The sequence below is a fragment of the Saccharopolyspora sp. SCSIO 74807 genome (genome assembly GCF_037023755.1).
In the GTDB taxonomy this organism is placed as follows: Bacteria; Actinomycetota; Actinomycetes; order Mycobacteriales; family Pseudonocardiaceae; genus Saccharopolyspora_C; species Saccharopolyspora_C galaxeae.
This window is the reverse complement of record NZ_CP146100.1, coordinates 851,910-908,048: the sequence shown is the minus strand read 5'-3', so window position 1 is coordinate 908,048 and position 56,139 is coordinate 851,910. Positions and strand designations below refer to the sequence as shown.

The 56,139-nt window shown below is 69.3% G+C and carries 51 protein-coding genes, 1 tRNA gene and 3 pseudogenes (2 of these 55 running past the window's edge); 32 read left to right on the top strand and 23 right to left on the bottom strand.

Translation table 11 applies throughout. The features are described from left to right. Positions 1-483: the 5' end (the start) of a mercury(II) reductase gene (gene merA, locus V1457_RS03855; RefSeq protein WP_020501438.1), read on the bottom strand. 933 nt of this gene lie to the left of the window's left edge; 483 of the gene's 1,416 nt are visible here — the first part of the coding sequence; it begins with the start codon at positions 481-483; its stop codon lies beyond the left edge, outside the window. 113 nt (positions 484-596) lie between these two features. Between merA and V1457_RS03850 the strand changes: the two genes are divergently transcribed. The 3 genes from V1457_RS03850 to V1457_RS03840 are packed head-to-tail and all read left to right on the top strand — an operon-like array spanning position 597 to position 1,898. Further along, complete coding sequence (locus V1457_RS03850; RefSeq protein WP_020501439.1) at positions 597-983, top strand: metalloregulator ArsR/SmtB family transcription factor; 387 nt, start codon at positions 597-599, stop codon at positions 981-983. 13 nt (positions 984-996) lie between these two features. Continuing rightward, positions 997-1,263, top strand: a complete 267-nt coding sequence (locus V1457_RS03845) for a hypothetical protein (RefSeq protein ID WP_020501440.1) — start codon at positions 997-999, stop codon at positions 1,261-1,263. A 38-nt stretch (positions 1,264-1,301) separates the two neighbouring features. Continuing rightward, positions 1,302-1,898, top strand: coding sequence for a hypothetical protein (locus tag V1457_RS03840; RefSeq protein WP_020501441.1), 597 nt, complete (start codon positions 1,302-1,304; stop codon positions 1,896-1,898). A gap of 152 nt (positions 1,899-2,050) precedes the next feature. Here V1457_RS03840 and V1457_RS03835 read toward each other — a convergent pair whose 3' ends face one another. Next, positions 2,051-2,890 (bottom strand): GNAT family N-acetyltransferase, encoded by an 840-nt coding sequence (locus V1457_RS03835; RefSeq protein ID WP_338600286.1) that lies wholly within the window; start codon positions 2,888-2,890, stop codon positions 2,051-2,053. A gap of 100 nt (positions 2,891-2,990) precedes the next feature. On the opposite strand from V1457_RS03835, the gene V1457_RS03830 reads away from it, so the two are divergent. The 4 genes and pseudogenes from V1457_RS03830 to V1457_RS03815 form a co-directional block, all read left to right on the top strand. Continuing rightward, positions 2,991-4,325, top strand: coding sequence for an FAD-dependent oxidoreductase (locus V1457_RS03830; protein ID WP_020501799.1), 1,335 nt, complete (start codon positions 2,991-2,993; stop codon positions 4,323-4,325). A gap of 13 nt (positions 4,326-4,338) precedes the next feature. Further along, positions 4,339-5,211 (top strand): annotated as a pseudogene (locus tag V1457_RS03825) (MFS transporter); the annotation flags it as partial. A 134-nt stretch (positions 5,212-5,345) separates the two neighbouring features. Continuing rightward, positions 5,346-6,494, top strand: a pseudogene (locus tag V1457_RS03820) (IS256 family transposase); the annotation flags it as partial. Then, positions 6,491-7,426 (top strand): annotated as a pseudogene (locus tag V1457_RS03815) (flavin-containing monooxygenase); the annotation flags it as partial. The pseudogenes V1457_RS03820 and V1457_RS03815, both read left to right, overlap by 4 nt. Positions 7,427-7,434: 8 nt before the next feature. Here the strand turns inward: V1457_RS03815 and V1457_RS03810 are convergent. The 4 genes from V1457_RS03810 to arsA all read right to left on the bottom strand — a co-directional run bounded on the left by V1457_RS03810 (position 7,435) and on the right by arsA (position 12,480). After that, positions 7,435-8,493: an ArsO family NAD(P)H-dependent flavin-containing monooxygenase gene (locus tag V1457_RS03810; RefSeq protein ID WP_338600279.1), complete on the bottom strand. Its 1,059-nt coding sequence runs from the start codon at positions 8,491-8,493 to the stop codon at positions 7,435-7,437. Positions 8,494-8,539: 46 nt separating this feature from the next. Further along, positions 8,540-8,791, bottom strand: coding sequence for a DUF2180 family protein (locus V1457_RS03805; protein ID WP_020501795.1), 252 nt, complete (start codon positions 8,789-8,791; stop codon positions 8,540-8,542). Between the two features lie 54 nt (positions 8,792-8,845). Further along, positions 8,846-10,312 (bottom strand): arsenic transporter, encoded by a 1,467-nt coding sequence (locus V1457_RS03800; RefSeq protein WP_338600274.1) that lies wholly within the window; start codon positions 10,310-10,312, stop codon positions 8,846-8,848. Between the two features lie 71 nt (positions 10,313-10,383). Further along, the gene (gene arsA / locus V1457_RS03795; protein ID WP_338600271.1) at positions 10,384-12,480 is read right to left on the bottom strand and encodes an arsenical pump-driving ATPase; all 2,097 of its coding nucleotides are present in this window, start codon (positions 12,478-12,480) and stop codon (positions 10,384-10,386) included. Between the two features lie 200 nt (positions 12,481-12,680). On the opposite strand from arsA, the gene V1457_RS03790 reads away from it, so the two are divergent. The 3 genes from V1457_RS03790 to trxB all read left to right on the top strand — a co-directional run bounded on the left by V1457_RS03790 (position 12,681) and on the right by trxB (position 14,823). Further along, on the top strand, positions 12,681-13,046 hold the full coding sequence (locus V1457_RS03790) for a metalloregulator ArsR/SmtB family transcription factor (protein WP_338600268.1): 366 nt from the start codon (positions 12,681-12,683) through the stop codon (positions 13,044-13,046). 101 nt (positions 13,047-13,147) lie between these two features. Then, positions 13,148-13,822, top strand: coding sequence for an arsenate reductase ArsC (locus tag V1457_RS03785; RefSeq protein ID WP_338600265.1), 675 nt, complete (start codon positions 13,148-13,150; stop codon positions 13,820-13,822). Then, positions 13,819-14,823: a thioredoxin-disulfide reductase gene (gene trxB / locus V1457_RS03780; protein WP_338600262.1), complete on the top strand. Its 1,005-nt coding sequence runs from the start codon at positions 13,819-13,821 to the stop codon at positions 14,821-14,823. Before V1457_RS03785 ends, trxB begins: the two co-directional genes overlap by 4 nt. 60 nt (positions 14,824-14,883) lie before the next feature. Here the strand turns inward: trxB and V1457_RS03775 are convergent, their stop codons facing one another. After that, on the bottom strand, positions 14,884-15,684 hold the full coding sequence (locus tag V1457_RS03775) for a DUF2637 domain-containing protein (RefSeq protein ID WP_200069870.1): 801 nt from the start codon (positions 15,682-15,684) through the stop codon (positions 14,884-14,886). Next, positions 15,681-16,052, bottom strand: coding sequence for a terminase gpP N-terminus-related DNA-binding protein (locus V1457_RS03770; protein ID WP_233627325.1), 372 nt, complete (start codon positions 16,050-16,052; stop codon positions 15,681-15,683). Before V1457_RS03770 ends, V1457_RS03775 begins: the two co-directional genes overlap by 4 nt. 315 nt (positions 16,053-16,367) lie before the next feature. Here V1457_RS03770 and V1457_RS03765 point away from each other — a divergent pair. Next, a tRNA-Ser gene (locus tag V1457_RS03765) sits at positions 16,368-16,449 on the top strand. 116 nt (positions 16,450-16,565) lie between these two features. Here the strand turns inward: V1457_RS03765 and V1457_RS03760 are convergent. Further along, positions 16,566-16,688 (bottom strand): hypothetical protein, encoded by a 123-nt coding sequence (locus V1457_RS03760; protein WP_338600257.1) that lies wholly within the window; start codon positions 16,686-16,688, stop codon positions 16,566-16,568. Positions 16,689-16,937: 249 nt separating this feature from the next. Here V1457_RS03760 and V1457_RS03755 point away from each other — a divergent pair, with 249 nt between their 5' ends. Beyond that, positions 16,938-17,444: a hypothetical protein gene (locus V1457_RS03755; RefSeq protein WP_338600254.1), complete on the top strand. Its 507-nt coding sequence runs from the start codon at positions 16,938-16,940 to the stop codon at positions 17,442-17,444. Positions 17,445-17,453: 9 nt separating this feature from the next. Continuing rightward, positions 17,454-18,848, top strand: coding sequence for an EcoAI/FtnUII family type I restriction enzme subunit R (gene hsdR, locus V1457_RS03750; protein ID WP_338600251.1), 1,395 nt, complete (start codon positions 17,454-17,456; stop codon positions 18,846-18,848). A gap of 370 nt (positions 18,849-19,218) precedes the next feature. Here hsdR and V1457_RS03745 read toward each other — a convergent pair whose 3' ends face one another. Further along, complete coding sequence (locus tag V1457_RS03745) at positions 19,219-20,160, bottom strand: GlxA family transcriptional regulator (RefSeq protein ID WP_200068526.1); 942 nt, start codon at positions 20,158-20,160, stop codon at positions 19,219-19,221. Between the two features lie 107 nt (positions 20,161-20,267). Here V1457_RS03745 and V1457_RS03740 point away from each other — a divergent pair, with 107 nt between their 5' ends. Next, positions 20,268-20,579, top strand: a complete 312-nt coding sequence (locus V1457_RS03740) for a putative quinol monooxygenase (RefSeq protein WP_200068527.1) — start codon at positions 20,268-20,270, stop codon at positions 20,577-20,579. Positions 20,580-21,355: 776 nt separating this feature from the next. Then, complete coding sequence (locus V1457_RS03735; RefSeq protein ID WP_338600248.1) at positions 21,356-22,681, top strand: ISL3-like element ISPfr2 family transposase; 1,326 nt, start codon at positions 21,356-21,358, stop codon at positions 22,679-22,681. Positions 22,682-22,755: 74 nt separating this feature from the next. On the opposite strand, the gene V1457_RS03730 is transcribed toward V1457_RS03735, so the two are convergent. Next, entirely contained in the window at positions 22,756-23,286 is a 531-nt protein-coding gene (locus V1457_RS03730; protein WP_338600246.1) for a tyrosine-type recombinase/integrase, read from the bottom strand. Positions 23,287-23,365: 79 nt separating this feature from the next. Between V1457_RS03730 and V1457_RS03725 the strand changes: the two genes are divergently transcribed. After that, complete coding sequence (locus V1457_RS03725) at positions 23,366-23,527, top strand: hypothetical protein (protein ID WP_233626616.1); 162 nt, start codon at positions 23,366-23,368, stop codon at positions 23,525-23,527. Between the two features lie 84 nt (positions 23,528-23,611). Then, complete coding sequence (gene nhaA, locus V1457_RS03720; protein WP_200068530.1) at positions 23,612-25,426, top strand: Na+/H+ antiporter NhaA; 1,815 nt, start codon at positions 23,612-23,614, stop codon at positions 25,424-25,426. A 57-nt stretch (positions 25,427-25,483) separates the two neighbouring features. Here the strand turns inward: nhaA and V1457_RS03715 are convergent, their stop codons facing one another. Continuing rightward, positions 25,484-25,939, bottom strand: coding sequence for a DUF4186 domain-containing protein (locus V1457_RS03715; RefSeq protein ID WP_154076178.1), 456 nt, complete (start codon positions 25,937-25,939; stop codon positions 25,484-25,486). Between the two features lie 87 nt (positions 25,940-26,026). Here V1457_RS03715 and V1457_RS03710 point away from each other — a divergent pair, with 87 nt between their 5' ends. Then, positions 26,027-26,767, top strand: coding sequence for an alpha/beta hydrolase (locus V1457_RS03710; protein WP_200068531.1), 741 nt, complete (start codon positions 26,027-26,029; stop codon positions 26,765-26,767). Between the two features lie 1,227 nt (positions 26,768-27,994). Further along, on the top strand, positions 27,995-28,561 hold the full coding sequence (locus V1457_RS03705; protein ID WP_338600230.1) for a hypothetical protein: 567 nt from the start codon (positions 27,995-27,997) through the stop codon (positions 28,559-28,561). Between the two features lie 667 nt (positions 28,562-29,228). Here the strand turns inward: V1457_RS03705 and V1457_RS03700 are convergent. Then, positions 29,229-29,831: a DUF4232 domain-containing protein gene (locus tag V1457_RS03700; protein WP_295151058.1), complete on the bottom strand. Its 603-nt coding sequence runs from the start codon at positions 29,829-29,831 to the stop codon at positions 29,229-29,231. A gap of 506 nt (positions 29,832-30,337) precedes the next feature. On the opposite strand from V1457_RS03700, the gene V1457_RS03695 reads away from it, so the two are divergent. From V1457_RS03695 to V1457_RS03680, 4 genes are all read left to right on the top strand, one after another. Then, positions 30,338-32,395: a peptidoglycan recognition family protein gene (locus V1457_RS03695; protein ID WP_338600225.1), complete on the top strand. Its 2,058-nt coding sequence runs from the start codon at positions 30,338-30,340 to the stop codon at positions 32,393-32,395. Between the two features lie 214 nt (positions 32,396-32,609). Continuing rightward, entirely contained in the window at positions 32,610-33,092 is a 483-nt protein-coding gene (locus tag V1457_RS03690; RefSeq protein ID WP_200068534.1) for a hypothetical protein, read from the top strand. Beyond that, positions 33,085-33,414: a transcriptional regulator gene (locus tag V1457_RS03685; protein ID WP_200068535.1), complete on the top strand. Its 330-nt coding sequence runs from the start codon at positions 33,085-33,087 to the stop codon at positions 33,412-33,414. The genes V1457_RS03690 and V1457_RS03685 overlap by 8 nt, the downstream gene beginning before the upstream one ends. Positions 33,415-33,709: 295 nt before the next feature. After that, on the top strand, positions 33,710-34,390 hold the full coding sequence (locus V1457_RS03680) for a helix-turn-helix transcriptional regulator (protein WP_338600220.1): 681 nt from the start codon (positions 33,710-33,712) through the stop codon (positions 34,388-34,390). Between the two features lie 207 nt (positions 34,391-34,597). On the opposite strand, the gene V1457_RS03675 is transcribed toward V1457_RS03680, so the two are convergent. After that, complete coding sequence (locus V1457_RS03675) at positions 34,598-37,276, bottom strand: AAA family ATPase (RefSeq protein ID WP_338600217.1); 2,679 nt, start codon at positions 37,274-37,276, stop codon at positions 34,598-34,600. Between the two features lie 209 nt (positions 37,277-37,485). Between V1457_RS03675 and V1457_RS03670 the strand changes: the two genes are divergently transcribed. Continuing rightward, entirely contained in the window at positions 37,486-38,856 is a 1,371-nt protein-coding gene (locus V1457_RS03670) for a LuxR C-terminal-related transcriptional regulator (RefSeq protein ID WP_338600214.1), read from the top strand. A gap of 315 nt (positions 38,857-39,171) precedes the next feature. Beyond that, entirely contained in the window at positions 39,172-40,251 is a 1,080-nt protein-coding gene (locus V1457_RS03665) for a HAMP domain-containing sensor histidine kinase (RefSeq protein ID WP_338600211.1), read from the top strand. A 207-nt stretch (positions 40,252-40,458) separates the two neighbouring features. Here the strand turns inward: V1457_RS03665 and V1457_RS03660 are convergent, their stop codons facing one another. The 5 genes from V1457_RS03660 to V1457_RS03640 form a co-directional block, all read right to left on the bottom strand. Beyond that, positions 40,459-41,826, bottom strand: coding sequence for a hypothetical protein (locus tag V1457_RS03660; protein WP_338600208.1), 1,368 nt, complete (start codon positions 41,824-41,826; stop codon positions 40,459-40,461). A gap of 247 nt (positions 41,827-42,073) precedes the next feature. Continuing rightward, positions 42,074-43,198, bottom strand: coding sequence for a HAMP domain-containing sensor histidine kinase (locus V1457_RS03655; protein WP_338600205.1), 1,125 nt, complete (start codon positions 43,196-43,198; stop codon positions 42,074-42,076). Then, entirely contained in the window at positions 43,195-43,935 is a 741-nt protein-coding gene (locus tag V1457_RS03650) for a response regulator transcription factor (protein WP_338600202.1), read from the bottom strand. Before V1457_RS03650 ends, V1457_RS03655 begins: the two co-directional genes overlap by 4 nt. Before the next feature lie 150 nt (positions 43,936-44,085). Continuing rightward, complete coding sequence (locus V1457_RS03645; RefSeq protein ID WP_200068543.1) at positions 44,086-44,787, bottom strand: Mut7-C RNAse domain-containing protein; 702 nt, start codon at positions 44,785-44,787, stop codon at positions 44,086-44,088. Positions 44,788-44,878: 91 nt separating this feature from the next. Further along, a complete protein-coding gene (locus tag V1457_RS03640) occupies positions 44,879-46,084 on the bottom strand; it encodes a cytochrome P450 (protein ID WP_338600197.1) in 1,206 nt (401 codons plus the stop codon). A gap of 202 nt (positions 46,085-46,286) precedes the next feature. On the opposite strand from V1457_RS03640, the gene pabB reads away from it, so the two are divergent. The 4 genes from pabB (at position 46,287) to V1457_RS03620 (ending at position 51,212) form a co-directional block, all read left to right on the top strand. Continuing rightward, entirely contained in the window at positions 46,287-48,494 is a 2,208-nt protein-coding gene (gene pabB / locus V1457_RS03635) for an aminodeoxychorismate synthase component I (protein ID WP_338600194.1), read from the top strand. 142 nt (positions 48,495-48,636) lie between these two features. Next, positions 48,637-49,227, top strand: a complete 591-nt coding sequence (gene idi / locus V1457_RS03630; RefSeq protein WP_200068544.1) for an isopentenyl-diphosphate Delta-isomerase — start codon at positions 48,637-48,639, stop codon at positions 49,225-49,227. Positions 49,228-49,359: 132 nt separating this feature from the next. Then, positions 49,360-50,328: a zinc-binding dehydrogenase gene (locus V1457_RS03625; RefSeq protein WP_338600190.1), complete on the top strand. Its 969-nt coding sequence runs from the start codon at positions 49,360-49,362 to the stop codon at positions 50,326-50,328. A gap of 134 nt (positions 50,329-50,462) precedes the next feature. Further along, the gene (locus V1457_RS03620) at positions 50,463-51,212 is read left to right on the top strand and encodes an alpha/beta fold hydrolase (RefSeq protein WP_338600187.1); all 750 of its coding nucleotides are present in this window, start codon (positions 50,463-50,465) and stop codon (positions 51,210-51,212) included. Between the two features lie 160 nt (positions 51,213-51,372). Here V1457_RS03620 and V1457_RS03615 read toward each other — a convergent pair whose 3' ends face one another. Then, positions 51,373-51,720 carry a beta/gamma crystallin domain-containing protein gene (locus V1457_RS03615; protein WP_200068547.1) on the bottom strand — a complete coding sequence of 116 codons (348 nt, stop codon included), beginning with the start codon at positions 51,718-51,720 and terminating at the stop codon, positions 51,373-51,375. A gap of 435 nt (positions 51,721-52,155) precedes the next feature. Between V1457_RS03615 and V1457_RS03610 the strand changes: the two genes are divergently transcribed. Continuing rightward, positions 52,156-52,569, top strand: a complete 414-nt coding sequence (locus tag V1457_RS03610) for a hypothetical protein (protein ID WP_338600183.1) — start codon at positions 52,156-52,158, stop codon at positions 52,567-52,569. A gap of 56 nt (positions 52,570-52,625) precedes the next feature. Here V1457_RS03610 and V1457_RS03605 read toward each other — a convergent pair whose 3' ends face one another. After that, positions 52,626-52,820 (bottom strand): DUF397 domain-containing protein, encoded by a 195-nt coding sequence (locus tag V1457_RS03605; RefSeq protein ID WP_338600180.1) that lies wholly within the window; start codon positions 52,818-52,820, stop codon positions 52,626-52,628. After that, a complete protein-coding gene (locus V1457_RS03600; RefSeq protein ID WP_338600177.1) occupies positions 52,817-53,683 on the bottom strand; it encodes a helix-turn-helix transcriptional regulator in 867 nt (288 codons plus the stop codon). The genes V1457_RS03605 and V1457_RS03600 overlap by 4 nt, the downstream gene beginning before the upstream one ends. Positions 53,684-53,945: 262 nt before the next feature. Here V1457_RS03600 and V1457_RS03595 point away from each other — a divergent pair, with 262 nt between their 5' ends. Together V1457_RS03595 and V1457_RS03590 are read left to right on the top strand one after the other, a co-directional pair. Further along, positions 53,946-54,206 (top strand): hypothetical protein, encoded by a 261-nt coding sequence (locus tag V1457_RS03595; protein ID WP_338600174.1) that lies wholly within the window; start codon positions 53,946-53,948, stop codon positions 54,204-54,206. Further along, the gene (locus tag V1457_RS03590; RefSeq protein ID WP_338600171.1) at positions 54,203-54,622 is read left to right on the top strand and encodes a hypothetical protein; all 420 of its coding nucleotides are present in this window, start codon (positions 54,203-54,205) and stop codon (positions 54,620-54,622) included. Before V1457_RS03595 ends, V1457_RS03590 begins: the two co-directional genes overlap by 4 nt. Positions 54,623-54,997: 375 nt before the next feature. Here the strand turns inward: V1457_RS03590 and V1457_RS03585 are convergent, their stop codons facing one another. Next, positions 54,998-56,139, bottom strand: partial view of a LuxR C-terminal-related transcriptional regulator gene (locus V1457_RS03585; RefSeq protein WP_338600168.1) — the 3' portion only. 1,675 nt of this gene lie beyond the right edge of the window; the window shows 1,142 of its 2,817 coding nt (coding positions 1,676-2,817); the start codon falls outside the window, past its right edge; its stop codon occupies positions 54,998-55,000.

Here is a 56,139-nt window from a genome sequence, read left to right as displayed (position 1 = left end):
CAGGTAGTCCACCTCGTCCAGCCCGTCCACCTGCGGTATCCGCGGGGCCGAGCCGGTGGCGACGAGATAGTGCTCGGCCTCGATCCGGCGGCTCCCGCCCCCGGCGAGGTCGACCTCCACCGCGGGGCCGTCCACGAACCGCGCCTGGCCAGCGATGATCTCCCAGCCGTACTCGGCGGCCAAACCCGTGTACTTGTCCTGCTGCATCGCAGCCACCAGGTCACTTTTCCCGCCGATCAACTCGGCAAACGCGACCTCCTCAGCGCTGGCCCGCACCCCCGGGAACCGCTGCGCGGACAGGGCCATATGCCGCGCTTCGGCGGCAGCCAGCAGCGCTTTCGAGGGCACGCAGCCTGTGTTCACACAGGTACCCCCGACGGTGCCGCGCTCGATCATCACCACCGAGCGGTTCTCCCGCCGCGCGGCGATCGCCGCCGCGAACGCCGCACCCCCGGAGCCAATGATCGCCAGATCGAAGGCCATCTCCGCACCTTTCCTGACGAGCCGCCGCGCCCGCCTCGTCATATTCGCCTCGCCGGATGTATCCTGGTGTCATAGTATCCGTCTTGGCGAATATGTGCAGGTGGTGATTCGGCATGAGTGAGGCGGCGGACATCGCCCCGGTCGACGGGTTGCTTGGCCAAGGGGACGAGGTCGGCACGGTGGCGAAGTTCTTCCGTGCCCTGGGTGACCCAAGCCGCCTGCGGCTGTTGGAGTTCCTGCTCGACGGTGAGCGCTCGGTGAGCGACTGCGTCGCCCACATCGGCCTCTCGCAAGGCCGGATCTCCACCCACCTGGCGTGCCTGGCCGACTGTGGCTACGTCCACGCTCGTCGTGAAGGCCGCTGGTGTTACTACCGGGTCACCGATCCGAGGGTAGCCGAGTTGGTCATGCTCGCCCGTGCGCTGGCCGCCGACAACTGCACTGCGCTGGACGCCTGCGAGCGCATCGACGCACCCGCGACCGCCCCGAGACGGATGTAGGGGAGGGGGATCGATGGCCACCACGGACAAGCGGCCGGTGCTAGCCACGCTCGGCGTCGGCGCGTTGCTGGTGCTGTGCTGCGCCGCTCCCGCCCTGATCGCCGCGGGCGCACTCGGCGCTCTCGCCGCCTGGCTGGGCAACCCCTGGGTGATCGGTGCCGCCGTGGCCGCCGCGCTCGTCGTGGCCTGGCAGGTCGGGACACGGCTTCGGAGCAGGTACTCCAGCACCTGTGATGCACCCAGGCGACCCGAGCATCGCGACGAGGACCGGCCCTCGTAGCCCCTCGCGCCCGTACACCGCTGTGACCAGGAGCGTTCATGCCTGCCTCGACTCACTCGACCACGCCCGCTCATCCCCGTCCGGTCACCAGCGGCGCCGTGCTGGCGCAACTGGTCCGTGACCGTCCCTCCCGCGTCGTGTTCGCGACTCTGACGGTCATCAGCTTCGCCGCGTATGCCACGGTGTTGCCGTCCGAACAGGCTGGCGGACAACTCAGCCTGTCCAACTGGACGTACCTGACCGGGCTCCTACTCGGCTTTGCCATCGTGCTGGCCCTGGGGCTGGCCGCCGTGTTGACCGTGCAGGTCTATGCCCTGCGCCAAGCTGTCGCGGCACGCCGCACTGCCGGAGGCCGGGCCGCACTCGGTGGACTCGGATTCCTTGCCAGCCTCGCGCCCAGCCTGTGCTGCAGCCCCGTGCTCCCTGCCATCCTGGCGCTGTTCGGCGTCGGCGCCAGCGGCGCCACCGCCACCATGAAAACCATCGCCCCGTATGCCACCGTGATCCTCACGGCAACCCTCGGATTCTTCTTGCTCCTCGGGTGGTGGAGCATCCGACGCCTCGCTCGCCAGGGCAGCGCGACCGCTGGCGTGGGCGAGGACTGCTGTGGCCCTGCGGAGTCCACGAGCCGCTGAGGTGCGGCTGCGTCACATCGGTGTTGCCGGGAGGGATACCTCCCGCAGTCGATATCGACGGCTCGGTCAGGTCCGGTGCCCGACAGAGCGGCAACCCACGCAAGCAATCCTTCCTGGATCTTGCTCGGCTCACGTTGATGTTGCCGCGTCGGTCAGTTGATGGGTGAGCGGCGTTCCAGGAGCACGGTGTCGCGCCAGATCCCGTCGCGTTGGGCGATGCGTTCGCGGACGCCGACGGTGCGGTAGCCGGCGGCGTGGTGCAGGGCGATGCTGGCGCGGTTCTCGGTGAAGATCGCGGTTTGCAGGGTCCAGAGTCCGGCGGCGTCGGCTTCGGTGACTTGCTTGTGCAGCAGCGCTTTCCCACCTCCGCGTCCGCGGTAGCCGTCAGCGACGTAGACGGCGGTCTCGGCGACTCCCGCGTAGCACTCGCGCGTTGAGACCGGGCCGGCGGCGGTCCAGCCGACGACCTCGCCGTCGAGTTCGGCGACCCACCGGTGCTCGGGCAGCCATTTGGCGTCGAGGCTGGCTTTGCTGGGCACGGTGGTCTCGAAGGTCGCGATGCCGGTGTCGATGCCCTCGGCGTAGATGCGGCGCACGGCGGTCCAGTCCTTAGCGTTCAGTGCTCGGACGGTGACATCGGCCGGGAGGTTGTCCGGGCAGCAGGGCTGAGGTCCGAGCAGACCCATGACGGCGTCGGCGGCGTGGGGCAGGCCGGTGCAGCAGGCTTCGTTGATCGTGACGATCGTGGCGGTGCCTTCCTTGTGGAGCCGGACGAAGCCGACGTCGGCGAGCTTGCGCACGTGGAAGGAGCAGGTCGACTGGCTGGTGCCCAGGATCTTCGTCAACGCACCCACGGTGATGCCCTTCGAACTGGTGGCCACCGCGTGCAGCAGCCGCACCCGCACGGGTTCGCCGAGGCACGCAAACCAGTCGGCGTAGGTCGCCGCATCGGAGGTGGGCAGGACCTGGGCTTGCCGAAGCGCTATCGCCATGCCGCCAGTATATCGATCGAAATCGATGGTTGCTTCTATCGAGCGCGCTCGATATATTCACCTCAACTCAATCGAGATGTATCGATGGATGGAGTGAGGGATGAACGAGTCGCCTGTGGTGGTCGTCGGTGCTGGTCCGGTCGGGTTGGCAGCGGCTGCCGAGCTGGCCGAGCGGGGCGTGGAACCACTGGTGCTGGAACGCGCCGATCGAGCGGGGGCCGCGGTGGCGCAGTGGCATCACGTGCGCCTGTTCTCCCGCTGGGCAGAGCTGATCGACCCGGCCGCCCGCCGACTGCTGGAAGCAACCGGCTGGCAGGCCCCGGACGAGGGCAGCTATCCGACAGGTCGGGAGTGGGTCGAGCACTACCTGCGCCCGCTGGCCGACGCGTTGGGAACGCGGGTGCGGTTCGGCGCCGAGGTCGTGGGGGTGGCTCGCCGCGGCCGGGACCGGGTTGTCGACGCCGGGCGCGACAGCGAGCCGTTGACCGTGCACGTGCGCACCGCGTCGGGTGCCGAGGAACGGGTGACCGTGAGGGCGGTGATCGATGCCTCGGGTACCTGGGGCAACCCGAGTCCGCTCGGTGGCGACGGGCTGCCGGCGGCGGGTGAGCATGCAGCGGCTGAGTGGATCGCCTACCAGGTGCCGGACCTGACCGATGCGTTCGTCCGGGAGCGGTATGCGGGTAGGCACGTGGTGGTGGCGGGAAGTGGGCATTCGGCGTTGACGGCTCTGGTCGCGTTCGACGAGCTGGCCGCTCGGCACCCGGATACGCGGATCACGTGGCTGCTGCGCCGCGGCGAGGTGGGCGACACCTTCGGAGGCGGCCAAGCCGATCAGTTGCCCGCCCGAGGTGCGCTCGGCCAGCGGGCCAAGGCCGCTGTCGAGGCCGGACGGATCGCGGTCGTCACCGGATTCCGCACGGCGGCGGTGGAACGCGACGCACATCGACTCACCCTGGTTTCCGACCTCGGCGAACGGGTCGAGTCGGTCGACGAGGTCGTGGTGCTGACCGGGTTCCGCCCCGACCTGTCGTGGCTGTCCGAGATCCGGCTTGGCCTGGATGCGACGTTGCAGGCGCCGGTGGCGCTGGCGCCATTGATCGACCCGAACGTGCACTCCTGCGGCACGGTCTATCCGCACGGGGTTACCGAGTTGTCCCATCCGGAACCCGGCGTCTTCCTGGCGGGGATGAAGAGCTACGGCCGCGCGCCGACATTCTTGGCGCTGACCGGCTACGAGCAGGTGCGCTCGGTCGCCGCCGCACTGGCCGGCGACCGCGAGTCTGCCGAGCGGGTCGAGCTGGTGTTGCCGGAAACCGGTGTGTGCGGCGGTGCCGGCGTTTTCGACGCTCCCACCGCGGAGCAGGCTGACGGGTGCTGCGGCGCACCGGCCGAGCCGGAGTCGCTGACAGTGTCTGCTCGGTCCACACACTGAGCGGGGCACGCCGGTGTCCTTCGGAGCGCTCGCGCAGTCGGATGTTGTGAGCCGGGCGGGGTTGCGGCGGGCGCTGGTGACGTTGTGCGTCACCGAGATCACCAGTTGGGGCGTGCTCTACTACGCCTTTCCCGTCTTGGCCGGGGATATCACGGCGACGACGGGCTGGCCGATCGCGGCGATCACTGCGGCGTTGTCGGGCAGCCAACTCGTCGCCGCATTGGTTGGTATCCCGGTCGGCTGGTGGCTGGATCACCGTGGTCCGCGCGGGGTGATGACCGCGGGCTCGGCGCTGGCCGTGCCCGCCCTGGTTGCGGTGGCCACGGCGCAGAATCTGGTCTGGTTCCTCGTTGCGTGGCTGCTGGTCGGGGTGGCGATGGGGGCGGTGCTGTATCCGCCTGCGTTCGCCGCCCTGACCCGCTGGCACGGCTCCGACCGGATTCGGGCGCTGACCATCCTGACCTTGGCCGCTGGACTGGCGAGCACCGTGTTCGCCCCGCTGACCGCCGGCTTGGCCGCCCACCTGGATTGGCGGGCGACTTACCTCGTGCTGGCCGCCATCCTTGCGTTGATCACGGTTCCCGGGCACTGGTTCGGCCTCGCCTTGCCGTGGCCAGAACGCCCGGATGCGGAGTCCCAGCACGAGCAGGTCGATCCCGGGACGGTGGCGCGCAGTCGGGCGTTTGTCACGCTCACGGTGGCGTTGAGCCTGGCCGCCTTCGCGACCTTCGCCGTCGTGATCAACCTGGTGCCGTTGCTGGCCGAACGGGGCATCGGCACCGGTACCGCCGCGGTCGCGCTCGGTCTCGGTGGGGCTGGTCAGGTCCTCGGACGGCTCGGCTACACCACTCTGACCCGCCGCACCACCGTGCGGGGACGTACCGCGGAGCAATGATCAGAACTTGTGGATGGCCTTCGGCGAGGTGACGTGAAAGGGCGCACCTTCCCGAGGAAGATCTGGAAGTCAAAGAGTTCTGATCAGGACCGGCGTTGGCGCGCCGGTTCGGGAAGGTACGGCCCATGCTCAGCGTAGTCCCTGACCCTGCTTCTGGTGATGATGGTTCGACACACGGCTCGTCGCCGTCGTCGTTGCTCGATGAGATCGCCCGGGAAGGTGCTCGGCGGATGCTGGCCGAGGCCCTGCAGGCCGAGGTGGATGCCTACATCGCCGGGAACTCGGAGGAACGTGACGAGCACGGCCACCGGCTGGTGGTGCGCAACGGCTCGCACCAGCCGCGGGAGGTCATGACCAGCTCTGGGGCGGTCGAAGTGCATGCTCCGCGGGTCAACGACAAGCGCACCGACCCGGACACCGGGGAGCGTAAGCGGTTCGCCTCGGCGATTCTGCCGCCGTGGGCCCGCAAGTCCCCCAAGATCACCGAGGTGCTGCCACTGCTGTACCTGCACGGCCTGTCGTCTGGGGATTTCGTGCCCGCGCTGGGCCAGTTCCTCGGCTCCACGAAGGGCCTGTCCTCGGCGGTGATCACGAAGCTCACCGAGCAGTGGAAGACCGAACAGCGCGCCTTCGCCGAGCGAGACCTATCCAGTGTGGACTATGTGTATGTGTGGGCGGACGGCATCCACGTGAACATCCGTCTCGACGAGCACAAGCTGTGCCTGCTGGTGCTCGTCGGCGTCCGCACCGACGGCCGCAAGGAACTCGTCGCTCTGGCTGATGGCTACCGCGAGTCGACCGAGTCCTGGGCCGACCTGCTGCGGGACTGCGCCCGCCGCGGCATGCGCGCCCCGACCCTGGCCATCGGCGACGGCGCCCTCGGCTTCTGGACCGGGCTGCGCGAGGTCTTTCCCACCACGGCCGAGCAGCGTTGCTGGTTTCACAAAACCGGCAACGTGCTGGCCGCCCTACCGAAATCCGCCCAACCAGCAGCGAAAAAGGCCCTGGCCGAAATCTGGAACGCCGAAGACAAGCAGCATGCACGCGAGGCCGTGAAGACCTTCGAGGTGACCTACGCAGCGAAGTTCCCCAAAGCCGTCGTCAAGATCACCGACGACCTCGAGGAGCTACTCGCGTTCTACGACTACCCGGCCGAGCACTGGCAACATCTCCGCACCACGAACCCGATCGAGTCGACCTTCGCGACCGTGCGCCACCGCACCAAAGTCACCAAAGGCCCCGGATCACGAGCCGCCGGGCTGGCCATGGAGTGGGGTCGTGGCCGTCGTACTACGACAGCCTCACCCTGTTCTCCCCGGCCCGTTACAGCACTTTGCCCGGCATGGCTTTTCCGGCTGATCCGTGGCACTACCCGCATCGCGACGAGGTCATCGACTATCTCCGCCGCTACGCCAAGAACCTCGACGCCGACATCCGCACCGACCACCGCGTCGAGCGAATTCGCCGCGATGGCCCGTGTTTCGTGGCCCACGTCCACGACGGTCAGGTGTTGACGGCGCCGGTCGTGATCGCCGCGACCGGAGCGTTCGGGCGTCCCTATCGGCCGGACCTTCCGGGACTGGATACGTTCACCGGCACCGTGCTGCACGCCGCCGACTACCGCGAGCCCAGCAAGTATGCCGGGCAGCGGGTCGTCGTGGTGGGCGCAGCGAATTCCGCGGTGCAGATCGGGGCCGAACTCGCCGAGCACGCCCAGGTCACCTTGACCACCCGGCATCCGATCAAGTTCGCACCGCAGCTTCTTCTCGGCCGGGACGTGCATTTCTGGTCCGTGGTCAGTGGATTCGATCACCTGCCGATCGGGCACCTGGTGCGCAATCCGCCGCCGATGCCGGTCAACGACGACGGCCGCTACCGGCGGGCCGTCGAGGCGGGCAACCCCGACCAGCGGCGCATGTTCACCGCCATCGACGGCACCCAGCTCATCTGGTCGGACGGCACCCGCGAACACGTCGACACGCTCATCCTCGCCACCGGCTACCGCCCCGAACTGTCCTACCTGGACGGAACTGGCGCGCTGACCGCCGACGGCCTGCCCCGACACAAGCGTGGCCTGTCGACCACCGTGCCCGGACTCGGCTACGTCGGGCTGGAATGGCAACGCAGCTTCGCCTCCGCCACCCTGCGCGGAGTCGGCCGGGATGCCCGCTATGTCACCGCACGACTCATCCGGGCCTGCACCTGATCGCTGCTCTACGCCGAGCGCAGGCGATCGGCGATGTCGGCGATGGTCGTCTTCGCGGTACGGCCCGCGCCGATCAGGGTCGCCGACGCAGAACCGGTCCAGTCTCCGTACCCGAGTAGATACAGCCGTGGCTCGTCGACCGACCGCGTGCCCACGGTTTTCGGCACGCCGTTCTGGTACTCCAACCCCAAGGGATCGAGGTGGTGCAGGCTGGGACGGAACCCGGTGCACCAGATGATCGCGTCACAATGCTTTTGAGTTCCGTCGCTCCAAGCGATGCCGTCGCGGGTGAGGCGGTCAAACATGGGGTGGGCGTGCAGCACGCCGCGGTCACGGGCTTCGCGCACGCTGGGCACCATCACGATGTCGCCCAACCCGGAGACGCCCTCGGCGTCCGTGCCGGCCCGGCGGGCGACTTCGCGCTGGGTGGCCACGTCGAACAGGACGCGGCCGTCCACGTCGTCGGGCATGATCCGCGGAGGGCGCTGGGTGACCCATGTCGCGTCAGCGACGGTGGAGACTTCGGCCAGGATCTGGGCCGCGGAGTTACCGCCTCCCACGACCACTACCCGTTGGCCTCGGTACTGCTCGGGGGAGCGGTAGGCGACGGTGTGCAGTTGTTCTCCCGCAAACTCGTCGCGGCCCGGATAGTCCGGTAGGTACGGCGAGTCCCAGGTGCCTGTCGCGCTGATGACGATCGAGGTGCGCCAGGTCCCGTGGTCGGTGTCGACGGCCAGCCACGCCCCCGCGTCGTGGACACCCTGCACGTGAACGGGGCGGTGAACGGGCAGCTCGTATCGCTGCTCATAGTTGCGCAGGTAACTGACGACGTGGCCTGCGGTGGGGAAGGTTTCGCCTTCTTGGCGGGGCATCCACCAGCCGGGCAGCGGGCTGTATTCGGCAGGGGAGAACAGCCGCAGCGATTTCCACCCGTGCTGCCACGCGCCTCCCGGCCGGTCGTGCGCGTCCAGGATGACGAAGTTCAGCCGGGCTCGGCGGAGGAAGTAGCCGGCGGCCAGGCCGGCTTGCCCGCCGCCGATCACGACCACGTCCGCTGTGTCGGCCATGCCTACCTCCGCTTGCTTCCCGTGCCTTCGAACGCCCTGGAGATCATTAGCAGTCCCGGCCGCCCTGTGTTTCGCAGGCCGCGACAGTCGTGCGGACCTGGGCGCAGGCGGAGCAGCGCAGGATACGAGCTGCCACTCGTGCCGGCTGCTGTATGGGGACGATGCCAGCGGTCATCCGGCAGGTGACGGGGCGGCGGTCGGGGCGGGCGTGTTGGGCGCACACGCCCACCCCACAGTCCATACAGGTCCCAACAGCGGGCCTGTCGACGTTCTGTTCGGCGCAGTCGAAGCAGTGCATGACGGTCTCCTTCCGTGCGTGCCCCGGACGACCTTCCTGGCCGGAACTCCGGGTTTAGGTGCCGATGACGGTGAGCCACCCGGCCAACGCGGCTAGCGTGATGAGCAGGACGGGGATGGTGAGGACGATGCCGGTGCGGAAGTAGCGGCCCCAGCCGATGTGCATTCCCTTGCGGTCGAGCACGTGCAGCCACAGCAGGGTGGCCAGGCTGCCGATCGGGGTGATCTTGGGTCCGAGGTCGGAGCCGATGACGTTGGCGTAGACCATCGCTTCGTGGGTGAGCCCGGTTGCGCCGACGGCGCCGATGGCCAGCGCGGCGATAAGCACTGTGGGCATGTTGTTCATGATCGACGACAGCACGGCCACGACCAGCCCGGTGCCGAGTGCGGCGGCCAGCACCCCGTGGTCGGCGAAGAATCCGAACAGCTTGGCCAGCTCACCGGTCAGTCCCTGGTTGCGCAGGCCGTAGACGACGAGATACATGCCGATGGAAAACAGCACGATCTGCCAGGGTGCTTCCCGGATGACCTTGCCGACCGGGATGTGTCGCGGTCCGGTGGGACGGTCGTCGTCGGGCGTGGCTGGGGCTGCGGCGAGATCGCCCGCGTCCGCGGTGTTTCGCGGATCGCCCACCGAGTGCTGCTCTGAGATCTCGGCGCTGCCTGCACCCACGGGTGCGGGAAGCGGCTGGCGGACTGCCTGCGGGAAGGCGAAGGCGGGCTTGCGGGCGGCGACGGCGATGAGGATCACCGCACCGGCGCCGGCCACCACCGACAGCGGAACACCGATGGGGTCGGCGCCGAAGTAGCCGACGAGCAGCAATGCGAGCACGACCCAGCCGGTGCGGAAGGTCAACTGGTCGCTGATGGCCTCCGCCGGCTGACGCAGGGCAGTGACGTCGTAGGTCTTGGGGATCGAGCGGCGGAAGTACAGCAGGAGCACGCCCAGGCTGGCGGCCACGGAAACGAGGCCGACCGGGACCATGACCGCGGCGAAGCGGGCGAAGTCGATGCCGAAGAAGTCGGCGGAGACGATGTTGACCAGGTTGGACACGACCAGCGGCAGGCTGCCGGTGTCGGCGATGAACCCGGTGGCCATCACGAACCCCAGCGATGCCTTCGGGGAGAAGCGCAGCGCGAGCATGATCTGCATGACGATCGGGGTCAGGATCAGCGCGGCGCCGTCGTTGGCGAACACCGCGGCGATCGCGGCCCCGAGCAGCACGATCAACACGAACAGCACACGTCCGTGGCCGCGCCCCCACCGAGCGACATGGAGTGCGGCCCACTCGAAGAAGCCGCATTCGTCGAGGATCAGGGAAATGATGATCACGGCGACGAAGGCCAGCGTCGCGTTCCAGACGATGCCGACCACGGTGGGCACGTCGGAAAAGTGCACCACCGTGGTGGCCAGGGCCACGATCGCACCGCCCAGCGCGCTCCAGCCGATACCCAGGCCCTTGGGTTGCCAGATCACCAGGGTGAGCGTGGCGAGGAAGATCAGGATTGCTGCCACAGTCATGGCGTCGTCGTCTCTCCTGTCCAGCGTAAGTCGGGGTCGGTGGCCGGGACGTGTGTGACCACCGGTTGGGGTTAGTGGTCGCCGTGGGCGAGCCGCACCAAGTGCTCGGCTCCGACCGGTGCTGCGGCCTGCCAGGGCAGCACCACGGTGCGTTCGGCGTGGTCGGTGGCGACTTCGGCGAGGTAGCGGCGTTCGGACGCGGCTCGGGCCACCAGCAGCGGGTCGGTCGGGGATGCCGCGGCCAAGCTCTGGTTGACCACCCAGGCGAACGGCTTGATGCCCGCCCGAGCGAGGTCGCCCTGCAGCGCGGCGGCCTCGTGTACGGGTGTCGCCTCCGGCAGGCTCACCAGAACGACGCGGGTGTAGTCCGGATCGGTCAGCCGGTCGAGGAGTTCCACTGCTTCGGCCGGTGGAGCCTGGCCAGTCTGCTGGGACAACTGGCGCTGATAGCTACGCGAGGCATCCAGCAGCAACAGGGTGTGCCCGGTCGGGGCGGTGTCGACCACCACGATCCGATCCTGAGCGGCGGCCACGGTGCGGGCGAACGCGTGGAAGACCGCGATCTCCTCGGTGCAGGGCGACCGTAGGTCCTCAACCAGCAAGGCCCGGCCCTGCTCATCCAGTTCCGCGCCGGCCTCGGCAAGTACTGCCTCGGTATACGCAGCCGTTTCGGCCACCGGGTCAATGCGCGTGACCTCCAGGTCACCAAGACCGTCGCCCAGCGAGGCATCGAGGTGCGCGGCCGGGTCGGTCGTGGTCAGCGTGACCGGAAGCCCCCGGCGGGCCAGCGCCACGGCGACCGCTGAGGCGACTGTGGTCTTGCCGACGCCGCCCTTGCCCAGCGTCATCACCAGCCCGCGGCCGTTGGCGGCGACCTCGTCGACCAGCTCCCGCAGGTCGGTAGCCACGCCGGCGGGCAACACGGTATCGGTTGTGGAGACCGATTGTGCTGGCAGCGTGGTACTGAGCATGGCGCGCAAGCCCGGCACACCCAGTGGCAGCTCCGGCAGCAGGGGCACGGACTCGACCTCGGTCACTTCCGCCAACGACTCGGGCATCTGCTCTAGCGCGTGCTCGGCGCGCTGCTGCCACGCTTGTGCCAGCGGGTCGTCGTTGCGGGTGGCCGTGAACACGCCGTTGACGATCAACCGCTGGTTGCCGACGCCGAGTTCCCGCAGCTCAGCAGACGCCCGTCCGGCTTCTGCCAATGCTCCCTGCTCGGGGCGGGTCACCAGGACCAGCGTGGTCTGATCGCCGTCGGCCAGCGCGTGCATCGCCTCGGCGTAGCGCTGCTGCTGCGCCCCCATCTCCGCCAGCGGGCCGAGACACGAGGCGCCGCCGGGGTTGGTGGCCAAGAAGTCCGACCACGCGCTGGGCAGGCTCAGCAACCGCAGCGTGTGCCCGGTGGGCGCGGTGTCGAACACGACGTGGTCGAACCGCTCGCGGACCTCCGGATCGGTCAGCAACGCGACGAACTCGTTGAACGCGGCGATCTCCACCGTGCACGCGCCGGAGAGCTGTTCCTCGATCTGCTCCACAGCCGAGACGGGCAGGCTGTCCCGGTACGGGCCGAGGACCTTCTCCCGATACTGCGCCGCAGCCTCACCCGGATCGAGGTTCATCACGAACAACCCAGCCACCCCGGGGACCGGCTGCGGGTCCCTGCCCGCAGTGGTCTCCAGGACCTCGCCGAGGTTCGAGGCGGGATCGGTGCTGACCACCAGCACGCTGCGGCCGGCATCGGCCAGACCAATCGCCGTCGCCGACGCCGTCGACGTCTTGCCCACGCCGCCCTTACCGGTGAAGAACACGAATGGCGTGCGCACCCGCAGCAGACCGCCGAGGACCTGATCGGTGGGCACGGTGGCCACCCCCGTCCACTCGGACAGTTCCACGCGCGTCGGGTACCGCCCGGAGGTGCGCAGTGCACCGTCGACGAACACGGCAGGCAGGGCTTCTTCGCCTTTGTCCTTCAGTAGCCCGCCGACCTCGCCGTTCTCCACGAACTTGCCGGGCTCGGTCGACAAGCCGAACCGGTGTACCTCCACCCCCGCGGAGCCCAGCCACTCCACGTCAGCAGCGAACTGCGTCAACGCCGGGTCCACCGACGGCCCACACACCCCGGTCGAACAGCACATCGCCGGGTCAAAAATCTCGACAGAAGCCATCACGGACCCCTTCCCGCTGGGAGCACTACACAGCCGACGGTACATCGACCCAAGCTGATGAATCAAACGAAGCTGATGTGATGGTCGACTAATTTAGGTTCTTGGCTCCGAGGAGAGGAGTAAAACAGCAGCGCATATGTATCCCGTGCCACCCGGTACCGCACTTGACGGGACGCTCTCGTTGATGCTTACATCGAACCATGTTGATGTCACCCGTCGCTGGGGCTGACGAAGACGCTCCCGGACACGCTGCGGACGCGCAACCGGACCTCGCCGAAGCTGCCGTGAAGCTCTTCGGGGACCCGCTCCGCGCGGAGATCGTGCGCCTGCTCGCCCGCGAGCAGATGTGCACCTGCCACCTGGTGGACGACACCGGCGCCCGGCAATCCACCATCAGTCACCACCTGCGCGTTCTCCGCGAAGCCGGCTTTGTCTCCGCCGAGCCGCGCGGCCGGTACACCTACTATCGGCTGCGCCCGGAAGCGCTGAGCCTGCTCACCGTGGGCATCGCGAACCTCACCGCGCAGGCACACCACGCCCAGGCCATCCGTCGCCCCTGCGCCTGAGCCGAGCGCGATGTCCCATCAACACAACTCGATAGGAGTCCTACCTCAGCCAATCAAGCCCCGAGTCAAGACTCGCCCTTCCGAACTTCAGGCGGCTGACCATGTCCACGTCACCCCACCACCACGATGCCGAGGAATACCGGCTGACCGACCCACACGTCACCGAACTCCTCGACCGTGCAACCGCCGACCTGCAACCCCAGTTCTGGGGAATCTTCGGCTCGGAAACCATCCGCGCGGTACTGGACGAGACCTACACGCAACTCAACGCCACCGCTCGGGTGCACACCCACCTCGCCACGCTCGCGACGCGCTTCGCTCGCGAACGCCTGACCTCGATCGCCAAGAACCAAGGAGACCTCGTGTCCTCGACCCCCGAAGTGCTGTTCGTTTGCGTGCACAATGCAGGCCGATCCCAGATGGCCGCCGCGCTGCTGCACCACCGCGCCCAAGGTCGGGTCACCGTCCGTTCGGCCGGCTCCGCCCCGGCCGAGACGATCAACCCAGCGGTGGTGCACGCGATGGCCGAACTCGACCTCGACCTGTCCCAGGAGTTCCCCAAGCCCTTGACGACCGAGGCGGTCGAGGCCGCCGACGTCGTGATTACGATGGGCTGCGGGGATGCCTGCCCGGTCTTCCCCGGCAAGCGCTACCTCGACTGGGAACTTGACGACCCCGCCGGGAAGTCGGTCGAGGAAGTCCGCGCCATCCGCGACGAGATCGACCGCCGCGTCACCAGCCTGCTCGCCGAACTGGCACCGGAGGCCGCGCGGTGACGAGCGAGATCCGCAACCTGATCATCGTCGGCTCCGGCCCCGCCGGATATACCGCCGCCGTGTATGCCGCTCGGGCCGAACTCGACCCCCTTGTCTTCGAGGGCACCCAGTTCGGTGGCGCGCTGATGACCACCACCGAGGTCGAGAACTATCCGGGCTTCCGCGACGGCATCATGGGTCCCGAACTCATGGAGCAGATGCGCAACCAAGCCCTGCGCTTCGGTGCCGAACTGAGAACCGAGGACGTCGAGAACATCGACCTCAGCGGTGAGACGAAAACGGTCCTCGCCAATGGCGTCGAGTACCGGGCCAAGGCCATCATCCTCGCGATGGGCGCCGCCGCCCGCTACGTCGGAGTGCCCGGCGAGGAACGCCTGCTCGGGCGCGGTGTGTCGTCCTGCGCCACCTGCGACGGGTTCTTCTTCCGCGACCAGGACATCGCCGTCGTCGGCGGCGGCGATTCGGCGATGGAGGAAGCGACCTTCCTCACCCGCTTCGCCCGCTCGGTCACGATCATCCACCGCCGCGAGGAATTCCGCGCCTCCAAGATCATGCTCGAACGCGCCCGCGCGAACGAGAAGATCAAGTGGCGCACCAACGCCGTCGTCACCGAGGTCGTCGGCGACACCGCGGTCACCGGGTTGAAGCTGCAGGACACAGTCACCGGTGCCGAATCCGAGCTTCCGGTCAGCGGCATGTTCGTCGCGATCGGACACGAACCCCGCAGCGAACTGGTCCGCGACCAACTCCACGTTGACGAAGAGAAATACGTCCTCGTGCAACAGCCCACCACGCAAACCGGAATCCCCGGTGTCTTCGCAGCAGGCGACCTGGTCGACAAGACCTACCGCCAGGCCATCACCGCGGCCGGCTCTGGTTGTGCGGCAGCCATAGACGCCGAACGCTGGCTCGCCGAACACGAAGCGACCAGTGCGGCACACATCGCTCCAGAACACACAGGCGGTGGATACGCCGCCAAGGTCGGAACCGCCGCGCGCTGACCTCAGACGCGTGGCCCTTACCCGACGGAAGGTCGTTCATGCGGGTAAGGGCCACGGCGTCTATTCCACCGCTGCCAGCATCGCTCCGGGTTGGCGTTGCTGGCGGAGGTGGTGGGTGAGGGCGCGTGCTCGTTTCGAGCCGATGCTGAGCTTGCGGCGGAGGGTGTCGGCTGAGATCGGACGTTGGTAGAGGTTCCAGTGTTCGGCGTCGAGCCGGTATGCCTTTGCGCGCAGCGGATCAGCATCCTCACCGTGCGGTACTCCTGAGCCAGCGTCAGCGCTGTTGGTGCAGTGACCAGGCACGTTGTTCACCATCGTGCGCAGCGCTGGCACCTCGGCACTCGTCTCGGAGCCCTTCGACAACGGGCGGGTTTCACCGGTGTCCGGTGAGTACGGCTCTGGTGATGCGTTCTCATCTGACTCGTGACCGGTGCCGTTTGACGTCTCCGCTCGGCGCCGCTTGAGCGCCTGGTTGAGCAGTTCGACTGACAGCAGTAGCGCGAGTGGTGGGCAGGCGGCTACGGCGATGGAGAAGGCGTTCAGCTCGGGTGCGGAGGCGATGTTGGCGCACAGCGACAACCCGATCCCGAGGGCGAACGACAACCATGCCTTCCACTGGCCGGTGGCGCGATGGCGGTGGCCGGTTTTCCACAGTTCGATGGTCGCCATCGTCAACAAGCCGTCAACGATGAGCGGCCAGAGGGTGGCTGTGGTCTCGTCGGCGCCGAATCGCAGGGCGAAGTCGCGGCCGTGCCGGTAGGAGACGTAGGCGGCGCCGACGGCCACCAGGAGGGTGCAGGCGCACTGCAGGTGCAGTGACCGGTCGGGAGCGGGGCTCGGTGTGGACGGTGTGGCGGTCATCGCGCTGCACCTGCCCAGGTCTGCCCGTGGGTGTCGCGGATCGGGACGTCGCGCTCGTGCAGGCGTTGGCGGACGGTGCGGGCGGCGACGTCCATGTGTGCGGCGATCCGGGCCAGTGACCAGCCTTGGTTGTAGAGCCGGACGGCGTCGTCGATCTGCTCGGTGGACAGGCCGCGGCGGCGCATCGGGACACCGTGGCGGTGCAGGATCGCGGACACGGTGCGGCGCTCGATGCCGAACTGGTCACCCAGCTCGTAGACGGTCGCGCCCGAGGTGTAGCCCTCGATGAGCTTCTGGACCTGGTCGTCATCGAGTTGTCGAGCGAGCCCGTCTACGGGGCTGACCTGGATTTCTGGACCTTCGACCAGTAGGTCGCGGTGGTTCGTACGCTCTAGCGTTAGGTCCGCTTTCGGGTACTTACTAGAACAACGACCTGCACGACGAATGCTCTGACGCGGTCGGTCGACGTCCGACGTTGAGAACGGGGCCTTCGTCGACCGGCGACTTCCGCGGCTATTGCGGAGTTGGCTGGATCGACGAGAAGGCGGAGAGGGGACGACGGCCAGCATGCAGCCCGGTCCAACGTCAAGATCATATGGCGATCTGATGGCGACCGGAACGCGGTTCAACGCGCCACAACCCGTCGGAACGAGGAGGAACGAAGCCCGCTGACCTGCGGCGGAGCGCGAGTGTGCTGGTCAGAATCGAAGGGCCACTACCTTGACACGGTAGAGGTCACTGGTTCGATCCCAGTATCGCGCACCAGTTGTATACCCAGGTGAGAGCCCCAGCCGACGATATTAGTTGGTTGGGGTTCCTACTATTTTGGGAGCGCTGTGGGAGGCGTTGATCTTGGCTTACTGTGTTCACGGCATCTGTGTTCACCCCTGGCTGTTGGTGTCCGGGGCGGGGTGTGAACGCCGCCAGCGGCGCTCCAGTGTGGTGTTCAGGTGGTCGATCATGGGTTCGGTGACGTGGGAGTAGATGCCTTCGACGCCGGGCATGCGGTGGCCGAGCAGCTTAGCTGCGGGGTCCGACCAGTCCTTCGGGCCGGCGGCGTCGCGACGGATCGGACGTGGATTGCCTCGGCCAGCTGGTCCGTACGGCGTCTTCGTACACGCTCGGCGTGAGGCTGCCGGAGAGGGGGCCCGTTCATCTCGGCGGGTCACTCCACGGTGGTGGGCGGTACGGCCAGGAACGCTCGCTGCGGCGAATCCGGGACGTGTGACCGGGATGTCAGGTATCAAGGGATCATGGCGGACCTTGGGCAGGGACTCGACGAAGACGAGACGTGTCAGCAGTTGGTGCTGCCGGCGCTCGCTGCGGCCGGTTGGGGCGGCCGGATTCGACACGAGTACCAGATCAACGACGGGAAGCTGCTGGCGGGCAAGCGTTGGCATCGTCGGGAAGCGCCGCTGCGAGCGGATTACGCGCTGGAGTACGCCGAAGATCTCGTCATCGCCGTCGTGGAGGCCAAGCGTACGCGTAAGGACGCTGACGAGGGCATCGAGCAAGCCAAGCAATATGCCCGGCGTCTCGACGTGCCCTTCGCCTATGCCACCAACGGGACCACGATCTACGAGATCGATGCCACGACGGGGCGGATCGACCAGGTCGACGAGTACCCGTCCCCCGATGAGCTCTGGCAGCGCTATCGCGACCGGCAGGGGATCGATACCGATCTGCAGGCCGAGCTGGAGAAGACCCCCTTCGACCACCAGCTCCGCAACACGAACAACACGCCTAAGCGGCCGCGCTAGTACCAGCGTGTGGCGGTGAATCGCGCCGTGCGTGCGATCGCGCGGGGGGACAAGCGGCTCCTGCTGACCTTGGCCACCGGTACCGGGAAGACCTTCGTCGCCTACCTCATTGTGGCCAAGCTTCGGGAAGTCGGCTGGCCATCCGGGCGCAAGCCGAAGATCCTCTACCTCGCCGACCGCAACGTGCTCGTGGACCAGCCCAAGGATGACTACTTCGCCCGGGTTTACGGCGATCTCGTGCACAAGATCTCCGGCGGTGAGGTCAAACTGGGCAGGCAGATCTATTTCGCGCTCTACCAATCCCTGGAGAACGGCGACGAACAGGCGTTGTTCAAGCAGTTCCCGCCGGACTTCTTCGATCTGGTGATCGTCGACGAGTGTCACAGGGGGAGTGCCCGGGAGTCGTCTGGCTGGCGGAGCATCCTGGAGCACTACGCGCCCGCGACCCAGCTCGGTCTGACGGCGACCCCGGTCCGCAAGGCGGACGCCGACACGCACGCATACTTCACCAACGAAATCTACGAGTACTCCCTCAAGGACGGCATCGAGGACGGGTACCTGGCGCCCTACCGGGTCCGCAAGGTCCGGCTCAACATCGACATGACCGGGTGGCGGCCTGAGTCGGGGCAGCGAGACTTGCACGGAACGGAGATCCCGGACCGGCTGTACACGCCGAGGGACTACGAGAAGCAGCTGAAGATTCTGGACCGGACCGACGAGGCGGCACGGTACCTGACCGAGTACCTTCACCGCACGGACCGCATGGGCAAGACGATTGTGTTCTGCGAGGACACCGACCACGCCGGCCGCATGATGCGGGCGCTGAACAATCTCAACACCGACAAGGTCCGGCAGTACTGGAATTACGTCTGCCGCATCACCTCGAGTGACGGGAAGCACGGCCAGGCCTTGTTGGACGCGTTCAAGCGGATCGACACTGATGAGCCGGTGATTGCTGTGACGTCGAGGTTGCTGTCGACGGGTGTGGACATGCCGTCCGTGCGCAACATCGTCCTGTTCCGCCGGATCAGCTCGGTACCGGAGTTCAAGCAGATTATCGGACGCGGGACGCGACTGTGCCCGGATGTGCACAAGCAGTCGTTCGACATCATCGACTTCGTCGAAGCGACCGTGAAGTTCAACGACCCGGACTTCGACGGTCCCCCGGTACGAGTGATCGTCGATCAGGAGGACGAATCCGGCCTCTTCGAGGAAGTCGTGGAACAGGAGGTCGAAGCGCCCGAGGGGCCAGCTGACGACGAGGTGGCCGAGCCGGGGTCCGAGTACGTCGAGCAGGACGAGGGCGCTTGGGAGGCCCCGGAGCGCCGGGACGTGGTCACTGATCCGGAGGAGATCGAGCGCGTCCGAGCGCACGGTAAGGGCTCTTCCCAGATGAGGGTGTAGGTCGGCCGGGCGCGTCGGTCCGCAGATAGACGTCGAGGTCTCCCGACGATGGAGGTTCCTACGCCATCCATCCGAAAGACCTCGACGTGTCCGACGCTACCCCGCCGGCCGGGTTCGGCCGCCCTGACCTGACCGCCTTCGCGGCTCATCCCAATCGACCCTGATCGGGTCTGCTGACCCCCTCGACGAGAACGCAGCGACATCACAGCCACCCAACCCCGACCGTCCGGGAAGCCGGGGCACGTCACATGGCCTGTGCTGCGGGCGTGTCGAGTGGGTCGTCCAGGGGCGACGCAGGAGCGTCGACGCGACGTGCTGAGAGGTGGTTCCAACCGAGCGCTAGGACACCGGCTACAGGCATGGCGATAGGTCAGGAACGGCGTCGCTCCCTGCGCAGGAGGGAGCGCAGAGTCTCGGCGTTCGCGTAGCCGACCCGTCGCGCGATCTCGGCGGAGGTGAGGTCCGTGGTTGCTGAGAGGTGCCGAGCTCGTTCGATGCGAAGCCGTTGGACGAAGCCGAGCGGAGTGAGGTTGAGCGCCGCACGGACTCGTCGTTCGAGGGTGCGCCGGCTGGTGCCGAGCGACTGCGCGACGAAGGCGACGTTGAACGGTTCGTCCAGGCGGACGCGCACGAAGCGTTCGAACTCGACGACGATCGAGTCCTCGTGCCGGAGATGTTCGTAGGCGACGAAGGCCGCCTGCGACGGGCGCTCGTCGATGATGAGGAGCTTGGCGACATGTTGGGCCAGGTCGTGGCTGATCGATCGCACGAGTGAGAGCGCGAGGTCGATGTGGGCGAAGGCGGCGCCGGCGGTGACGAGGTTCCCGTCGACCACGACCATGGTGTCGAGATCGAGGGCGACGGTCGGATAGCGCTTCAGGAACTCCGGCCCCAGGAACCAGCTGGTCGTCGCCCGCCGATGATGCATCCGTCCGGTCTCGGCGACGGCGAACACGCCGGTGCACGCCGCGGCGATCCGGGTGGTCGCGTCGTCGAGGCGCCCGAGTGAGGCGATGACCGAACGAGCATCTCGGCTCTGGAGGGCGTCGTGGGTCGCGGCGGCCGTGAGGGTTCCAAGCGCAGGGACGACGACCACGTCGAACTCTCCGGACTCCGACAGCGGGTGGTCCACCGACAGGGTCATCGATGCCGTCGTGGTCACCCGCCGTTTCGGTCCGAGGATGGCGAGTTCGATCGGGTCGATCCGCGGGTCGACATCGCCGCGGGCTCCGTCGGCCACCCGCACGATGTCGATGACCGACGCGACCGCCGAACCGAAGCAGCCGTCGATCGCGATCAGTCCGATACGCATGGCGCGAACAATAGCAATACTGCCGTATACGCCACTCCCCACCGGCCCTCGCTCGTCATACGCTGAACTCGCCCCACGAAGAACCCCGACTTCAAGGAGAACCCCTCATGTCCACACCCGCATCACTTCCGTATGCCTTCGTCGCCAAGATCGTCGCGGCTGATGGACAGCACGACGCGCTCGCCGATCTGCTCGCCGGCGCTGTCGCACTCGCCAACGAAGAAGTAGGAACGATTGTCTGGTTCGCGGCTAGGACCCACGCCGACACCTTCTGGATCTTCGATGCATTCCCCGACGAGGCCGCTCGCGACGCCCACGCCAACGGCGCCATCGTCGCAGCCCTGATGGCCAACCAGCACCTCCTCGGCGCAGCACCCGAGATCATGGCGGCCGACGTCCTCGCGTCCAAGCTCCCGTAGTCCGCCAACGCACGAGACGATCGCGCCCCGCCGAGCCGTCGGACCCGACCGCCTCGACACCCGCACCACGTTGACGATCCCCGACGGGCCGATCACGAGGAGGCCAGGCAACACCAGGCGCAAGCCTGGAGCGGCACTGTTTCACCGGTGGTCATCGAGAGAGCCAGCGCGGTTCCATGGCAGCGCAACTGTGTCAACTTGCCCTCCGTCCCGCGAGGCGCCGTGGGCGGGTCGTGGTTGCGATCCGTTGCCGTGACGGGAGACGCGTTGCGCGTCGCAGCGATGACGGGTCGTTGGCGTTCCGGGGCGTTGCGTTCGTGCGCGCCGCGCGTGCGGCATGGAGCATCTCGCTGCGCACACAACGATCGCTGCGCCGACGCACCGTTGACACCTCGCACGTCCAGGTCGCGACACAACGCCACGCTGCGTTGCCGAGCGGAGCGAGGCATATCGGCACACGGACAGGATGCCGGCCGCGAGCGCTCAGCCGGCGAGGGGTCCGTCGCAGAGGAGAGCGACGTCGGTGTCGGGCAGAGCCGTGAGGCCAGCGCATTGCGCGACCACCAGAACCGAACCGCCCCTGCCCTGCGTTTGCGCAGGTCAGGGGCTGTTCGCCGGAGCCGCCTGTCGGAATCGAACCGACGACCTAATCACGTCGGCTTTGCGGGCTCTTCCCAGATGAGGGTGTAGGTCGGCCGGGCGCGTCGGTCCGCAGATAGACGTCGAGGTCTCCCGACGATGGAGGTTCCTACGCCATCCATCCGAAAGACCTCGACGTGTCCGACGCTACCCCGCTGGCCGGCTTCGGCCGCCCTGACCTGACCGCCTTCGCTCGACTCGACGGCCTCGGTCTGAGCGTGACCGGGCAACGACTTGAACCGGATCGTGCGGTCCTCGCGTGCCGCGTGGTGGAACCAGATCAGTCTTGCCGACGGTGCGGCAGCGAAGGCGCTGCTCGTGACACCGTGATCCGGCGGTTGGCCCACGAGCCGCTGGGCTGGCGACCGACCGTGCTGGAAGTTGTAGTGCGCCGCTACCGCTGTGCCGACTGCGGACACGTGTGGCGCCAAGACACCAGCGCCGCGGCGAAGCCACGCGCGAAGCTCTCGCGCACCGGGTTGCGGTGGGCGCTGGAAGGGATCGTGGTCGCACACCTCACCGTCGCCCGTGTCGCCGAGGGACTCGGGGTCGCGTGGGACACCGCCAACAACGCGGTCCTGGCCGAAGGCAATCGGCTGCTGATCAACGACCCCACGCGGTTCGAGGGCGTGAAGGTCATTGGCGTCGATGAGCACGTCTGGCGCCACACCAGGCGTGGCGACAAGTACGTCACCGTGATCATCGACCTCACCCCGGTCCGCGATGGCGCCGGCCCAGCAAGGCTGCTGGACATGGTCGAGGGCCGGTCGAAGGCGGCGTTCAAGACCTGGCTCGCCGACCGCGACGACGCCTTCCGTGACGCGGTCGAGGTGGTCGCGATGGACGGCTTCACCGGGTTCAAGACCGCCGCTGCGGAGGAGATCCCGGACGCGGTCACGGTGATGGATCCCTTCCACGTCGTGCGCCTGGCCGGTGACGCCCTCGACAGGTGTCGGCGCCGGGTCCAACTCGCGATCCACGGGCACCGTGGGTTCAGGGACGACCCGCTCTACAAGTCGCGGCGCACGCTGCACACCGGCGCGGACCTGCTTACCGACAAGCAGAGCGACAGGCTACGCGCGCTGTTCGTTGATGACGCTCACGTCGAGGTCGAGGCGACCTGGGGTGTCTACCAGCGCATGATCGCCGCCTATCGCCACGAGGACCGGCAACGTGGCCGCGAGCTCATGGAGAAGCTGATCACCGACCTCAGCGCCGGCGTCCCCAAGGTGCTCACCGAGCTCACCACCCTGGGCCGGACCCTGAAGAAGCGAGCCGCCGACGTGCTCGCCTACTTCGAACGACCCGGCACCAGCAACGGGCCGACCGAGGCGCTCAACGGACGGCTCGAACACCTGCGCGGCTCCGCGCTCGGGTTCCGCAACCTGACCAACTACATCGCCCGAAGCCTGCTCGAGACCGGCGGCTTCAGACCCCAACTCCTACACCCCCGATTGGGATGAGCCGGTTTGTGTTCACTGTGCGGGTTTTTCAGTGGCGGGTGGGGCGCTGATCTGGGTATTCGTGTCGGGCTGGTTCAGTTTGTTGGTTGAGGCGGGGTGGGGTTTGTGACCGTGAGTTGACCGGGTGCCGGGGTGCTGGGTGGGTTGGTGGTGCGGGTTCGGTGGAGTGCGGTGAGGGCGGTGTTGTGGGTGTGGGGGAGGGTGTGGAGGTAGCGCTCGGTGGCGCGGAGGCTGCGGTGGCCGAGGCGTTCGCGGATGGTTTCGAGGTCGGCGCCGCCGGCGAGCATCCAGGATGCGTTGGTGTGGCGGAGGTCGTGGATGCGGGCCGGGTGGGTGAGGCCGGCGTTGGCTAGTGCGTGGTACCAGATGTTTCTGCGGAACCAGCTGCGGTCGAGGTGTTGGTCGTGGCGGGTGCGTCGGTGGCGGGTGGGGCGGTCGTGTCCGTGGGCTCGGCGGTGGCGGCGGTAGGTGGCGATGGCGGTGCGGCAGTGCTGGCAGCGGCATCCGGTGTTGTAGCGGGTGGCGGTGCCGTGCCCGGCGGTGCCGTGCCCGGCGGGTGTCGGGGTGGTGGCGGTGGCGGTTTCTGTGTGGGGGTTGGGGGTCATGGTGGGGGTGCCGAAGAGGAGATCGTCGGCGACGAGGTCGGTGTTGGGTAATGTGGTGTTGGAGGGCGGTGGTGAGTTCGTGGGTGAGGTGGAGTTGGCGGTATTCGGTGATTTTGGGGTAGTGCTTGACGACGAATCGTGTTCCGTCGGTGTTGGGTTGGTTGAGTTCGACGACGGCTCGGCTGATGGTCGCGACATGGAGGATCTCGTAGTGGATCGTGGCGATACCGGTACTCCGTGACGTGCGCCCGTTCTGCTGTCCGATGGTCGGAGTTGTCAGGCAGAATTCAGCATTGTGCCTCACTCAAGACCATCTCCGCTGAGCATGACCGGATGGCTCCGCACGGAGTCGGGATCGGCGGTGCTCCTCACCGTCGTCACAGCGGTCGCGCTCATCTGGGCGAACTCGCCGCTCTCCTCTTCCTACTTCGAGCTGTGGCATCAGGGCCTGGGCTTCGACGTCGGCCCGTTCGGGCTGCACATGGACCTGCACCACTGGATCAACGACGGCCTGATGGTCGTGTTCTTCTTCGTCGTTGGGCTCGAGGTGCGTCAGGAGTTCGCCCACGGGGCGCTGAGGGACACCAGCCGTGCCCGTCTCGCCGTGATCGCCGGGGTCGCGAGTGTGGCTCTCCCCGCGCTGGTGTACGTCCTCGTCGTCGGTGCGGCCGGTGCCGAGGGCATCGAAGGCTGGGGAGCTGTGGTCGGCACCGACACCGCGTTCATGCTGGGCGCGCTCGCGATCGTCGGCCCTCGCCTGTCCGGTCAGCTGCGCGTCTTCCTCCTTACCCTGACGGTGGTCGACGACTTCCTCGCGGTGTCGATCATCGGCATCTTCTACAGCGAGGAGATCCGCATCGTCCCGCTGCTGGTCGCCCTCGCGTGCCTTCTCGCGCTGTGGCTGCTCGGACGCTCCCGCCAATGGAGCGCGGCTCCGTACGTGCTGATTGTCCTCGGGCTATGGCTGGCCACGCTCTCCTCAGGCGTCCACGCATCGCTCGCGGGGATGATCGCTGGCCTCCTCATCCCCGCGTACCCGACGCGGCGGCACAAGGTGGTCGCCGCCCGGCAGCTGTTCCGCGACTTCTGGCAATCGCCGAGCGCGTCTTCGGCCCGTGCCGTCGGCCGGGGGCTGTCTCGGGGCGTCTCGGTCAATGAGCGCCTGCACGAGTACCTCCGGCTGCCCACCGCGCTGCTGGTTGTGCCGATCTTCGCCCTGGCCAACGCAGGGGTGGACCTGCGGGGCGGGCTGCTCGTCGACTCGCTCGGCTCGCCGGTCACGTGGGGCGTCGTCGCGGGGCTCGTGCTCGGCAAGCTCTTGGGGATCGGGCTCGCGACGCTTTTGGCCGTCCGACTGGGTGCGGGGCGCCTGCCGGAAGGCGTCGGGATGGGCAGCGTGTTCGGGGGCGCGGCGCTGTCGGGCATTGGTTTCACCGTGTCACTGCTGATCATCGGGCTCGCCTTCGGCACCACCTCCGACCTCGGCCGTCAGGCGACTCTCGGCGTGTTCGTTGCTATGGTGCTCGCTTACGTGCTGGGGTGGGCGATCTTCAAGGTCGCCGCCCGCAGGTGGGGCGAGGAGACCGCGGATCTGCCGATGACGCTGGAGCCGCCGGTGGATCCGGAGGTCGACCACATCCGCGGCCCGGAGGACGCCCAGCTCACGCTCGTGGAGTTCGTGGACTTCGAGTGCCCGTTCTGCGCGCACGCCACCGGCTCTTGGGAGGATCTGCACGAGCGCTTCGGCGACGACCTGCGCTACGTGGTGCGCCATCTTCCGCACCACCCGCACGGGCCGATCGCCGCCAGGGCGGCCGAGGCGGCGGCGAATCAAGGCATGTTCTGGCCGTGGCTCGACTTCGTGTTCACCCGCCAGCACGCCCTGGAGCGCGACAACCTCGTCGACTACGCGGTCGAGCTCGGCCTCGACGTCGAGACATTCACCGAGGACCTCGACAGCGCGGAGGTCGCCAAGCGAGTCGAGCGAGACGCCGCGAGCGCGGCGGACAGCGGCGCGCACGCCACTCCGACCTTCTTCGTGGAGGGCTGCCGCCTGCTGGGCAGCTACGACGCGCGCACCCTGACGGCGATGCTGGAGTCCAGCCGCCGTGGCACCCGCACCCAGGAGATCCCGGCCTGAGCGCCGGACGAGAGGGGACGACCTGCGCACCGCAGGTGGTCCCCTCACCGAAGGCTCTCAGAACAGGGTCGGAGGCGGTGGCGGGGCACGAGTCGAGCCCGCCTGACTCTCGAGCTCGATCCACCTGCAGATGACGTGGACGACGTATTCCCGCTCACGCTCGCTGAGCTCGTGCCCCCGGATGATCTCGTGGTTGATCTGCAAGCACTTCCTGCAGCAGGTCGCGGTGGCGTGCTGGGCGCGGAAGACGGGGTGTCCGCCCCAGGGGGTCTGTCTGCCGTCCTTCTGCGGGTGCGCCGGGGCGAGCCGCGCGTCGATGAGCTCCTTCGCGTGCCGAGCGATGGTCTCCGGTCCGCGCGACGCGGCATAGGCGAGCTCGGGAGGGCGCAGGTGGAACTTCGCGCGGAAGGGGATCCGGGCGATGCGCGCCAGCCGAGCGTCCAGCCGGTCCTGGTCAATGGCCGTGCCGACATGCTCCGAAGCGTCGCCGGGATCGTGCGCACCCTCGGTCATGAGCCAGGTTCCGAGGCGGCCTGGGCCGGCGTCCCTTCCAAAGCGGCGATCTCCCGGTACTCGCCTGACAAGGGCGATACCGGCCAAGTGGGCGGGCAGAACAAGTGCGACTTCGTGATCGGGAACAAGAACGCGGACAACAGCACTTCGATCCGGGACATAGCCAGGGATCTCGCCAACTACATCCACGACAACTACAGCCCGGGTAATCCCGTCGACATCGTGGCGCATTCGATGGGAGGGCTGATCACGCGTGTCGCGGTGCTCGGCACTTACGAGCACTGGGAGGGGTTTCCGGAGAGCGTGTTCGTACAGGACATCGTGACACTCGGCACGCCGCACCAGGGCGTGCGAGGTGGGTGCCCGGAAGACAGTTGGGCCTCGGACGGTGATCCGTGCAGGCAGTGGAACCAAATGGTGCCCAGCGACGCCGGCGGCTCGGGGTTCATCGACAAGCTGCACGAGTCCGAGCCCGGTGCTGGTGACCGCGGCCTTGACGACGCGTGGGCATCTGGCATCGACTGGAGCTTGGTCGGCTCGGAGGAGGATCCCACGGTGTCCTACCGCTCGGCGATCGATCAGGGCTACTTCGCCAACCAGAAGTACGGCTACGACGAAGACCGCAACAACAACGGGAGCCAGGACTGCTGGTCACCGGAGGAAGTGGACCACCAAACGATCCGAGAGCTCACCGGATCCGGAGGCTTCTGCCTGCGCTACTGGCACGACGGTAGCGACGGAGGTCCCTACACCACCGACAACGGGTGGTCTCCGCTGAAAACGGCCTTTAAGGCCGCTACCCACGATGGAGACGACTTGCCGAGATGACCTCACAGAAGGGGGGATGCCGCCGGTGGGCTCCCCCTTGGGTGTGGACACCCTGATTCTGGGTCCTGTGGGTCCTGTGGGTCCTGTGGAGGAAGTGTCCTTGGTGGCACGGAAGTCGAAGTTTCGCGAGGAGTTCAAGCGGGACGCGGTGGCGATTCGGAGAACCTTGAGTCGATGGGCTCGTTGATCACTGAGGAGTAGGAACTGGGGGCCGAGCTTGCCGGACGGGCTGCGCGCGAGTTGTGCGCCCTGAAGCGATCTCCATTGTCGTGGGAGCAGAAATCTGGGAGGATTTTGGGAGGATAGATGTGCGTCGAACTGCACTCAACCGGATATGAGCGGTCGCAACAGCGTTGTTTCCACCTGCGGATTCTCGATTTTCGCAGGTCGGGCGGCTGCGGCTGTCTACCTTGACACGGTAGAGGTCACTGGTTCGATCCCAGTATCGCGCACCATTTTGTTGCCGGTCGGCGGTGTGGCCAATGATTTTGGTGGTCCGAGCACGGGTGCGTGTTCAGTTGACCGTGATTCGACCCCTGGACGTGCTGCAAATTTGGGAAGCACTCGCCCACCAGTTTCCGGAGCTGATCGCACCGCGGAAAGACGCACAGGTGAGGTGATCCGGGCAGGGCCCGTTGCCCGAACGGACAAGGCCGCCGACGCGGGCAGCTCTCGCTGCGCAATCCCCGCTGTTCAGCCGGAATGAAGAGGGGGCGACCGGCAGCGGCGGCACCGCGGGAAGGCGCCCGGGTGGCGCGTTCGGGCAGCGCTGCTGCCCGAACGTGCAACGGAGATCGGCGCGGTCGGTGGAAGTCGCGGCGGGGCTTCGGCCATCGGACCCGTCGCGGCCCCGGATCGGCGCAGCTGGCAGTTCCCTGGTGCGGTGGTGAACATCCGGGCCAAAAGAGGTTTTCCCTATTCGTGGCCGTGGCCCGTGGTGGCCCGACGCGGCGGTGCCGGTCGGTCATCGGCGGCTGCTGGGTGGTCTGAGCTGGGCTGATCGAGGTTGCGGGGGCGTGCGGGACGGCGTTGCGACGGAATTCGGTGGTCTGCGAGGTCCCGTAGGGTGCTGGTCGCGCTTTCTCGCGCAACCCGATTTCATTCGGGGTGGTCCTTGTGGCGGCCACTGGTTGAGTTCCCGTGACGTGATTCACGGCCGGTCAACCTGGCGGCGAGTTCGGCGTCCTACGGACGAATACTTGGAACGCGGTTTTTGGGGAGAGAACGATGCGTAAGGCGTTGATCACCGGCGTGATCATTGCGGGGCTGGGGCTTTCCGGGGCGGCCTGCGGAACCAGCGGCGAATCGGCACCCGATCCTGGTCAGGCGGCCGTGAAGAAGCTGCCGCCGCAGATGGAGCCGGGTGCTCCGGGCGATGAGAACGGCAATGGTCAGCTCGATTCGAGTGAGACGCCGGATAACCCGGATGCGTTGCCGCCGCAGATGGAGCCGGGTGCTCCGGGTGACGAGAACGGCAATGGTCAGCTGGACTCGAGTGAGACGCCGGATAACCCGGATGCGTTGCCGCCGCAGATGGAGCCGGGTGCTCCGGGTGACGAGAACGGCAATGGTCAGCTGGACTCGAGTGAGACGCCGGATAACCCGGATGCGTTGCCGCCGCAGATGGAGCCGGGTGCTCCGGGTGACGAGAACGGCAATGGTCAGCTGGACTCGAGTGAGACGCCGGATAACCCGGATGCGTTGCCGCCGCAGATGCAGCCGGGCGCTCCGGGCGACGAGAACGGGAACGGTCAGCTCGACTCGAGCGAGACGCCGGACAACCCGGACGCATGATCGGCGTTCGCACCCTCGCGTGATCGGTGTTCGCGAACACCACGAACGGCGCGAGTTCGCGGATCCGCTGCCGACACCACGTCGGCAGCGGATTTTTGCGTTGGGTGTCCTCCGGCGGCAGCGGTTCCGGACGGCGGGACGGTCCTTGGCGAACAGCCTCCGGCCCGTCCGGATCACGCCGGAGTCGCGCGCCTGCGCGGTTTCCGCGCACCCACCGAGTTGAGGTTCACGACGCAGCGGCCGGTGGGATGTCCCAGGCGGCGCATCCGCCGCCGGCCGAACCGGGCAGCACGGGCGTGGCGATCATGGCGGTGCGGAGGATTCCGATGGAATCGCGCGGTCGCAGTGCCGCGCAGCAACATGTACGGCACTCGGGAGTTCACGGTTGCTCCCGCGAATGCTTGTAGTGGCCGGTAGCGCGCGAGCCGTTCCGGCTTGCGGGAGGCCGCACCGCTCCGCGGCCGGCCATCGCAGATCACCGGGCCATCCAGATCACTGGGCCATCCAGATCACCGGGCCATCGCGAGCACTCCGGTGGTAACGCTCGGCCGACGCGTTCACTCCGGCACCGGCCGATTCCCGTCGCCCCGACGAATCAGCCGGGAACGGCCGCGACACAACGAACCCCCACCGGTCGCCCGGTGGGGGTTCGGCCGTGCGGTGCGGATCAGAGGCCGACGTTCAATCCCTGATCGACCGGCTGCATGGTGCCGACGCGGAGGCCCTTGACCGCGAGGCTCGTGCCGGTTTCCGGGTCGCTGGGCGAGATCTCGTCCACGTTGGCGCCCGAACCGTTCATGTTCGAAGCCTTCGCGTTGAAGCCCGTGGCGACCATGGCGTTCGGGTCCGACTTGTCGGTGAGCTCGAACTTCACCCCGGCGTAGGCGCTCTTGCCCGGGTCCACCACGAACTCCTTCGGCGCACCGGGGACGTCGGCGTTCTGGCTCGGCACCTGGAACTCCTCGTCGTCCATGGACTTCGGCGTCAGCACCGGGTAGCCGTCCACCTGGCAGGGCTTGTCCGAGGTGTTCTTCATGCTCAGCACGTACGACCCCGGCGCGTGCTGCGGCTGGGCATCCAGCCGGTAGGCGAAGTCCGCAGCCGTGCAGTCGCTGGACTTGCCGATGTCCACGGCACCCGGGGCGTCTCCTTGCTGGCTCTCCGGCGCCACCGCGGAGTTCGTGGCCGCCTGGCCGCTGCATCCGGCCAGCAGCAGCGCCCCACCGACCAGTGCCGCCGCCGCGCTTGCCGTACGAGTCCGCTTCACCATCGTCAAAACCTTTCCGGAGTGTGCGAGCGCGGTGTTCCCCTGCGCTTTTTCTAACCGTAGGACGGCTGCTCGCCGATGAGGTTGCGCATCGCTCGAAAAAATTCGAAAACGGCGCTGACCTGCACTGACGACGGTTCCGGTAAGGTTGAGCCGGAGTTGCGGAAGTCACTCCGATGAATTGGAGCGGCGGTTCGTGAGGGATTTCCCCGAGCGGCTCGGAAAAGCTCGGCGGGGCTGTTGAGCACGGCCCCCGCCGACATTTGGCCGCGCGCGCCGTTCATTTTGTGCACATCACTTGCCCGTTCGGGTCGCAAAACCGTTCGGCGGGTGCGGAATCCTTGCCGAGATCGCTAAGGTGCGGCCTGCGGCCTGCCGATCCCGGCGGCCGCGCGCGGGCGCCGCGCATCCGAGCGACCCCGCAGCACGAGGTCCGCGCGCCGGTGGACGCGAATTCGCCGTGGCCCCGCGCGCGTCCGAGCATCCGCACGCGAACCGCGAGGGACGATGTGATCACTCCAAGACGCCGCTGGGCGCGGTCGGTGGTGGCGACAGCGCTCGCCGCCGGGCTGCTGACCGGCGCGAGCCAGTCCGCGTTCGGCGAGCCGCGCACCGCGCAGGCGCCGAACACCGAGGAACAACGCGCGTTCGAGTCCGCCGCCGAGGAATTCGGGGTGCCCACCCCGCTGCTGATGGCGGTCTCGTACCAGCTGACCAGGTGGGAGAACCACCACGGTGAGCAGAGCAAGGCCGGCGGGTACGGCCCGATGCACCTGACCGACGTGCGCCCGGAGCAGCTGCGCGCCGACAACCCGAAGCTGCTCGAGCAGGCCGCCGACAACCCGCGGCTGCACACCCTGCAGAAGGCCGCCGGGCTGGTCGGCTCCGACGCGGATCAGGTCAAGCGGGACATGGCGCAGAACATCCGCGCCGGTGCCGCGCTGCTGGCCGACCGCGCCGAGGAACTCGACGGCGGGAAGCTGCCGGAGAACATCGGCGGCTGGTACCCGGCGGTCGCCGAGCTCAGCGGCAGCCCGCAGGCCAGCGGTGCGCGCTCGTTCGCCGAGGACGTCTACGACGTGCTCGGGCAGGGCCGCAAGCGCACCACCTCCACCGGTCAGGAGCTTGCCTACCCCAAGGTCGCGGACGTGCGGCCGGATCGGGACCTCGCGGGCACCGGGCTGGAAGGCACCGGAGAAGAAGGCACCGGAGCGGAAGGCACCGAAGAGGCGCCGTCTGCGGAACCAAGCACGAGCCAGGACCCGGCGGGTGACCGCTCGCAGACCGGGCAGGACTCCGCCCGGACGTCCGAGCAGCCCAGCTCGTCGCAGCAGAACTCGGACCGGCAGGCGGAGTGCCCCGACGACGTCGACTGCCGCTACGTCCCGGCCGCCTACGAGCCCACGGACCCGGAAAAGCCCGCGGGCTCCTACGGCAACTACGACACCGCGAACCGGCCGCAGGACGTCAAGATCGACTCGATCGTGCTGCACAACACCGAGCTGTCGTACCAGGCGACGATCTCGGCGTTCCAGAACCCGGCCAACGCCAGCGCATCGCACTACGTGGTGCGGTCATCGGACGGCCAGATCACGCAGATGGTGCCGACCAAGGACATGCCGTGGCACGCGGGCAGCTGGGACCGCAACATCCGCTCCATCGGCATCGAGCACGAGGGCTGGGCCGCCGAGGGCGGCACCTGGTACACGGAGCAGATGTACCGGTCGTCGGCGAAGCTGGTGAAGTACTTGGCGGACAAGTACGACATCCCGCTGGACCGCACGCACATCCTCGGCCACGACGAGGTCACCGCGGAAACGCCGAAGAAGGCGGGCCTGGAGCACTACGATCCCGGCCCGTTCTGGGACTGGGCGCACTACATGAACCTGCTCGGTGCGCCGCTGGACGATGCCAGCGGCGGCGCCGAAGAAGACGTCGTGACGATCTTCCCGAACTTCGCCGAGAACCGTCCCGAGGTGCAGAACTGCCCGGACGGCAACTGCGAGGTGCTGCCGAAGCAGGGCGCCAACTTCCTGCCGTTGCGCACCGAACCGCGCGCCGACGCGCCGCTGCTGACCTCGGAGGTGGTGCACCCGGACGGTTCTGCGGGCAGCACCCGGATCGAGGACTGGGGCAACAAGGCGGCCACCGGCAGGCAGTACGCGGTCGCCGAGCGCTCCGGCGAGTGGCTGGCGATCTGGTTCGACGGCAAGAAGGCCTGGCTGCACGACCCCGACGGCAAGAACACCGCGCCAGCCGATGACGCCGAGCTGGTGCGGGCCAAGCGGGATCGGATACCGACCTACGGGCGCGCGGCGCCGACCGCCGAGGAATACCCGGAGGGCGTCGAGCCGACCGAGCTGGAGCCGTTGCCGTACGAGGTCCCGGCTGGGCAGGCCTACGTCAAGGGCCCGGACGCGAAGGCGAAGGACTACCACGTGGCCTTCGACGGGGCGGACGACCCGAACAACCACAAGGTGGTCAACGGGTCGGAGGAGTTCGTCCAGATCTCGCTCAACCACCGCTGGGTCTACGTGAAGAAGGCGGACGTTCAGGCCGCTTCCTGACCGCTCCGGCCCGGCTGGGCGGCACTGCGGAAGAACCCCCATCGGCATTGCCGGTGGGGGTTCTCCGTTGTTCGGGGCGATCACCCCTTCTCCCCGGGGCAGGTACTTGCCTCGCGGGAAAGTGCTCATGTACTTTCCTTTTAGGCAAGTACATGAGACGGCGGCAAAGTCCGAGCTTCGCGGGCATCCGCAGACCGAGACGGGAGTGGCGATGATGGCGACCGAACCGACCCCGCAAGAAGCCTCCGACGCGCTGCGCGAGATCTCCGCGCGCAAGCAGCAGGTGACCGGCCGGAACTCGCAGCCGAAGTGGGTGCTGTGGGCGACGGCGGCGCTGGTGCTCGCGCTCGGGCTCACCTCGGACCTGAGCCCGCAGCTGCGGACGCCGGTGTCCTACCTGGTACTGGCGTTCGTGCTGGTGGTGTCCATCTTGTCGCGCTGGAAGCGCCTTGGTTCCGCGATCGGATACCAGCGATCGCCCAGCGTCCGCCCGGCGATGTCGGTGCGCACCCGGCTGCTGAACATCCTCGTGCTGCTGGTGATGATCGTGCTCGTGCTCGGGGCTTCGGCGCTGCTGCGCGATTCGGAGGTGCCGTACCCGGGCACCATCGCCGGCGTGCTGATCGTCGCGACGATGCCGCTGTGGCAGCGGTTCTTCGGCCACCGGATGCGCGGGTCGCGAGCGGATCATGGCTGAGCAGGGCGAACTGGACCAGGCGCTGCTGGATCCGACGCGGCTGTCGATCGTGTCGCTGCTGGCGGCCACGCACTGGGCGGAGTTCGGCTACGTGCGGGAATCGGTGCGGCTGTCCGACTCCGCACTGTCCAAACAGGTCAGTTCGCTGGAGAAGCTGGGCTACGTCGAGGTGGACAAGGGCTACGTCGGCAAGCGGCCGCGCACCTGGCTCAACCTCAGCCGCACCGGCCGGGAGGTGCTGACCGGGCACATCGCCGCGCTGCAGCGGATCGCCGCCGACGCGGGGGAGACCGGGGCGCGGCATCAGCGGCAGGCCGATTAGCGGCGCGGAAATCTGCCCGGCCGTTTAGTTCTCGGCTGTTCGCGGATAGCCGGATTCCGTCGGCGGTGACGCCGGTTCGTAGCCGATGTCGGCGGCGCGGACTCCGCGTCGTTGCGGCTTCGCGCAGTGCGTGCGGCCCGGGATTCCCGTCGAGGGGAATCCCGGGTTTTGCCGGGCGGTGGCGGTGCTCGCGCACCGGTCGGTATGCGTGCGCATAAACTCCCGAATGGGGTGATTCCGAGTGCGGTTCGCGGAAACGCCGAGAACTCGGAACGCGAGTGCGAGGGGAGCGCGAATGTCGACCGAAGCCGGCCCGGACACTTCTCCGGGAGCAATGCCCGCCGCGCCGGAATCGAAACCGCGCACCCGGGTGTCGGTGTGGGCGCCGGATCCGCTCACGCTGCTCGGGCTGACCGAAGCGCTGCTGGGCTCGTTCGAGGTGTTCGTGCCGGACGATCGCGATGCCGAAGCCGACGTGCTGGTCTTCGCCGCCGACCAGGTCACCGACCGGGTGGTGGCGAACATGCGCCGCGCCGCGGCCGGGTCCGCAGCGCCCGCGGTGCTGGTGGCGGGTGAGCTCGAAGCGTCCCGCCTGATGAGCGTGGTGGAGTGCCGGGTGGTCGCGGTGGTCTCGCGGGCGGCGGCCACCGAGCGCAGGCTCGGCGCGGCGATCGCCGCGGCCGCCGCGGGTGGTGGCGTGCTGCCGCCGAACCTGCTGGGTGAGCTGCTGCGGCAGGTGCAGGAGCTGCAGCGGGACGTGCTGGCGCCGCGCGGGCTGGACTCGGTCGGGCTGACCGCGCGGGAGGTCGAGGTCGTGCGGCTGCTGGCGGAGGGCTGCGACACCGAGGAGATCGGTTCGCGGCTGAGCTACTCGGAACGCACGGTCAAGAACATCGTCCGGGCCATGATGCGCAATCTCGACGTGCGCAATCGTCCGCAACTGGTCGCGCACGCGCTGCGCTGCGGACTCATCTGAGCGTTCCGCGTGCGCCGGAGTCGCTAGGAGCGAAGGTCTCGTTCGCCCCATTTCGACCGGGGCGAAAGTGCTCCGCGCTCCGCTGGTCGGCGAGAAATGCCGAACGCGCCCGCTCGGCACCGGAATTAAGCCGGGTCCCGGATGCAGGTCCCCGTTCTCCCGATCGTTCGCCGGCGCCGTTTTCCAGCGCTGGCGAATGCTGAGGTATCACGTCAGTTCGACGGAGAAATCGCCGTGCAGCAAAGCCGTCGCGAGTTCGGCGCGGGACCGGAAACCGGCCCGCTGGAACAGCCGGGTGAGCCGTCCTTCGATCCCTTTCTCGCTGGTGCCCAGGATCGTCGCGAGCTGCGCGTTGGTCAGGCCCTCGGCGATCAACGTGGCCAGCAGCCGCTCGTTCTCGGCGACCGTGGTGCCGCGCCCGGGGACGGTGACCTTGCGTTCCCGCATCAGCAGCCGCAGCCGCGCGCGCGGGATGAGCGCGTCGAGCTCGCCGAACAACTCGTAGGCGGTGCGCAGCATCGTGCCGCTACCGGCCGCGGAGCCGCCCACGGTGGCCAAAGTGCGGGCGAGTTCGCACGGGCGCTGCCGGGACTCGGCGAGCTCGATCGCCTCCGCCGCGGCCGCGGTGTCGCCGTGCACCAGGACCCGGCCCAGCAGGTCGTTTCGGCGAGCGGCGGAGTCGTCCAGCCGCGCCGCGACCTGTTCCAGCCGCGCGGCGTGCTCCCGAGCAGCCGCGTGGTCACCGCACCGCGTTTCCAGTTCGACCAGGGCGCGCAGCAGTTCGTCGGTGCCGATGAGCACGCCGTCGGCGTCCGCGGCCCGCAACGCCGAGGTCAGGTGCGCGCGAGCTCGGTCGGTCGCACCGGTGGTGCTTTCCAGCTCGGCTTCCGGGATGGCCAGCAGGTGCGGGAGCAGCAGGTGCTGTTCGCGGGCCTCCGCGATGATGGTGCGCGCTCGCTGCAGCTGTCCGCGGGCGACGAAGATGTCGGCCATTTGCCGGAACAACGCGGTGTGTCCGGGTGTGCCGCCCCACGCGGCGGCGGTGGCCAGGCCGGAACGGGCGTGCTCCAGCGCCTCGTCCCACCGGCCCGCGTGTCCGAAGTGGACCGCCCGCTCGGCCGCCACCTGCGCTCCCTGCGCCGGTTCGCGCAGTCCGCCGAACAACGTCAACGCCCGGGTCAGAATCCGGAGCACGTCCGCGGTGGTTCCGCGCCCCCGCGCCGAGCCGCTCCAGCGGGAGCGGCCCAGCACCGCCGCCGCCGAATCCAGCAGCACCCGGCCGAACATGCCGTTGGTGGACTCGGACGAGGACCACAGCGGAAGGTCCTCGACGAGCTCGTCGTGCGCCTGCGCCCACCGCCCGAGCAGGCACAGCCCGGCGGCCCGGGTGACCACGGTGGACGGAGAGCGTTCGGGGACGAGCTCACCCAGCGCACCGGTGCCCGCGGCCGCGACCAACCGCACGATCCGCAGTTCCTGCGCGGAATCCGGGCTCAGCTGCTGCGGATGGTCGCGCAGCACCTCGTCCGCGCTTTCCGCGGCCGACTCGAACCGCATGTGCAGTGCGCTGGTCACCGCATGGCGGTGCAGCACCTCGGCGCGCTGCCCGCTCTCGGTGCACAACCGCGCCGCGGCGCGGCCCCAATGGTCGGCGAGGTCCCCGCGCTCCGGCGGTGTCCGGCCGCTGAGCTGCACAAGCTCCGCCGCGGCCCGGTTCGGGTCGACCAGCCTGCCCGCGGTCGCCAGCCGCTCCGCCAAGTACTCCGGATCAGCGCAGGTCGCCGCGCCGTTCCACAGCGCGAGCACCGCGAGCTCGCTGACCCGCCGCCGCTCGTACGGGCCGAGGCAGGTCGTGAGCAGCGCACCCAGCGCGGGCACCCGGAACCGCCACTCGCCGGTCAGCACACCGGTCGCGCGCAGCGCTTTGAGCGCTTCGAGCACCTGGTGCTCTGGCAGGTCGGTCGCTCGGGCGATCAGCTCCGGGACGTTGCCGCGCAGCGGGTGCAGCACGGCCAGCGCCTTGAGCACCGGCCAGCACGGCGAACCCAGCTCGCTCAGCCCGGCGAACAGCGGGTGCGTGATCCGCACGGCGGGTCCGCGGCCACCGACCGGGCAGACCCGTTGGTCCACGATCCGCAGGCAGCCGGCTTCGCGGTAGCCGTCGAGCAGCGCGTGCGCGAAAGCGGGCAGCCCGCGGCTGTTCCGGCGCACCGCGCGCACCAGCTGCGGCGCCGGTTCGGCTTGCAGGTCGTCGGTGAGCAGCGCGCGCATCGCGGATTCGTCCAGCGGGCGCAACCGTTCCTCGTGCACGAGTCCGGCGTCGCGCAGCCGCGCGAGTTCGGCGGGTGCGCCCGCGGCGGGGGTGCGGAATGCGCAGACGAAAGTGACCCGGTGGCAGTTCTGCGGATTCACCATGCGGGCGAGTTCGGCCAGGCAGCCCGGCGCGATCCGCTGCGCGTCGTCGACGATCACCACCAGCGGCCCGTGCTGTTCGGTGTGCTGGGCGAGCAGTCGCGTCAGCGGGACGCGCACGGCTTCGCGCGGGTCCTTGCCGAGTTCGTCGGCGAGCCGGGCGGCGAGGTGCGCCACGTCGTGCTCCTCGCGGGTGATCCGGAGTTGCACGGGGCGCAGGTGGTGCGCTTCCACCCTCGCGCGCAGCCGCGCGAGCAGCGCGCTGCGGCCGGATCCCGCCGGGCCGAGCAGCGCCACCACGGGGGCGCTCGCCGCGGCGCGGCAGATGTCCAGCAGCCGTCCGACGATCTCTTCGCGGCCGGGCAACGGGGCGTCGGCGTGGTGCGCGAGTCCCAACGGCGTCACCCGCGGCGCGGCGGGCGCGGCCGAGCGCGTGATCCGGCGGGCCGGTGGCATCGAAGTCGAAGTGAGCACGTCACCAGTATTGCCATCGGGGCCGCAGGAAGCTGTATGCAAAGAATGAAGACTTCTTACGGATTCCTTAACCGCGGGTGCGATATTACGCATCTCTTAAATGAGTGCTTCGGTATTCTTGGCGGGCCCCGATTCCGCCGTTTGCGCCCGTAGGGTCCGGGCCATCGCAGCGAACACGCGGGCGCTGCCCGGAACGGGAACGGACGGCTATGGGTCGGGAACAGATCGCAGGTAGGAGCAGTGCGCTGGCGGCTCTGCGCGCTGCTTGGCGGGACGGGGCTTGGCAAGGCACGGCCACCCGATGCCACGGGCGGCTGGTGCTGCTGCGCGGGCCCGCCGGGATCGGCAAGACCCGGCTGATGGACGCGCTGGTCCGCCCGCGGCGGGCCGAGCAGCAGCGGGTGTGGGTGGACGGCCGTGCGGCCACCGACGCGCGCGGCCTGGACGTGGTGCTGGACGCGCTGCGCGAGGACTTCGACCGGTTCGGGCGCCGGGGGCTGGTCGACGCGGTCGACGCGCTGGCGCGGCTGCGCGCCCGCCCGGAATCGCCGGTCTCCACCGTGATCGGGGAGCTGACCAAGGTGTTCTCCCAGGCAGGCGCGCCGGGAGTGCTCGTCGACGACGCGCTGGAGATCATCGATCCGGCGCCGTTGCTGATCGCGGCTCGCCGGGCCGGTTGCGCGGTGGTCGCCGCGGTGCGCGACGACGCCGCGTCCGTCCCGATGGCGGCGGAACTGGCTGCGCTGGCCGACGAGGTGATCGACCTCGAACCGCTGAGCGCCGAGCAGACCAGGACCGCGGTGGGCGGCGATCTGCACGAGGACGTGCACCGGGCGTTGCAGGAGGCGTTGGGGCCGCTGTACGGCAATCCCGGCGCTGCGCTCGGTGCCGCCCGGATGCTGCGCGCGAGCGGCCGCCTGGTGCCCTCCGGCGACGGGTTGCGGCTGGCCGACGCCGCGATGCCCGTGCTGCTGCCGCCGGAGCACGAGCTGCTGCAGCGGATCCGCCCGCTCGGCCGCCTCGCGAGCAAGCTGCTGGCCGCGGCCGGCGTGCTCGGCGTGCTCGACGTGGACGAACTGCCGCAGGTGGCAGCCGCACTGCGCGAGGACGCCGGGGAGTGCGGCAGGCTGGTCGACCAGCTGGTGGCGCTGGGCGCGCTGGTCGGTGACGAGTGGGGCCGGTTCGGCTGCCTGTGCCCCGCGCTCGCGGCGACCGCCGCGGCTGAGGAGCCGGCCGTGGTCCGGCGGATGCGCGTCGGCACCGTGGTGCGCCCGATGCAGCCGCGCGTGCCCACGCGGTCGCGGTGCACGGCGGGCGAAGCCGTGCGGCCCGAACGGGGCTGGCCGGGACGGGACCGGCCGGAACGGGGATGGTCTGCCATCGAGGTGCGGATGGTCGAACTGATCGGCAGCGGCTGCACCAACCGCCGCATCGCCAGCGAGTTCGGGGTCAGCGAGAAGACCGTCGAAGCCCACCTGACCAGGCTCTTCGCCAAGACCGGCTGCCGCAGCCGGGTCGAGCTGGTGGCGGCGAACCTGCACGGGCGCGCAGGCGCCCCGGTGACCGATCGCGCGGTATGACCCAGCCCGGACTTCGACGTCCGAGGCGACCCGGCTGCGCGCGCACCGTCCGCGGCGGCGAGGAACAACCGCAAGCTTTGCGAGGAACAACGTGACGCAGCCGGGCAGCATCGCCACGCCGACTCAGCGGCGACGAGCCCTTCCGCGCGAATGCTCGCGCGACGGGAGCGGCCGCCGGGCTCGGTACAGCGCGGGCTTACCGCGGGGTGCGCCGAGCAATCCGCGCAGTTCGACCGGAGTGAACGGACTGTTCGTCCGAATAGATTGGGCGATCGGTCCGTTCATTCCGGAAGATCCGACCCGTGCGGCGCTGTCATGAACTGCTCTCCGTTGCAGGCCGTGCTGATCGCCGCTTGCGAGTCGAGCGGGGTCGGGCTGCTCGGCGCCGCGGTGCTGCGGTCGCTGCGCGGCCGCCGGGTCGAGCACCAGCTGGCCGCCGTGCTGGGCACGACCGTTGCCGCGTTGATCGTGAGCATCGTCGCGGCCTTGCTGATGGCGCGTCCCGCACCCGACGCGCAGGTCGCGGTGCTGGTGGTGTGCGCGTCCGGCGTGGTCTCGACCGGCATCGGGCTGCTGCTCGGCCGCTCGGTGCTGCGCGGACCCGATGCCCGCGGTTGCGACGGGCGGACCTCCGCGCTGGCCCGGCAGCTGGTCGCGGCCAACGCGGAACTCGCCGAGGCCAGGCAGCACCGGCGCGCCGCGGAAGACTCCCGGCGCCAGCTGGTCAGCTGGTTCGCGCACGACCTGCGCACCCCGCTGGCGCGGCTGCGGGCGATCGCGGAGTCCGCGCAGGAAGGCGTGCTCGTCGACCGATCCCGGTACTTGGGGCAGGTGCAGAACGAGGTGCGGCGGCTGACCACCCTGGTGGACGACCTGTTCGAGCTCTCCCGCATCCAGGCGGGCGCGGTGACGCTGACCCCGGCGGACGCGGCGCTGGACGATTTCGTCAGCGACGCCGTGGCCGAACTCGGCGATGCCGCGGCCGAAGGCGGCGTGCAGCTCTCGGCAGGCCGGATGGAGCCGGTGGTGGCGGTGGTCGATCACAAGGCGATGGCGCGGGTGATGCGTGAGCTGCTCACCAACGCGATCCGGCACGGCGGCGCAGCGGTCTCGATCGACACCTGGCGCGAGAGCGGTGGCTCCGCCGGGCAGCGGTGGGCGGTCGTGTCGATCAGCGACGAATGCGGCGGGATCCCCGAGCAGGACCTGGATTCGGTGTTCGAGGTGGGCTGGCGCGGCGGGCAGGTCCGCGAGGACGAGGGCGGCGGGCTCGGGCTCGCGATCGCGCACGGGCTCGTCGTGGCGCAGCGCGGGGAGATCGCGGTGCGCAACAGCGGCGGCGGATGCTGCTTCGAGGTCCGCGTCCCGCTTAGCGGCCCCGACCGCTCCGGATGACGCGACAACTCCGGATCACCCGAGCGCTCCGGATCACCCGGCCGTTCCGGATCACCCGGCCGTTCCGGGCGACCTGGCTGCTCCGGGCGATCCGGCCGTGCCGGGCGCCCCGGGCGATCCGGCCGCGCCGGACAACCCGAGCGCTCCGGACGACTCGACTGCTCCGGACGACCCGGCCGCTCCGGACCATCCGTCCACTTCGGACGCTCAGGGAGAGCTCGACTGCTCCTGCGGGAACGTGCCGCCGAAGCTGTGCATCCAGCCCTTCCACGGGCCTCCCGCGCGCTTGGTCTGGTAGTTCTGCTCCATCGCACCGTTGATGCCGATGCCGAACACCACCATGTGCCCGTTGACGTCCGGCGCCACGGCTTCCAGCTGGGTGAGGCTGCCGAGCAGCGTGAACGGCTCCGCCCAGCCTTCTTTCGCCATACCGACCTGGAAGCTGTGCATCAGCGACCCGTCCGCCTTGTTGATGGCGTAAACGCCCACCGTGTTGTGCGGGTCCGCGGCGACGAGCGGTTCGCCGGTGAACTGCCCCTTCCCGCCGAGCGGGCGCCAGTCGACCCACTCGCCGGAGGCGGGGCCGGTTTCGTTGGTGTGCCACAACGCCCCGTCGATGCCGACGGTGAACACTTGCAGCCGCCCCTGGCCGTCGCAGGCCACCGCGGGCGAGGATCCGGCGACCGCCCCCGGGAGCCGGTCGCCGGCATAGGTGTCGGGTCCGGTCTCGGTCAGCGTGTGCACCGCACCGCCCTCCCCGAGGGCGAACACCCGCAGCTTGTCGTGGATGTCCCGGAAAACCACCGGATCGCCCTGCACGGGCGGCAAGTCCAACCGCTGCGACTTGCTCCAATCCGCACCGGCGGGCGCGAGCTGGTGCGTCTCCCAGAGCGCCCCGTCGACGTCCCTGGCGAACACGACGAACCTGCCGTCCTGGGCCTGCATCGCGGCGGGAGTGCCCTGCAGCCGCTGACCGGGCAGCTCCCGCCATTCCGGCAGGTGCGCCGCGGTCGACGAGATGTCGTCCGCGAACAGCGGGCGGCCGTCCGTGCTGATCGCGAAGCCGGACATCTTGCCGTCCGCGCTCTTGGCGAGCACCGGTTGACCGACGATCTTGCGGCCCGGTGGCGTGTCCGCGGGGTGCCAGTCGACCGGTTGACTCCCGGGTTCGCGCTGGAAGGTGCGCTGGACCTCGCCGTTCCAGCCGCGGGCCAGCACCACCAGCCGGTTCGTGCTGTCCAGGTTCGCCGGCGCGGCGGGCATCGGTTCGGACAGCTGCGCGGGCGGCATCGGCGGTTCGGCCGGACCGCCGGCGGGGACACCGGGCGACCCGCTGCCGGGTAAGGAAGATCCCAGCGGGCGCAGGACGGTGAACAGCAGCGGCGGCAGCAGGATCAGCACCAGCCCGCTGACGCAGGCCAGCACCAGGAGTTTCCGGTCGCTCCAGCGGCCCTGCCGGGGTCGGCGGATGGGCATGGTGTGGTCGTTCGACCAGTCCGGCCGGTCGGCGGGCTGTTCGGCACGCCCAGCGGATCGGCCCCCTGGCTCCTCATCGGGCGCGGAGAACGACGGCACCGGGCCACCCCCACTCTGCGACTTAGCTGTGCGACACGTTACCGGGAGCGGGAATCTGCCCGGCGAGAACCTCGCCGTCCGCGCGAGTGCCACCGCCTGGTCTTCGTCTTGTGCCTGCTGATCGCTGGTACGCGACGTACCTTGATCGTAACAGTGCGCCTGCGCGCCGGTCATCGTTTCCTGCGGCACATGCGGAAGCCGCACGCCTGCCCGCGCGGCGAGATCAGTCGAAGGCCGCTCGAAGCGGTCAGGCGGTCACCAGCGGGAGCTGAACCTGGAAGCAGCAGCCGCCGGGGACGTTGTGCACCGACACCCGTCCCCGGTGCGCCTGCACGACGCCCTGCACGATCGCCAGCCCCAGGCCGCCGCCCTTGTTGTTGCCGGAGCGGCGCGCCGAGTTGCCGCGCCAGCCCATGTCGAACACCGAACCCAGGTTCTCCGGCGGAATGCCACCGCACTCGTCGGCGACCGAGACCGTCGCCCAGCCGCCGTCCGCCCGCACGTCGAGCGAGACGGTGGTGCCCTCCGGGCTGTAGTGCATCGCGTTGTTCAGCAGGTTGTTGAACGCGCGGCTCATCGTGCGCTCGTCCACCGAGACGGTCACCTGGTCGATCCGCGCGGGCCGCAGCGTCACGTTGCGCTGCCCGGCGAGCACCTCCTGCCCGGCCACCACGTCGCTGATCAGGTCGTCCAGCGCGAGCCGCTGCGGTTGCAGCGGCAGCGTGCCCGCCTGGATGCGGGAGAGCTCGAACAGGTCGTCCACCATCTCGGCCAGCCGGTCCGCGTCCGCCCGGATCTGGGCGACGTAGCGCGGCAGGTCGGTGGCGACCCCGTCCTGCACCGACTCGGTCATGGCCCGCATCCGCGCGAGCGGGCTGCGCAGGTCGTGCGAGATCCACGCGACGAGCCGCCTGCGGGACGCCTCGGCGGTCTGCTCGCGCCGCCGCGACTCGGCGAGCTTGTCGCTGGTGATGCGCAGTTCCCTGGCCAGTTCGGCCAGTTCCGCGGTCGGCGGGTCCTCCGGCGGCCGGAACTGCTGCGCGGTGCCGAACTCGCGGGTGGCGCTGGCCAGCCGGGCGCTGCCCGCCATCACCGACCGGCCCAGCATCAGGCCGATCCCGATGGAGACCGCACCGGCCACGCAGCTGGCGAGCAGGTCCACCCCGGCGGGCAGCTGCGCCGAGCGGGTCGCCAGCATCATGGTCAGCAGGCTGGTGTTCATCGCCAGCACCGTGATCACCACGACCGCGATCAGCGATACCCCGAGCGAGTAGCGCCGCAGCAGCCGCAGCACGACCATGCCGATCAGCCCGATGCCCGCCGATTCGCACAGCGAGATCAGCACGATCAGGGCGGTCTGCCAGGCGTTCATCGCGCCTCGGCGGGCGGGTCGAACCGGTAGCCGACGCCCCAGACGGTCACCAGCACCAGCGGGCGCGACGGGTTGTCCTCGATCTTCTCCCGCAGCCGCCGCACGTGGACGGTGACGGTGGAGGCGTCGCCGATGTCGTGCGACCACACCTCGCGCATCAGCTCGTCGCGGCGGAACACCTGGCCGGGGTGGTCGATCAGGTACGCCAGCAGCTCGAATTCCTTGTTCGTCAGCGTCAGCTCGCGGCCCGCCTTGGTGACCACGCGGGCGTTCTGGTCCACCACCAGGTCGCCCGCCCGGCGCGGTGCCGCGGCCTGCTGCGGCGGCATCGCCATGGTGCGGCGCAGCACCGACTGCACGCGCATCACCAGCTCGCGCGGGCTGAACGGCTTGGTGAGGTAGTCGTCGGCGCCCGCTTCCAGGCCGCGCAGCCGGTCCTCCTCCTCGCCCAGCGCCGTCAGCATGATCACGGGGGTGCTGCTGCTGCCGCGCAGCCTGCGGCAGAACTCGATCCCGCCGATGCCGGGAAGCCCCAGGTCCAGCACGATCAGATCGGGCCCGAGCTGGTGCGCCAGCTGCAGGCCGATGCCGCCGTCGGAGGCGACGACCGTGGTGTGGCCCGCCCGGTGCAGGTATCCGGTGATCACCTCGACGACCGTGGGGTCGTCGTCCACCACCAGGATGCGCGGTCCTGCGGTGGGCGGTGCGCCGTCCGGTCCGCTTCCCGGCTGCGTCATCTCCCGGTCCGTCCTGTCCCGCGTTCGATCCTCGGTTCGAGCACACTGCTGTCGATCATGCGGCGTTCGATCATGCTGCCAGCGCAGCCTACTCGGCCCTCGTAGCTCCGCTTCGCCCGATTCGGCGAGGCTTGCCGAATCGGGCTGCTCTCACCGGCCGGGAACGGCCGCGCGGATCATCTTCTCGATGCGGCGCGAGTGGGCGCCGCGCCAGTACACCCGGCCGCAGTCGGGGCAGCGGGCGTAGCGGTCGTAGTTGCGCCGGGTGCCCGGCTGGATCTCGCCGGTGACCGACGTCTTGGGCACCGCGCGCAGCACGCCGTTGCACGCGGTGCAGCGCGTCCACGGTGCCAGCGGTGGTGCGAACCGGTCGAGCACGTCGGCGAGCTGGTCGTCCGGATCGCTGCCGCGCACGAACGCCCCGATGCGCACCGCCCGGCGGTGCAGGATGCCGCGGTCCTGGGTGAGCAGCACGCGGTCGTCCCGGGCCGCTTCGGCGATCAGCTCGTCGTCGGCCGCGTCGTTTCGGTAGCCGGTGTCGATGCCCAGCAGCCGCATCCGCCGCGCGAGCTTGCCGAAGTGCACGTCGAGCTGGAACCGCGGCGGAGCGGGCTGCGGCCGCGGCACCGGCGGGACGTCGATGACCGAGCCCGCTGCCGGGCGGTGCGCGGCCGGGACCGGTTCGCCGTCCACCCGCAGCTCGCCGGTCTCGGTCAGCGGCACGCCGAGCGATCGCACGACGTGCCCGGTGCTGGCGGTGCCGTCGTGCGTGCTGCGCACGCAGTGGGCGCGGCGCTTGGACGGCAGGAAGAACCGCAGCTCGGCGGCTACCCGCACGGTCACTTCGGGCATCGCCGCAGATGGTCCGCCCCGGCTGCGCGGCTGTCCAAACGCCGCCGGCTCCGGCCGCCGGCCCGGGCTGCGACGGCCGGAGTCCGGCCGTTCAGCCCAGCAGCAGCGGCAGTTCGCGGAAGCCGTTCATGAGCGTGCTGGTGCCCCTGCGCAGCTCGTCGTCGGGCACGGCCAGCCGCGCGTCCGGGAACCGGCTGGTGAGCGCGGCGAACGCTTCGGCGCCTTCCAGCCGCGCCAGCGGCGCCCCGAGGCAGTGGTGGATGCCGTAGCCGAACGTGAGGTGCCCGGTCTGCCCGCGCTCCAGTTCCAGCTCGTCGGGCCGCTCGAAGCGCGCCGCGTCCCGGTTCGCCGAAGTGATGTTGATCAGCACGATCTCGCCCGCCGGGATGGTCACGTCGCCGATCGTCACCGGTTCCGTCGTGAACCGCCGCGTGCTGGTGCGCAGCGGCCCGTCGAAACGCAGCAGTTCCTCGACCGCGCCCGGCACCTGGTCCGGCTGCGCGCCCAGCGCCGCCCAGCGCTGCGGTTCCTGCAGCAGCGCCCGCGTGCCGTTGCCGATCAGGTTCACCGTGGTCTCGTGCCCGGCGACGATCAGCAGGAACGCGGTGCTGAGCAGTTCGCCTGCGCTGAGCCGGTCGCCGTCGTCGGAGGCGATGGTCAGCGCGGACAGCAGATCGTCGGCGGGCGCGGCGCGCTTGTCCTCGATCAGGCCGGTGAAGTACTCCGCCATCTCGCGGGAAGCGATCCGGGGCTGTTCCTCGCTCTGCGGGTCCATCAAGGCGCCGGTCCATCCGCGCAGCGGGCCGCGGTCGGCCTCCGGCACGCCCATGAGCTCGCAGATCACCGTGATCGGCAGCGGGAAGGCGAACCGGTCGATGAGGTCCACCGGCTCGTCGCGGGGCAGGTCGCGCAGCAGGTCGTCGATCAGTTCGCGCACCCGCGGGCGCAGGTTCTCGACGCGGCGGGAGGTGAAGTCGCGGGCGAGCAGTTTGCGCAGCCGGGTGTGGTCCGGCGGGTCGGCGTTGAGCATGTCCCGTCCGACCATCTCGGGAATCTCCGCCACGCCGTGCGGGGTGAGCTTGTCCAGCATCCGCTCCCGCAGCTGCTCGGCGTCCTTGGCCAGCCGCGGATCGGCCAGTGCTTTGCGGGCGTCGGCGTAGCGGCTGATCACCCAGACCGGCAGGCCGTAGCGGGCGTACGCGGTGTGCACCGGGGCCCGCTCGCGCAGCTCCCGCTCCACTTCCAGGGCGTTCTGCCAGTAGTCGGCATCGAACAACATCGGTTTCGCGTCCGTCACTCCGCCCAGTGTGCCGCCGATCACCGGCCGGCAGCGACAGCCGAAAGAAGTAGTCCCCCGGTGCTGCCAGGGGATCCACGAAGGGAGCTGAAGATCGACGCGGCGGGGCGGCTCGACGCCTCCGTGATCCCGGCCGTTCGGTTCGCCGGAGCCGGCGACGGCCGGATGTGGGGTTGGCCGCTGTGCGGGGCCGGTGCGCCGGGTGAGCTGGGAACATGGCCTCGTGCGCACGTTGCTGATCGACAACTACGACTCCTACACGTTCAACCTGTGCCACCTGTTGGCCGAGGTGAACGGGCGGGAGCCGGTCGTGGTGGCGCACGACGCCGCGGAAGTCGGTGAGCTGGACCTGGACCGCTACGAGGCCGTGGTGATCTCGCCCGGTGCCGGTGACCCGCGGCGTGCGCGGGACTTCGGGGTGTGCCGGGACGTGCTGCTGAAGACGAACCTGCCGGTGCTGGGGGTGTGCCTGGGGCACCAGGGGATCGCGGTGGCCGAAGGTGGCGGCGTGGTCCGCGCCCCGCAGGCCAGGCACGGGTATGTCACGCGGGTCGAGCACGGCGGGGAGGAGCTGTTCGCGGGCATCCCGTCCGGATTCGGCGCGGTGCGCTACCACTCGCTGTGCGTGGCCGAGCCGTTGCCGCCGGAGTTGGCGGTCACCGCCCGCGCCGAGGACGGCGTGGTGATGGCGCTGCGGCACCAGCGCTTGCCGCGCTGGGGTGTGCAGTTCCACCCGGAGTCGATCGAGACGGAGTTCGGGCGCAGGCTGCTCGAGAACTTCCGCGCGCTGGCGGCCGGTCGCGGGGCGTCGGGATCTTCCGGCGCGCGAGCTCCGGCGGTCGGCGAAGCGGCTTCCGGCCACTCCGGCGCCAGTGCAACGTCGCAGCGCACCAAGGCCGTGCGGGCCGGAACCGCGGGCCCGGGCCACGCCGGCTCGGTCAATCCGAACCGCGCCGCGACTCCCGCTCGCACCACCGCGGCTGCGGACCGCGCCGGAGCCGTGAAACCGAGCGACACCGACGCCGCTGCGCCCGCCCGCACCGCAGCCACGTTGCACTACACCGCGCACGTCCGCGAACTCCCCGGCGCCATCGACGCCGATGCGGCGTTCACGCGGCTGTTCGCCGCATCGGAAACCGCGTTCTGGCTGGACTCCTCCAGGGTCGAGCCGGGCATGGCGCGGTTCTCGTTCTTCGGCGACGGTTCCGGCCCGCTGGCGGAAACGGTGCGCCACCGGGTGGGCGAGTCCCCGCCGCTGTTCGACGAGCTGCGCGCGCAGCTGGCGCGCCGGGAGGTGTCCGCGCCACCGCTGCCGTTCGATTTCGTCGGCGGCTACGTGGGCTATTTCGGCTACGAGCTCAAAGCCGAGTGCGGCGGTGACGCCCGGCACCGCGCCGAGACTCCGGACGCACGCTGGCTGTTCGCCGACCGTTTCGTCGCCGTGGACCACGAGCAGGACGCGACGTACCTGGTGGCGCTGAGCACCGGCGCGGAAACCGCCCGCGGCGCCGCCGCCTGGCTGGACGAGACCGGCCGTGAACTGCGAACGCTCCCGGCATCGCCGGATCCGCTGGCCGGGCACCGCGGCACGTCCGCGGTCGAACCGGACCGCGAGAGCTACCTCGCCGCCGTCGAGTGCTGCCGGGAATCGTTGCTGGCGGGGGAGAGCTACGAGATCTGCCTGACCACCGGCGCGGAATTCGCGGCCGTGGACGGTGGATTCGAGGCCTACCGGCGGCTGCGGACGCTGAATCCCGCGCCGTACTCGGCTTTCCTGCGCTTCGACGACGTGGAGGTGGCCTGTTCCTCGCCGGAGCGCTTCTTGAAGGTCAGCGGCGGCGTGGCCGAGGCGAAGCCGATCAAGGGCACCGCGCCGCGCGGGGACAGCCCGGAAGCCGACGCCCGGCTGCGCGCCGATCTCGCCGCGGATCCCAAGTGCCGCGCGGAGAACCTGATGATCGTGGACCTGCTGCGCAACGACCTCGGCCGGGTGTGCAGGCCGGGTTCGGTGCACGTCCCGGTCCTGATGGACGTGCAGAGCTACCAGACGGTGCACCAGCTCGTCTCCACCGTCCGCGGGGAGATCGACGACGGCCGGGACGCGGTGGACTGCGTGCGGGCCTGCTTCCCCGGCGGTTCGATGACCGGGGCGCCGAAGCGGCGCACGATGGAACTCATCGACGACGTGGAGCAGCGGGCGCGCGGCGTCTACTCCGGCGCACTGGGCTTCTTGAGCCTCAACGGCGCCGCGGACCTCAACATCGTCATCCGCACTTTGGTGCGCAGCGGCGGGAAATGGCGCACCGGAGCGGGCGGCGCGATCGTGCTCGGCTCGGATCCGGCGGCGGAGTACGAGGAGATGCTGCTGAAGGCGGCCGCACCGGCACCGGCTCTGTCCATAATGGACTGATCGGCGCCGGCCGGTAACTCCGTCGCGCGGCGGCACGGCCCCGAACCACTCGGTCGTGCGACTCCAGCGGCGCGCTCGGCTCGGCCAGGGTGGAGGGGTGCTCGCACCGGGCACGACGGCACCGCAGACAGGGAGGAAAGCGATGGAGCGAGTGGTTCTGCTCGACGAGGACGGGCGAGCCGTGGGCACCACCGACAAGGCCACCGTGCACCACGAGGAAACACCGCTGCACCTGGCCTTCTCCTGCTACCTGTTCAACCCGCGCGGCGAGCTGCTGCTGACCCGGCGGGCGCTGAGCAAGCCGACTTGGCCGGGCGTGTGGACGAACACCTGCTGCGGCCATCCCGGTCCGGCGGAGACGCCGCGGGACGCGGTGCTGCGCAGGCTTTCCGATGAGCTCGGCATCGAGTTGGCCGATGTCGAACTGGTGCTGCCCGGCTTCCGCTACCGCGCGGTGATGGGCAACGGCGTGGTGGAGAACGAGATGTGCCCGGTGTTCCGGGCGATCACCGAGGTCACCGCGCACCCGAATCCGGCTGAGGTGGAAGAGGTGCGCTGGGTCTCGTGGGCGCAGCTGACCGCGGATGTGGCCGGGGGGACCGCGGAGATCTCGCCGTGGGCGAAGCTGCAGATCGACGAGCTCACCGGCCTTGGAACGGACCCGTCCCGCTGGCCGCTCGGCGATCCGGTGGACCTGCCGCCCGCCGCGCGGGAACCGATGAACGCGGCCTGAAACCGGCGGTGCTCCGGTTTCCCGGAATGGACGTGTTGCGTCCGTGGTTGCTGATCGGTGGGTGCCCACGCGTTCGCTCTCGGGCGGCGAGCGGCGCCGCTGAAACCCGATCACGCTCCAGGGAGGCCGGATATGAAGGCGGCTGTGTACTCCGAGAACGGCGGTCCCGAGGTCCTGCGCTACGCGGACGTCCCGGACCCGCGAGTGGGGGCCGGTGAGGTGCTGCTGCGGGTGGCCGCCGTCAGCGTCCAGGGCGGTGATCTGCTGCACCGGCAGCTGGTGCCGTTCGAGACCGCGCCGCACATCGTCGGCTACCAGGCCGCCGGAACCGTCGCGGCCGTCGGTGACGGCGTCACGTCGGTGCGCGAGGGGCAGCGGGTGGTCGCGTTCATGCCCGAGGGCTCGCACGCCGAGCTGGCCACGGCAGCCGAAGGGCACGTCTACCCGGTGCCGGACGAGCTGGACCTGCGGCTCGCCGCAGGCATCCCGGTCGAGTTCGGCACCGCCGACGAGTGCCTGTTCGAGTTCGGCGGGTTGCGCGCGGGGGAGACGGTGCTGGTGCAGGCCGCGTCCAGCGGTGTGGGCTTGGCCGCTGTGCAGCTCGCCAAGGCCGCCGGTGCGACGGTTTTCGGCACCGCCTCCAGCGACCCGAAGCTCGCCCGGCTCGCCGAGTACGGCCTCGACCACGGGATCAACTACAAGAGTTCCGATGTCGTCGCCGAGGTCATGCGCCGCACCGGCGATCGCGGGGTCGACCTGGTCGTCGATCCGGTCGGCGGGCGCACCTTGGAAGGCAGCGTCGGCGCGCTCGCCTACCGGGGGCGGATCAGCTGGGTCGGCCAGGCGGGCCGGGACGAGCAGCAGCCGCAGCTCGGACCGCTGATGTTCAAGAACGCCTCGCTCAACGGCGTCTACCTGGGCGGCGAGTTCGAGCACGCTCCGGAGCGCACGAGGTCGGTCATCGAACGGCTCATCGGCCGGGTCGCGGCCGGGGAGCTCACCGTCGTGCTGGACCGGGAGTTCCCGCTCGCCGAGGCAGCCGAGGCGCACCGCTACATCGAGAGCCGGGTCGCGTTCGGGCGAGTCCTGCTCATCCCCTGAGCGCTCGACTCTTTCCCCTGCGGAGTCGTCGGAACGTCCCGTGAAGTCCCGCTCTTTCACGGGTTTTCCGGCCCGCCGCGTTGGTAGCGTCCTGATCCGAAACGAGAGCCGGCGAGCCGAGCGGCAGGAGCGCGATGACCGGGATCACCGACGACACCGACCGATGGCTGCGGCGCTTCCGCCCTTCGCCGGACGCCACCGCGCGGTTGGCCTGCTTCCCGTACGCCGGTGGCGCGGCCCCGTACTTCGTCCCGGTCGCGAAGATGCTCGCGCCCTCGATCGACGTGCTCGCGGTGCAGTACCCGGGCAGGCAGGACCGCCGCGGCGAGGACTGCCTGGGCAGCGTCGAGGAGATCGCCGAACAGGTGCTCCCGGGCCTGCGCCGGTGGGCGGACGATTCGCTCGCGCTGTTCGGGCACAGCATGGGCGCCAGCGTCGCCTTCGAGGTGGCCCGCCGGTTGGAGGCCGAAGGCACACCGCCGCGCGCGCTGTTCGTTTCCGGCAGGCCCGCGCCGACGCGCAACCGCGATGAAGGAATTCACTCGCTCGGCGACGACGCTTTCATCGCCGAGCTGCAGAACCTCGGCGCAGCCGCCGCGGCCGCCCTCGCCGACGAGGATCTGCGGCAGATGGCGATGCCGTCGCTGCGCGCCGACTACCGCGCCGCCGAGACCTACACGTACCGGCCGGGCACCGACCTGACCTGCCCGGTGCACGCCCTGATCGGCGTGGACGACCCGGTGGTCACCGAGGACGAGGCCCAGGATTGGCAGCACCGCACCAGCGGCCCGTTCACGCTGCACAAATACCCCGGCGGCCACTTCTACCTGGACACCGAGACCGATGACGTCCTCGCGCTGCTGCGGCGAACCCTGGAGGTGTGACCGCGGCCGGGTTTCGTCGAGGTCGGAGCTGGACTGATGACGAGCCGAGTGCGAGCGGATTCCCGCCCGGGGAACCCGCTCGCACTCGATCATTTCCAGATGTGTTCCGGGATCGGCGATCAGCGCGCAGCGCCGTTCCGGGAAAGGGGTCGTCGACCCGTCACTTGATTTCGATGGCGTCGATCTTCGCCGGGGTGTTCCGGACGAGCGTCTTGCCCGGGTCGACCTTGAGCACGTCGCCGTTGTGGTCGTAGAGGTACAGCGTGTTGTTGCCCGCGTAGGCCTTGTCGACCCACCAGCCGCCGAAGTCCATCTTCCCGCCGTTCGCGTAGCAGTCGGTGCTGTCCTCGCCGCCGCTGCTGTGCGACCAGATCTGCGAGAAGTTCTCGTCGGGGTTGCACTCCACCTTGTTGATGGCGAAACCGGTCGCGGCCGGTCCGACCATGGTGAACGTGGCGGCCGCGATGATCGCGGCGGCCGCGCCGCGCGCCGTCTTCTTCGTGTTCATGACCATAATTCCTCCTCGGAGAGAATCCAGAACCCATGAGCACACTTCGCGACTTCTCGAGTGCGTCGTGCAGAACAACAGTCTCAGCGGGCGCAGCCGACGGCAATTGTTGAAACGTTTTCCGGGGTCGCTTCTGCACTCTTTTGCATTGCGCGTGTCCGTTGGAGAAAAACCCGCACCAGGTCCGATCGCGTCCCTTCTGCGCAGGTAGGCGGCTTGCTGCGGTCGGCGGAATATGACCAAGCGCCCGATTTTGTTGCGCGTTCACGAGTTCCGGGAATTGAAATCCCGGCGGATCGCGCCGGGGCTCGTGAGTGGTGTTCAGGCGTCCAAGCGGCCGGTGCGAGTCGGTTCGCCGGAGGAAAACCCCGCGGTCGGCGTGCCGGGCGGTGCGGGCGGGCGCGTCGTGCGGTAGCGGATGGTGCAGTGCCGATCATGGTCGGTTGGAAGAAGGCGCTCGCGCTGCTGGTGGCGGCGTTCGGGATTGCAGCGGTGGGCGTGTACGCGCAGGAAATACTCCCGGACGTCGTGCCGGACGCGGTCCTGTTCTGGACGTACGTGGTGGGAATGACCGCGATCCCCGGTGTGGTCACCTATTTGCGCACTCGGCCGGATTTCGGCGATCGGGGCGTGGCGCTGGCGACCGCGGTGAGCGTCGTGGCAGGGGGTGCGGCCGCGGTTTGCACCTTCGTTTTCGGGCTGTTCGCCTTCCTCGTCGTCGCAGCGCTGCACTTGGTGCTGCGACGGTTCCTCCGGGCCGTTCCGGCCCTCGCCGTGTCGGCGGTCGTTCTGGCCGCGGGACTCGGATACGCGACGCTGGTCATGACGGAATTCCTGAACCGGATGTGAGCAACGACGGACGAGCCCGGCGCGTCCTGCCGCCGGGCTCGTCGTCGAGTGATCCGTCAGGCGTCGTAGCGGCCGGTTTTGACGGCGCCGAGGAAGGCGGTCCACTGGGCGGGCGTGGTGGTGAAGTAGCCGGCGGAGCGGTTCTTGGTGTCGCGGACCGCGGTGCCGTCGGCCGTTCGGCCGACCTCCACGCAACTCGTCTGCTTGCCCGACCTGCTCGACTTGTGCCACCCGTAGGGGGTTGTGCTCATGCTGTCTTCTCCAATTCGCTGATTCGCCGGTTGATGACCTTCGCGGAATCTTCGGCGGTCATCGCCGACTTCGAGATGCTTTCGATCGCATCCCGGTAGACCTGCACATCAGCGGACTCGTAGAGGAACGCCGAGGCGCTCAAGTGCTCCAGATGGACGATCGGCGCCGCCTTGGGAAACTCGAAGTAGATGAACATCCCGATGAGCGCGTCGTGCCACGTCGTCAGGTCATGCGGAATGATCTGGACAGTGACGTTCGGGCGCTCAGCCATCGCGGTGATGTGGTGCAGCTGATCGAGCATCACCCCGACACCTCCAACGGACCTCTGCAAGACCGTCTCATCGATAATCGCACGGAAGTTCGGTGCATCGGAACGTCGCGTGAGAACGTCTCGCCTTCCGAGCCGCATCGCGACCCGTGCTTCCACTTCGTGCGGCGGCATCTCCGTCATGACCGCGCGGGCGTAGCCGGAACTCTGCAAGAGTCCGGGGACCGCCAGCGGCGCGACATCGGTGATCCCCGAAGCGGTCCGCTCGAACTCCATCAGGTCCGTCAGCTCGTGGGCGATGCCGAGGGTTCCGGCCGAGCCGGGTTTGAGCCAGTTGCCGTCGCTGCCCTGCTCGCGGGCGAGCTCGGTGAGGCGGTCGCGGTCGGCCTCCGGGGCGCCGAGCACGGTGAGGATCGCGGCCACCTCCTCCGGTGCGGGTCGTCGTTCGCCTAATTCGTTCCGGGCGTAGCGCGAATGATGACCACCGAGGTGCTGCGACAAGTCGCGGACTGTCATTTGCGCGTTTTTGCGGAATTCGCGCAGCTCGGCGCCGAGGGCGCGATTGCGGGGTGAGCCAGCCTGGTCGCGGTTCATGCGACGGAATGGTAATCCCCGCCTGACCTGCGAAGACAACTCACCTGATCGGGTCATTCCCAGCTTGTCGCCGGTCCCATTAAATTCACCGCGACATCCCCACCGAGGGTGCGAACGTCGGCGAACAAGAGAGGTGCGGAATGTCCTGCTGGCCGAATCCATCAGCGCGATCCGAATTCGCAGTTTCCGCTAAGCGAGTGCCGAGTGCCGCGCGTCCGGAGCCGTGCAGAGCGCGGCCGCGGCGGACGGCGGTGGTTCAGCTGTGAACGCCCCGGACTACCCGGTGCGGGTGCGCTACCGCTCGGGCGTGGTCGGCGAGGCCAAGCGGGTGGTGCACATCGCGATGTCGTTGCCCGGCGGGGACTTCCTGGGGTTGTGCGAGTTGCGGCTGGCGGGTGCGGACGCCGAGTTGATCTCGGACTTGCTGGGGATGCCGTGCATGGCGTGCACGCGGCTGCTGGCGATGCGCTCGCGGGTGCAGGACTCTGCCGGGTTCGCCGGGCCGCGGGAGGTCGGCGGGTGACGGCGTGGATGACCTCGGAGTGGTGCTCGACGTGGCACGTGGTCGACCGGGCCGCGTGCGGGCGGATCGTGGTCGCCACCTGCGGGCATCCGCTGACCGGCCGGTTGTCGCGCGTCCTGCGCGGACCGTTGCCCGCGGACTCGCGGCAGGTGTGCCAGGCGTGCGTGGCGCTGGTCGGCGCCCGCGCGGCGGACAGCACGCAGGCCGCGGTGTTCGCGACCGCCCTCGGCGCACTGACCGACCGCCGCTCGCTCACCCCGCCTTCCTCCGAGAGTGAACGGACCGTTCGTCCAATCTATTCGGACCAACAGTCCGTTCACTCGGAGACGGTTTTGAGCGAACGGACCGTTTGCCCAATCTATTCGGACGAACAGTCCGTTCACTCGGAGGCTGTGCTCGTCGCAGCTCTCAGTTGAGGAACCGGGTCCGCCGCTGCGCCCCCAGCGGCGGTGGACCGCGCCCCGCCGGTGTCGCTCGCGCCCCCGTAGGCGAGCGCCCCGGTGGGGCAACGGAAACCGGCGCCCGACTCCCTCCCTGCGGGTGCCGGCGGGCCGGGCAACGGACTCCCGAACTCCCCACCGTTGCCCGGCCTCCCCGAAACCGGCCGCGCGGTGTCCCCGTACCGCGCGGCCGGGCCGGGAAGCCCGGCCGGTCCGGAAAGCACAGCCGAGCCGGAAAGCACAGCCGAGCCAAAAATCCGGCCGCAAACACCGGCCGCAAACACCGGCCGCAAACCCCGGCCGCGAACTCCGGCCGGAAAGCACCGCCGGAAAAGCACCGCCGGACCGGCCCTACGAGCCGGATTTCGCGGGCAACCTGCCCTCCAGCGACGCCGCCGCCAGCTCCACCCGCGACCGGCAGCCGGTGCGGGCGAACAGCTTGGTCAGATGGCTCTCCACCGTCTTCTCGCTGACCTGCACGGCCATCGCGATCTGCCGGTTGGTGCAGCCGTCGCTGACCAGGTCGATGATGCGGATCTCGGTGCTGGAGAACGGTTCCCGCCTGCTGCGCGAGCGCGGCGGAGCGACCCCGCGCGCCCGCATCAGCTCCTGCGAAGTGGTGCGGGCGACGTGCCAGCCGAGCTGCTTGGCCAGCGCGTAGGCCTCGTGCAACCAGTCCGCCGGATCGTCGGTCAGATCCGCCAGCAGCAAGAACAACCCGCCGCGCGCGGGCAGATCGCCGCGTCGCCGAGCCAGCGCGAGCGCCTGCTCGGCGTGCTCGGGGCTGCGGTAGGTGCGGGCTTGCGCGGTCAGCAGCTGCTCGCGGCTGCTCGCCGAGCACAACTGCGCGTCCAACTCGGCGAGTTCGGCCAGCGCGCGTTCGGCGAACTCGGTCCGGCCCTCCCGGTGCGCCAGCTCGACCAGCCGTCCCAGCAGCCGCTCCAGCCCGGCCGGCGAACCGCGGTCGCGGTATTGCTGGTAGTCCTGCCAGCCCTCGTCGAGCGCTTCGCCGGTCGCGCCTTCCTGGTAGCGCACGCCGAGCCGCACCCACGCCAAGACGTGACCGCCGTCCATCACCCGCGGCGAGCGGTGCAGCCACTCGCTCGCCCGCCGCAGCTCGCCGCGCGCCGAGCAGATCTCGGCGGCCACGGCCCTGGCGAGGTAGCGGGCAGGCGCGCTGCGCTGCGCGGGCAGCTCCGTCTCCATCCGCCTGGCCAGCGACAACGCGGTGTCCCACGCGCCGCCGAGGTAGGCGCGCAGCACCTCCTGGTAGCGCAGCACGCTGCCGCGGCTCGGGCGTCCGTAGTCGTCGCCGAGGATGAGTTCCAACGCGGTCGCGTAGTCGGTCATCGCACCCGCCTCGCGCAACCGCTCCGGATCCGCGACGGCCGGAACCGGAGTCGAACAACGCCGCTGCCACAGCGACCAGGCGTGCTGGAAATCCTCGTGGTGGCCGCAGATCGCGTTCAGCAGCAGCAGCACCTCGCCGAGCT

Bases quoted from the DNA above. Each gene is read 5' to 3' on its own strand.
- V1457_RS03655 (WP_338600205.1), bottom strand. From the start codon at position 43,198: ATGAACGCCTGGCAGACCGCCCTGATCGTGCTGATCTCGCTGTGCGAA.
- V1457_RS03775 (WP_200069870.1), bottom strand. From the start codon at position 15,684: ATGACCGCCACACCGTCCACACCGAGCCCCGCTCCCGACCGGTCACTG.
- V1457_RS03685 (WP_200068535.1), top strand. From the start codon at position 33,085: ATGGCTGAGCAGGGCGAACTGGACCAGGCGCTGCTGGATCCGACGCGG.
- V1457_RS03650 (WP_338600202.1), bottom strand. From the start codon at position 43,935: ATGACGCAGCCGGGAAGCGGACCGGACGGCGCACCGCCCACCGCAGGA.
- V1457_RS03690 (WP_200068534.1), top strand. From the start codon at position 32,610: ATGGCGACCGAACCGACCCCGCAAGAAGCCTCCGACGCGCTGCGCGAG.
- V1457_RS03680 (WP_338600220.1), top strand. From the start codon at position 33,710: ATGTCGACCGAAGCCGGCCCGGACACTTCTCCGGGAGCAATGCCCGCC.
- V1457_RS03830 (WP_020501799.1), top strand. From the start codon at position 2,991: ATGAACGAGTCGCCTGTGGTGGTCGTCGGTGCTGGTCCGGTCGGGTTG.
- V1457_RS03645 (WP_200068543.1), bottom strand. From the start codon at position 44,787: ATGCCCGAAGTGACCGTGCGGGTAGCCGCCGAGCTGCGGTTCTTCCTG.
- V1457_RS03835 (WP_338600286.1), bottom strand. From the start codon at position 2,890: ATGGCGATAGCGCTTCGGCAAGCCCAGGTCCTGCCCACCTCCGATGCG.
- V1457_RS03615 (WP_200068547.1), bottom strand. From the start codon at position 51,720: ATGAACACGAAGAAGACGGCGCGCGGCGCGGCCGCCGCGATCATCGCG.
- V1457_RS03605 (WP_338600180.1), bottom strand. From the start codon at position 52,820: ATGAGCACAACCCCCTACGGGTGGCACAAGTCGAGCAGGTCGGGCAAG.
- V1457_RS03740 (WP_200068527.1), top strand. From the start codon at position 20,268: ATGTCCACACCCGCATCACTTCCGTATGCCTTCGTCGCCAAGATCGTC.
- V1457_RS03715 (WP_154076178.1), bottom strand. From the start codon at position 25,939: ATGACCGAGGGTGCGCACGATCCCGGCGACGCTTCGGAGCATGTCGGC.
- V1457_RS03620 (WP_338600187.1), top strand. From the start codon at position 50,463: ATGACCGGGATCACCGACGACACCGACCGATGGCTGCGGCGCTTCCGC.
- V1457_RS03840 (WP_020501441.1), top strand. From the start codon at position 1,302: ATGCCTGCCTCGACTCACTCGACCACGCCCGCTCATCCCCGTCCGGTC.
- V1457_RS03625 (WP_338600190.1), top strand. From the start codon at position 49,360: ATGAAGGCGGCTGTGTACTCCGAGAACGGCGGTCCCGAGGTCCTGCGC.
- idi (WP_200068544.1), top strand. From the start codon at position 48,637: ATGGAGCGAGTGGTTCTGCTCGACGAGGACGGGCGAGCCGTGGGCACC.
- nhaA (WP_200068530.1), top strand. From the start codon at position 23,612: ATGACCGGATGGCTCCGCACGGAGTCGGGATCGGCGGTGCTCCTCACC.
- V1457_RS03670 (WP_338600214.1), top strand. From the start codon at position 37,486: ATGGGTCGGGAACAGATCGCAGGTAGGAGCAGTGCGCTGGCGGCTCTG.
- V1457_RS03705 (WP_338600230.1), top strand. From the start codon at position 27,995: ATGCGTAAGGCGTTGATCACCGGCGTGATCATTGCGGGGCTGGGGCTT.
- V1457_RS03805 (WP_020501795.1), bottom strand. From the start codon at position 8,791: ATGCACTGCTTCGACTGCGCCGAACAGAACGTCGACAGGCCCGCTGTT.
- V1457_RS03755 (WP_338600254.1), top strand. From the start codon at position 16,938: ATGGCGGACCTTGGGCAGGGACTCGACGAAGACGAGACGTGTCAGCAG.
- V1457_RS03810 (WP_338600279.1), bottom strand. From the start codon at position 8,493: ATGGCCGACACAGCGGACGTGGTCGTGATCGGCGGCGGGCAAGCCGGC.
- V1457_RS03785 (WP_338600265.1), top strand. From the start codon at position 13,148: ATGTCCACGTCACCCCACCACCACGATGCCGAGGAATACCGGCTGACC.
- V1457_RS03845 (WP_020501440.1), top strand. From the start codon at position 997: ATGGCCACCACGGACAAGCGGCCGGTGCTAGCCACGCTCGGCGTCGGC.
- V1457_RS03610 (WP_338600183.1), top strand. From the start codon at position 52,156: ATGGTCGGTTGGAAGAAGGCGCTCGCGCTGCTGGTGGCGGCGTTCGGG.
- V1457_RS03730 (WP_338600246.1), bottom strand. From the start codon at position 23,286: ATGACCCCCAACCCCCACACAGAAACCGCCACCGCCACCACCCCGACA.
- V1457_RS03790 (WP_338600268.1), top strand. From the start codon at position 12,681: ATGTTGATGTCACCCGTCGCTGGGGCTGACGAAGACGCTCCCGGACAC.
- V1457_RS03745 (WP_200068526.1), bottom strand. From the start codon at position 20,160: ATGCGTATCGGACTGATCGCGATCGACGGCTGCTTCGGTTCGGCGGTC.
- V1457_RS03760 (WP_338600257.1), bottom strand. From the start codon at position 16,688: ATGCCCGGCGTCGAAGGCATCTACTCCCACGTCACCGAACCCATGATC.
- V1457_RS03700 (WP_295151058.1), bottom strand. From the start codon at position 29,831: ATGGTGAAGCGGACTCGTACGGCAAGCGCGGCGGCGGCACTGGTCGGT.
- arsA (WP_338600271.1), bottom strand. From the start codon at position 12,480: ATGGCTTCTGTCGAGATTTTTGACCCGGCGATGTGCTGTTCGACCGGG.
- V1457_RS03850 (WP_020501439.1), top strand. From the start codon at position 597: ATGAGTGAGGCGGCGGACATCGCCCCGGTCGACGGGTTGCTTGGCCAA.
- V1457_RS03800 (WP_338600274.1), bottom strand. From the start codon at position 10,312: ATGACTGTGGCAGCAATCCTGATCTTCCTCGCCACGCTCACCCTGGTG.
- V1457_RS03600 (WP_338600177.1), bottom strand. From the start codon at position 53,683: ATGAACCGCGACCAGGCTGGCTCACCCCGCAATCGCGCCCTCGGCGCC.
- V1457_RS03665 (WP_338600211.1), top strand. From the start codon at position 39,172: ATGAACTGCTCTCCGTTGCAGGCCGTGCTGATCGCCGCTTGCGAGTCG.